Below are 56,752 nucleotides of genomic sequence, written 5' to 3' on the forward strand. Positions count from 1 at the left end.
GTCCACCCGCCCCGGGAGTCGGGGGCCGTACGCGCCTGGGAGCCGCTGGACACGTCCCAGAGGATCTGCTCCGCTCCCGCCCCCATACGTTCGGCCGAAGGCGCCGCGAGCTGCGCGACCCACCCGCCGGTCCACCCGTCGAGCACCGCCGGGTCGATCCGGCTCGGCCGCTCCTCCCCCGGCAGCAGCACCAGCGCCGGGCGCGGCGGCCGGTCGTGCGGCCGGGCGATCATGAAGCTGGTGAACCCGGGCAGGAACCGGCCAGTCGCCTCCCCGGGCCCGGTCACGTCCAGCAGCGCAAGGGCGTTGGCGTAGCTCCATCCGGAGAGGGTGACCAGGATCTTCCCGCCCGGCCGCACCTGGTGCAGCCACGGCAGCGGGACGTACCGCACCGAACAGGTGGCGATCAGCCGGTCGTACGGGCCCCCGCCCGGGTCCCCCCGCAGCCCGTCGCCGATGACGAGCCGGGGCGCGAACCCGGCCGCCGCCAGCGCCGCCGCGGCGGCACGCCCCACCTCCGGGTCGTACTCGACACTGGTCAGGCGGGCTTCCCCGAGCCGGTGGGCGCCGATCGCGGTCGAGTACCCCGTGCCCGTGCCGATCTCCAACACCCGCTGCCCGGGCCCGACATCGAGCTGCTGCCACATGCGCAGCACCAGCGACGGCAGGGTGGACGACGAGGACGGCGAGCCGGTCACCGCTCCCCCGGTCACGTCCTCGGGCCGGACCCGGCCGTCCAGTTGGGTGACCAGTGTCCGATCGGAGTAGATCCCCTCCAGCCACCCGGGCTCGCCCTCCCGTACGGCCCGGTACGCCGTCGGCACGCTACCCGCCACCGCGCGGAAGTACGACCCGACGAACAACTCCCGGGGCACCGCGGCGGCGGCCCCACGCCACTCAGGCTCCAAAAGGCCGCCCTCCTCGGCAAGTTCCGCCACCAACGCCGCCCGCAACCGAGCCGATGTACTCACGTGTCGTCGGGGACCTTTCTCCAAACCGGCCGCCGGAAAGAGCACCGGGCGATATCGGCAGAGTCGGCTGGTCGCATTCCGCGGTGCGGGCCAAGCCGAATCAAGGCCGAAGTTCAGCGTTTGCGTTCCAGGGCCACGATGGGGCAATTGAGGGCGTCGGCGATTTTCGCCAGGTTCGGGGGCGTGGCATTGCGCCAGCCCGATTCTATTTCGCCCATCAACTGCTCGGAGATACCGATCTCCGTGGCGAGTTCGCGTTTGGTGAGGCCGACCCGCTCCCGGGCCCACGTGACCGCCTCGGGTTCGTGGTTGAGGCGGGTGGGCCGGCGGCGGACTCGGCGCTTTCCGCCCGGCCGGGCCCCCGGGCCGGGTACGTCGCCGCGCCTCACGGACAACGGCCTTCCGCGCCATCGCCGTCGGCGGCGGAACACTCGTCCAGCAAAGCACGGAGAAACGCGAGGGATTCCGCCGGAACAAGCGCGGCGTCCCGCAGCGAGTCGAACGCGATCCGCAACGGCTCGACCTCTTCCGGGTCGTTGGTGAGATGCCCGTTCCAACTGCCCTGCGTGTACGCCATGCTGGCCCCGTCGCGCAGATAGACCAACTCCAGCGAGCTGCGCAGGTGATGCGGCCCGGCCCCGAACGGCACCACGTGCAGCGCGACCCCCGGCCGCTGCGCCACCTCGATCAGGTGCTCCAGCTGAGCGGCCCACGTCTTCGGGTCCCGCGCCTTGCGGCACAGCACCGCCTCGTCGATCAGCGCCCGGTAGTGCACCGGCTCCGGCCCGGACAACCGCACCTGCCGGCCGAGCCGCGCCGCGACCAGCTCCTCCGCCTCCTCGTCACCGAGCTGCGCCAGGTGCAACTGCTCCCGCGCGTACGCCGGCGTCTGGAGCAGATCCGGCACCGTGCTCACCGCGTACTCCTGAATGCTGGCCGCGTTCGCCTCGAACGGCGCCAGCCCCAGCACCAGCCGGTCCTTCGTCTCGCGCTTCGCCAGCCACCACAGCCGCTCCAGCAGGTCCCCGGTCCCGTACACCAAGTCCAGCGCCCGCGCCGCCTGTACGGTGCCGAGCCGCCCGCCCGTCTCCAAACGGTGCAGATACGACTGCTCGTACCGGCACTTCTCCCCGAGCTGCACCAGGCTCATCCCCGACTGCTCGCGCCGAAAGGCCAGTTGGTTCGCGTACAACTCCCGCGCCGAGAACCACCCCCATCCGCTCAGGTCCATTCCCTTCCTACCCCCGTCGCCCCCGTCAGCCATCCGGTTCTCCTTTATCCGATTATCAGTTCACGTTGACCCGACACCCACACCCGCGAACGCGTAATTGTGCGTAGTACGCCAAGAAGCGGCCTTGTCCGAACACGAATCGCGGCTATAAGGTCACTCCGTACGACGAAACGGGAACCATGTGGTCATCCCGCGTGGTTCCCGCTGCACGCAAGGGGGTGTGGCTAACCGACGCCGGCGCAACCGGCGTTACGACACCACTCGCACGCGCACGGCGGCAATGCCGAACTCGTGCACACGGGCACATTTTCCGGAGCAACCTTGTAGCGCTTCCGCACGGTAATGCGTTTCCCGGACTTCGCATCGATCCGATACACGGCCAGCGTCATGCCCATGGTTCGCTCCTCTCCGTGTCGGCTTCACCGCCGAGCACGTTCAGAGTGGCCTACGGACGTGGGCCCTTCAACTAATCAGAAACGAAGGAAGAGTCGGGGGTCGGCATGGTCAACATCAAACAGCTGAACCCGGAGAGCAGCCCGCGCGCTGCCTTCGGCGCCCGTATGCGCAGGTTCCGGGAGCAACAGGGGTGGACCCAGGAAGAGTTGGCCGTCCGAGTGGCATGTTCCAGCCAGCATATTTCGGCCGTGGAAACTGGTCGCAAGCCGCCAACTCTCGGCTTTGCGAGGGGCCTTGACGTTGCCTACGGAACGGCCAACGGCCCCAACTCGTTCGAGCGCGAGCAGATCGAGCTTCGGCGCGGCTCTCTGCTGGAAGGCTTCCCGGAGTTCGTGGGCTACGAGAGCCGGGCCACGGAGATCCGTCTGTTCGAGGTTGGCCTGATCCCTGGGCTACTACAGACGCGTGAGTACGCGGAAGCACTGGCCGACGGTGACGTGCAACGCGGCACCATCACCACCGATCAGGCCGCCGAGCGAGTCCTTCTGCTCATGGACAGGCAAGCCGCTCTGGTACGGGTCCACCCGCCAGTGATGCTCGTCGTCTTGGACGAGAGCTGCATTCGCCAGGCCGTCGGCGGCGCCGACGTCATGGACGCCCAGCTCAAGCGGCTGGTTGAGCTTGCGGCCCTACCCAACTGGATCATCCAGGTCTCGCCCTTCTCGGTGGGTGCCCGGCGCGCGTTCGACCTCCCACTCACGCTGCTGACCCTTGCCGACAGGTCCGTTGCCGCGTACGCCGAGTCACAGGTACAAGGCCACCTCGACAAAGAAAGCACGTTTGTACTGCCCAAACTGACGGCCTACCATCAACTACAGGCTGAAGCGCTGTCGCAGGCGGCATCCGTGGCCATGATCAACCAGCTAAGAAAGGGCACGTCGTGACGACCGAATCCCCCCGTTGGTTCAAGTCTTCGTACAGCTCCAACGGCGGCCAGTGCGTCGAGGTCGCTGCCAACCTCATCGCCTCGCGCGGTGTGGTCCCCGTCCGTGACTCCAAGGACCCGAACGGCCCGGCCCTGGACTTCCCGGCCGCCTCGTTCGCTTCCTTCGTGGCGAGCGTCAAGTCCGGCGAGTTCCCCCTCACCTGACCGCCCGCCCCACCAGCAACACTTCCCCACGGCCCCGTCGCCTCCCCCGCAACGGGGCCGTGCCGCACCCCCGCAAGGTGTCACCACCCGCGCCCCCGGGTACGCATCGACGTGCCGTCACCGACAAAAGGGGCACCCCATGACGACCGCAACCCCGCAATGGTTCACGTCCTCCTACAGCGGCAACGGCGGCAACTGCGTCGAAGTCGCCACCAACCTCGCCACCTCCCACGGCACCGTCCCCGTCCGCGACTCCAAGGACCCGCACGGCCCCACCCTGAACTTCCGCACAGCGGCGTTCGCTTCCTTCCTCACGAGCCTCAAGGACGGAGAGTTCCCGTTCGCCTGACGGGCGCTCGATAAGCTCGGCCGCATGGCTGCCGACACCCCCGCCGAGGTCGTCCGTTACGCCTCCGAGGTGGCGTCCGCGCTCTCCGCGGTACGAGCCGACCTGGTCGGCGTCTACGTCCATGGTTCCGCCGCGCTGGGCGGGTTTCGCGCCGCGCGGAGCGACGTGGACGTACTGGCCGTCGTCGGCGGGCCTGCCGACAGGTCCGGCCAACTCGCCATGGGCGAGGCCGTGGTGGCGACCGCGGCACAGTGCCCGGGCACAGGGCTGGAGATGAGCGTCATCACCGCGGCGACCGCGGCCCGTTGCGGCGCCTGCCCGTTCGAGGTCCACATCCGCACCGGCGCGACGGGGACCGTGGTCGTCCCCGGCGCCGACCACGGCGCGGACCCCGACCTGCTGCTGCACTGCGCCGTGTGCCGCGAGCACGGCCTCACCGTGTACGGTCCGCCCGCCGCCGGGGTGTTCGGCCCGGTGCCCGCCGCCCGCGTCCGCGCCGCGATGGCCGACGAGTTGGCGTGGGGGCTGGAACACGGCGATGCGACTTACGCGGTCCTCAACGCCTGCCGTGCCCTGCGCTTCGCCACCGACGGGCAGTTGTGCTCGAAAGTCGACGGCGCCCGCTGGTACACGGCCCGCCACGGCGAGAGCGCGGTCGTCACCGCCGCCCTGACCCACCAACTCCACGGCCACAGCGCCCCCGCCCTCCCCGACGCCGAAACCTTCGTCATGAGCCTCAAGTCCGGCGAGTTCCGGCTCAGTTGAGCCGGGTCATGCCGTAGTTCGGGCGGCCGAGGCGGACCGGGACGCCTGGGGAGTAGAGCACGCTGACGGGCTCTCCGGTTGGCGCCGGTACGCCTGCCGAGGTGAGGAGGCTCTCTTCGCAACGGAGTAGTTCGGCCTGGTGAAGTGGCCAGCGGGGGTGGACGTTCGGGAGGTACACCGGGCGTCCGAGGAATGCGTTGTGCACGCCCCAGCGGGCGGTCAGAAACTGTTCGAGCTCAGTAGGTTGCTCAAGGCGGGCTCCTACCCGTATCGCGATGCTGCTGTACGCGCCTCGGGGGCCGGGCCACCGCCGGCGGCTCGTGTAGGTGACCGTGTCCCCTTCGCGCCGCAGGTCCATCTGCGACCAGGCGTAGGGCAGGCGGAACGCGCCCCGGCCGACGGTCGCGGGGATCAGGCGGGACGCCTCCAGGGTGCGGAAGACGACGCCGCGCCGCCCGGCCGCGTCCACCGAGTACAGGCGGACGTTGGTCTCCGGGAAGGAGCCGAGGTAGGGGATGCCGGGAAGCCGGAACCATCCCACGCGGTGCATCCGGAAGGCGATGAGCCCGACGTATGTGGCGCCGTTCAGCGTGTCCGGCCGCGTACCGGACGGCAGCAGCGGCGCCACGACCTCCGGGTCGGCGGCCCAGTGGAGGAAGGCCAGGTCGAGCCATGACTGGGTGAGCAGGGTGGCGCCCACCTCGCGAGGAGCGTCGGCCGTTATCGGCTCGGGTATCACGTCCGTCAGCGGCATCCGGCGAGTATGGCAGCGACGCCCGGCCCTCCCGCGGGCCGCCTGACACCTTACGGAGCAGCGTTGACGCAGCAGAGCAAGGACGAGCGGCCAAGCGTCGCCGCCGCCGTCATCGTTCACGAGGGCCGGGTCCTCATGGTCCGCCGCCGTGTGCGCGAGGGAGAGCTGTCCTGGCAGTTCCCGGCCGGAAAGGTCGAGCCCGGCGAGGAACGCGCGGACGCCGCCGTACGGGAGACCCAGGAGGAGACCGGGCTGACCGTGACACCGGCCAAGTCGCTCGGCGAGCGTGTCCACCCGAAGACGGGCCGCCTCATGTCGTACACCGCCTGCCGGATACTGAGCGGCACCGCCCATGTCGCGGCCCCCGAGGAAGTGGCCGCAGTGGCCTGGGTCGCCCACGGCGACATCCCGGAGCACGTGCCCTACGGCCTGTCCGAGCCGGTCCAGGCATACCTGAACACAGCCCTGCCCTCCTGAGCACCGCGCGGGGGGCCGGTCTCCTCCCTCCCCCCTTTGTCGTGAGCCTCGCATCCGGCGAGTTCCGCTCGCCCGACCGTCGTCGATGGGCCCGACCGCCTGGCTGCCGCCCCCGCCGCCGAGGCCGTCCGTCACGCCTCCGAGGTGGCGTCCAGCGCTCTCCGCGGCACGACCCGACCGGGTCCGGATCTACGTCCATGGTTCCGCCGCGCTGAACGGGTTCCGCGCCGCGCGGAGCGACGTGGACGTACTGGCCATCGTCAGCGGGCCCGTCGGCAGGTCCGGCCAACTCGTCATGGGCGAGGCCATGTCAGCGACCGCGGCCCATTGCAGGCGCCCGTTCGAGGTCCACATCCGCACCGGCTCGACAGGGCTCCTGGTCGTCCCCGGAGCCGACCCCAGCGCGGACCCCGGCCTGCTGCTGCACTGCGCCATGTGCCGTGAGCACGGCCACACCGTGTACGGTCGCCCGCCGTCGAGGTATTCGGCCTGGTGTCCACTGCCCGAGTCCGCGCCGCGATGGCCGACGAGTTGACATAAGGGCCGGAAGACGGCGACGCGGCCTACGCTGTCCTCAACACCCGCCACGTCCTGCGCTCCGCCACCGACGGGCAGTTGCCTCAAAGGTCGACGGCGGCCACTGAGCCGAGCCGCCGCGCTGAAAGGCTGTTGATGGACACCCGCACGATCCGCCGTACGAGCGTCACGCTCCCCGCCCTGAACGAGCCGGGCCGCTGCCTCTCCAACGTCACCTCGCTGGAGGGCGGGCGTGGCCGGGTGGCGGAGTTCCACTACGCCGACGCCGACCTGCGGGACCTCGACCTGGCCGACACCCACCTGATGGACGGGCGGATCACCGGCCTCAAGACCCAGCGCACCCGCTTCGAGAAGCTCCGCGCCGACTCCGTGGAGTTCACCGGATGCAGCCTGTCCTCCCTGCAGTGGACCGACAGCAAGCTCTCCCGAGCCGTCTTCCGCGACTGCAAGCTCATGGGCGCCGCCTTCGAAGACGTCACGCTCGACAACGTCCTGTTCGAGAACTGCAAGCTCGACTACAGCACCCTCACCCGCGTCCGAGCCACCGGACCCGTGATCTTCTCCGTGTGCTCTCTTCGCGAGGCCACCCTCGCCGCCGCTGACCTCGGCGCCGCCCTGATCGATGACTGCGATCTACGGCTGACCGAGTTCGACGGCGGGAAGTACCGCTGCCTCGACCTCCGTGGCAACGACCTCTCCCAGCTCCGCGGCCTGGCCTCGCTCAAGCAGATCGTCATCGACCAGGCCCAGACACTCCAACTCGCCGAGGCCCTCGCCACCGAGCTGGACGTCACCTTCGGTGAAGACCTCGAAGACAAGTAGCCCCGCACCCGCCCTGGGGAGGCACGGCCATGGGCCCACGGCTCCTCTTCCACGCCTTCGACGACATACGCGACCGGTGCGACACCTCACCGGTCCGACAGACCGCCAGCGAGCCCGGTTACGACGACGGCGCAATCGTCCCCGAGGAGAACTGGAATCCGATCACCGCCACCGACGCTGATCAGCATCGTGCCGATGCCTCGGTGCCGGACGCTGTCCGGGATCGAACTTGTCCACCGACCGCTGCCGGATCTCGACTCCGACGACTTGTCCGGCCGCCTTGAAGCCGCCGCCCGCCTCGACCCCCTCGACGGTCGCTGGCCCACCACCCTCCTGGGGTGCGCGGCCAGCCCCGTGAACGCCCCGGGCGGTTCCGCTCACGTGGCGCCGTAGTTCGGGCGGGCGATGTCCGCGAGGAGGGCGGGGCCTTGGGGGTGCCAGCCGAGACGTTCGCGGGTGAGGGCGCTGGAGGCGGGAGCGTCGGACTGTACGAAGTGGACGTGGGCGCCGAAGTGTTGGGCGGCGGCCTCGGGGGTGAGGCTGCGGACGGGGATGCCCAGGCGGCGGCCGATCACCTCGGCGATGGCCTTGACGGGTACGCCCTCCTCGGCGACGGCGTGGTAACGGGCGCAGGGCTCGCCCTGTTCGGCGGCTCGTTCGAAGGCGAGCCGGTAGACGCGGGCGGCGTCGACGTGGTGCACGGCCGCCCACCGGTTGAGGCCGTCGCCGACGTACGCGGAGACCCCGGTGCGTTCGGCGATCGCGGTGAACTGCGGGATGGTGAAGCGGTCGCCGTCGCCGTGGACGCACGGCAGGCGTACGACGCAGGTGCGTACGCCGGACGCGGCCAGCGCCGCCGCGGTGGCTTCGGCGGTGCGGCCGAGGGGGGACGCGCCGGGCGGGCGCACGTCGTTCTCGGTGGCCAGGGTGCCGGGGGCGAGGAAGGCGAACCCGGCCGTGACGACCAGCGGTCGGCCGCTGCCGGCGAGCACGCCCCCGATCGCCTCCAACGCGGCTTGCTCCGTACGGCTGTTGTCGGCGAAACGGGCGAGGTCGGAGTTGTCGAAGGCGGTGTGGATGACGCCGTCGGTGCGGGCGGCCGCATCGCGCAGGGCGTCGAGGTCCTCAAGCGAGCCGCGGTGCGGGGTGGCGCCGGCGGCTGCCAGGCGTGCGGCGGAGGCGTCGGAGCGGGCGAGCCCGAGGACGTCGTGCCCGGCGGCGAGCAGGTCCCGTACGAGCGCGGCGCCGATGAAGCCGGTACCGCCGGTGACGAAGACGCGCATCAGTCCTCCTCGGTGCGCGGGCGGCGCGGGCCCATGTAGTCGCGCAGCCGCGTGATCCGGCCGTCGGCGCCGCGGGTGACGACCCAGACGTAGCGGAGGTCGAACGGGGCGCCGGAGGCGGCGTCCTGGTGGTGGCCCTCGGCCTCGATGACGACGGTCCCGTCCACCGCTTCGTGGACCCGTACGTCGGTGAGGGCGCCGAAGCGGATACGGCCGGAGAGCCCGGCGACGAAGGTGGCGATCTCCGCCCTGCCCTCGAGGCGCTGCGGCGCGCCCGGCGCCGCGAACGGGAACTCGTGGACGGCGTCCTCGGCGAACACGTCCGTCCAGGCGGCGGTGTCGCCGGAGGCCAGGCCCAGCAGGGCGGCGGCCAGCCACGGGGGCAGGTCGTCGTCCTGCGGGGAACCGTTCTCCGGGGTCTGCACAGGGGTCTCCACGGGAGCCTCCACTACAATTACGGACTGTGAGTCCCAAACACCGTAGCACCGTTTCGGACCGCCAGTCCGAAACGGAGACGACGAAGGCGTCGCCGACGGCGGCCCGGCGGCCCGGGCGGCCCGCGTTCCCCCGTGAACTCGTCCTCGAGGCCGCCGCCGCGCTGTTCGCCGACACCGACGCGCCCAGGTCCGTCTCCATGGACGACATCGCCGCGGCGGCGGGCGTCGGCAAGGGCACCCTCTTCCGCGCGTTCGGCAGCCGCGACGGCCTGCTCGACGCGCTCTTCGCCGCGCACGCGGCACCCCTGCGGTCCGCGCTCGAACAGCCCGACCCGCCCCTCGGCTCCGCCGCGCCCCCGCTGACCCGCGTCCTCGCCCTGTTCGACGAACTGGTCACCTTCAAACTCACCCACCGCCACCTCACCGCCGCCCGCGAACTCAGCGGCGCCGGGCTCCTGCGCGCCCCCCACTACGTCTGGACGCACGACGTCCTGCGCGCGCTCATCGCCCGCACCGACTCCCCCGCCGCCGCCTCACCCGCCTACACCGCCCACGTCCTCCTCGGCGCCCTCCGCGCCGACCTCGTGGACGAACTCCTCGCCTCCGGCCGCACCCCCGACGACATCCGCCACGACGTCGCCGCCCTCGTCCGGACCGTCCTCGCCGCCCCGCCCCACTGAGCGCGGCGCGGGGCGGGGCGGGGCGGCCGGGTGCGCCGCAGGCGGGCGCACCCGGCAAGCGCGGACCGTCAGAGCATCAGGGCATCCGGGCGTCAGAGCGTCAGAGCGTCTGGCCGATGGGGCGGATCGTGACCGTGTTGAGGTCGACGCCCGCCGGCTGGTCGAGCGCGAAGCCGATCGCCTCGGCCACCGCCTCCGGGCCCATCGCGACAGGCGGCGCCCCGCCCTCCCAGAACGCGGTGTCGATCAGGCCGGGGTTGACGAGCGTGACACCGATGCCGCGGGTCGTGACGTGCAGGCGGAGGTTCTCGGCGAGGCCGACCACGGCCCACTTCGTGGCGGAGTAGAGGTTGCCCGGGCTGTTCTTGACGCCGACCACGCTGCCCAGGAGCACCACCCGGCCGTGGGACCGTTCGAGGTGGGGCAGGGCAGCCTTGGCCAGCAGTGCCGGGCCGAGCACATTGGCGAGCACCATCGGCGCCCACAGCTCCGGGTCGCCGTCGTCGAAGACGCTGTCGCTGTCCGCGCGGAAGTGGTCCGCGGACGCGTAGCCCGCGTTCGCGATCGCCGCGTCGAGTGCCCCGAAGCGGTCCACCGTGGCGGCGACCGCCGCGTTCGTGGCGTCCCAGTCGGCGGCCTCGGCCACCAGGCCCAGGACGCGGTCGGCGTGGCCGACCTCGTCGAGGAAGGACTCCAGCCGGCCGGGGTCGCGCCCGGTGACGGCGACCTGGTGGCCGCGCCCGAGCAGGAGGCGGGCGGTCGCGGCGCCGATCCCGCTGGTGCCGCCGGTGATCAGGACCGTCTTCCCGGTGGCCGGCGAGGCGCCGGAGCCGGTACGCGTGTCGTGGGGTGAGGTGTTCATGGCCTCCACTCTGCGGGGCGGCGCGGGACCGCGACAGTTGCTCCGGAAGGTGGGGACGGCATCCCCTGGCACGGAGGGCGCCGCTCGGGGAGGCTGGGGGCATGTCGACCACGAGGTACGCCGAGCTCGGGGACTTCCTGCGTTCGCGGCGCGAGCGCATCCGCCCCGAGGACGTCGGGCTCGTGCCCGGGCCGCGGCGCCGCGTTCCCGGTCTGCGGCGCGGCGAGGTGGCCGTGCTGGCGGGCGCCTCGGTGGAGTACTACACCGAGCTCGAACGCGGCGCCGGCTCGCAGCCCTCCGACCAGATGCTCGCCGCCCTCGCCCGCGCCCTGCGCCTGAGCCACGACGAACGCGACCACCTGTACCGGCTGGCGAACCGCCCGCTCCCGGACCAGGGCGGCACGGCGTCGCACGTCCACCCCGCGCTGCTCGACCTGCTGACGCGCATCGACCGGACCCCGGCGATGGTCTGCACCGACCTGCACGCCGTGCTGGTGCAGAACCCGCTGTGCGTGGCGATGCTCGGCGACCTGTCCACCCGCCCCGGCCGTGCGGGCAGCTTCATCCACCGGTGGTTCGCCGAGCCGGCCGCGCGGCAGGTCTACCCGCCCGAGGACCTCACCGCGCAGTCGCGCTCGTTCGTCGCGGACCTGCGCGCGGCGGTCGGACGGCGCAGCCCCGGGGACGCCGAGGCGGCCAGGCTGCTGGCCGAACTGCGGCAGCTGTCACCGGAGTTCGAGGCGATGTGGGCCGAGCAGGACGTGGAGGTGCGCAGGGACGAGCGGAAACGGATCGTCCACCCCACCGTCGGCATGCTCGACCTCCACTGCCTCAGCCTCTTCAGCGAGGACGGCCGGCAGCGGCTGCTCTGGTTCGCCCCGCGCGCCGGGACCGACACCGCGGAGAAGCTCGCGCTGCTGACGGTCGTGGGTACCCAGGCGATGTACACGGAACCGGGCCGGTGAACCGGTGAACCGGCTGATCCGGTGAACCGGCTGGGCCGACAAGCCGGCGAACCGGCGGTGTCCTCGGCCGCGCCGACCGTCAGCCGGCGGCCGGCCGGGACGCGCCGGCGGGGGCGCGGTGCCGCTCCACGATCCCCTCGACGATCCGCATCAGGCGGTCCCCCACCTGGTCGACGCTGCCGTTCTGCGTGCTGACCTGCGCGCCTTCGAGGACGAAGGTGATCTCGGCCGCGGCCTGCTCGGGGTCGGGCAGCCCCGCCTCGGCGCACAGGCCGACCAGCCTGCGCATCTGGTCGGCCTTGTGCTTCTCGATCACCTGGCGTGCGGGATGGGAGCGGTCGGGCAGTTCGGCGAGGGAGTTGATGAACGGGCAGCCCCGGTGCGAGATGCCGGGCAACCCCTCGGCGATGAAGCGGGCCAGCCCAAGGATCTGCTCCCCGGGCCGACCGGGGTGTTCCGTCTCGACCCGGTCGAAGGCCGCCTGGTAGTCCGCGGCGACGATCCGCATCCACTCCGCGACCAGCGCGTCCTTGGTCTCGAAGTGCCGGTAGATCGCCATCTTGGTGGTCTCGGCCTTCTCGGCGATCGCCTGGACGCCCACCCGCCGGATTCCCTCGCGCTGGAACAGTTCCTCCGCCGCGTCGAGGATGCGCTCGCGAGGAGGCAGCTTCGCCACCCTGCCCGGTCTGCTGGTGGTCGATGCCATGACTGCTCCGTGACGTCCGGTCGGTGCCGCGGGGCCCCTGTCCCGCCGCTCCTACGGTACCAGTCCGTGCCACTTGATACCGTACGGTATCGTCAGCGACTCAGCAGTATCGTTCTTCCTGGTGGGAGTGGCAGTGAAAGTGACCGAGTACGTGGACTTCGACGCGGTCGGGCTGGCGGAGCTGGTGGCCCAAGGCGAGGTGACCCGCGCCGAACTGGAGGCCGCCGCACGCGAGGCCGCACAGGCGGTCAACCCGCGGATCAACGCCATCGTGGAGACCTGGCCGACCGACGACGAGCCCAAGCCCGAGCCCGAGCCCGGCGGCGCCCCGCTGGCGGGGGTCCCGTTCCTGATCAAGGACATCGGAGTCACCATGGCCGGGCGGCGCACGGAGCTCGGCAGCCGCCTCGCGGCCGGCAACGTCGCCCGCGCCGACTCCGCCGTGATGCGGCGCCTGCGGCGCGCCGGCCTCGTGACGTTCGGGCGTACCGCGACACCGGAGCTGGCCTACAGCATCACGACGGAGTCCGTGCTGTACGGCGCGACCCGCAACCCGTGGAGCCTGGGGCGGAGCGCGGGCGGGTCCAGCGGGGGCGCGGCGGCGGCCGTCGCCGCCGGGGTGGTCCCGATCGCGCACGGCACCGACGCCGCCGGTTCGCTGCGGGTGCCCGCCGCCCACAACGGCCTGTTCGGGTTGAAGCCCAGCCGTGGCCGCGTCTCCATGGGCCCCGACTTCGACGAGCTGTTCAGCGGACTGGCCGTGCACGGCAGTGTCAGCCGCACCGTACGCGACAGTGCGGCCCTGCTCGACGCGATCCGCGGCCCGGAACCGGGCGATCCCTATTTCGCCCCGCAGCCGTCCCGGCCGTACGCCGAGGAAGTCACCCGCCCTCCGGGCTCGTTGCGGATCGGCGTCCTCGCCCAGGCGTGGGGCGGGCGCCGCACCACCGCACCGGTGGCCGACGCCCTCTCCCGCACGGTACGGCTGCTGGAATCGCTCGGCCACCAGGTCGAGGAGGTCGAGGTCGGCCTCGGGGCCGCCTGGGAGGAGTACGTCCTGGCCAACGCCCGTCTGCACACGGCGAACCTCGCGGCCACGGTCGACGGTCTGGCCGCCGCCTTCGGCCGGCCCGTCGACTCCTCCACCCTCGAACCGGTGACCCTTGCCGGCTACCGCTACGGGCAGCAGGTCAGCGGCGCACAGTTCGTCACCGCGCTCACGATGCGGAACCAGGTCGCCCGGAGTCTGGCACGGTACTTCGACGCCCACGACATCCTGCTCACCCCGACCCTGCCGGAGCTTCCCGCACCGCTCGGCGCCCTCGCCCAGAGCGCGGAGACGCTGGACGGCCTCGGCTGGATCGACCGCATCTTCGACCGCTCGCCGTTCACCACGCCGTTCAACGCGGCGGGCACGCCCGCCATGTCCGTGCCGGTGACGGCGGACCCCGGCACGGGGCTGCCGATCGGCATGCAGTTCGCCGCCGGCTACGGCCAAGAGGGCCGCCTCTTCCGCCTCGCCGGCCAACTCGAACAGGCCGGCCCCTGGACGGGCCGGACTCCCCCGGTGTGGGCCGGGAATCCCCCGGCGCACTGAGGAGCGCTCCTACCTACCCCGGCGGCGGGAGGCCAGGAAGCTACGGCGGGCGTCGATCACCGGCGTGATGTCCACGAGCCGTTCGAAGGCCAGGTCCCCCATCGGGCCACGCCCGAAGGCCAGCAGGTGAACCCGTCCGGGGTCCGCCCGCAGCAGCCAGGCGCCGCCCGCCGACCGCAGGAGTCTCGCCTCGGCCGGGCGGCCGTCGATGCCGACCGTGATCTCCTCCCCCGGTGTGTCGGGGAACTCGGCGGCAGCGTCGGGCTCGAAGTCCTGCCCGGGCAGGTCCCGCCACGTCGTGATGTGCAGGTGCGGCTGCCCGGTGTCCCAGGAGCCGTAGGCGAGGGTGAGCGATTGCAGCGAGCCGTCGACCGTATGGCCCTCGGCCAGCGTGCAGGGGGCGAGCCACGGGTCCCGTATCCGGTACACCGGCTCCGCACACGCCGCGAACGCCCGTTGCAGTTTCCGGTACCCGGCCTCCTGGAGGGCACGCCCCCGCTCGGGTGAATCCCCGGTCCGTTCCATGCCCCCACCCTTCCAGCCGCCCCAGCCCCGCAACAGCCCCCGTGCGGGCCCGCGTTCGCCCGCGGGGCGCGTCACGACCGGCACCGATAGCCTCGGCTTCACGTGAACCGAGGGGGGAAAATGGGCTGGTACGGAGTTCGATCCGTCTACTTCCACGCAGATCTCGGCGCGTTCGAGGAGCGCGTCACCATCTGGCGGGCGTCCACTTCGGAGGAGGCCATAGCGCTCGCCGAGGCCGACTCCTCGGAGTATTGCGATGGCCTGGACGGTGTCAGCTACGCGGGATTCTCCGAATCCTTCGCAATGTACGACGTGCCGGAGAACGGCGCCGAAGTGTTCTCCCTCATGCGGCAGAGCGCTCTGCCGGCAGAGGCGTACCTCACCCGCTTCTACGACACCGGCGATGAACGCCGGACAGGCGGCTCGCCCGAAGGCGGCAGAGCGGACAAGGGAGTTGGCCGGCGGGGGGCGGCGGAGCGGGTGCGCTCGGTGGTGGGGCGGCTTCGGGGCGAGCGGGAGGTATGGGTAGCGACGGCGCACCCTGAACACGGCCCGCACCAGGTGCCGTTGTGGTTCGTGTGGCACGAGGACGCGGTGTGGATGTGTACGAGCGCCGCTTCCGCGACCGTACGCAACCTGCGGACCGAGCCCCGGGTCCGCCTCTCCCTCCCGGACACCGCCGACGTGGTGCTGGTCTCGGGTACGGCCGCGTGCTTCCCGGCCGAGGAGGTGCCCCCGGGCGCGGCCGAGGCGTTCGCCGGGAAGTTCGGGTGGGACCCGCGCGCGGAGGAGGGCGCGTTCGTGTACCTGCGGGTGACGCCGGTGACCCTACGGGCCTGGCGCGGCGAGCCGGAACTGCGCGGGCGCACCGTCATGCGCGACGGCGCCTGGCTGGTGTGAGGCCCGCCGCACCGGCGGCGGCGAACAGCGGCCGGTGCGGCGGGTGAACTCACTCACGGATCACGTGAGTTTGAGGGTGGGCCGGTAGAGGTCGAGCCACAGCGCCAGGTCGAGGGTGCGTTCGAGGCCGCGGCGGGACGCCTGGGTGATCTGGGGGCTGTCGACGCGGACCGCCTCTTCGAGGACGCTGCGGCTGACGAGTTCGAAGACGGGGTGGCCGGGCTGCGCGAGGATCTCCTTGACGTGCTTCTGGAGGGCGACGGCGTAGGCCGGGTCCTGCGTGGAGGGGTAGGGGCTCTTGACGCGGTCGTAGACCGAGCGCGGCAGCACGTCGGCGGTCGCCTCGCGCAGCAGGCTCTTCTCCCGGCCGTCGAAGGACTTGAGTGCCCAGGGCGCGTTGTAGACGTACTCGACCAGGCGGTGGTCGCAGAAGGGCACGCGCACCTCGAGGCCGACCGCCATGCTGGCGCGGTCCTTGCGGTCGAGCAGAATCCGCACGAAGCGGGTCAGGTGGAGATAGGAGATCGTGCGCATCCGGAACTCGAAGTCGCTCTCGCCGGCGAGCCGTTGCACCTCGCCGGAGGCGGTCGCGTAGGAGTCGGCGACGTAGGACGCGAGGTCGAGGCTGTGCTTGAGGTCGTCGCGGAGGATCGCTTCGTCGTCGCCGAAGTGTCGGCCGAAGTTCTCCAGCCAGGGGAAGGTGAGGCCCTTGCGGGCCTCGGGGTCGAAGAACTGGAGGTAGCCGCCGAACACCTCGTCGGCCGACTCCCCCGACAGCGCCACGGTGGAGTGCCCGCGGATCGCCTTGAAGAGCAGGTAGAGCGAGGCGTCCAGGTCGCCGAAGCCCGCCGGCAGGTCCCTGGCCGCGATCACCTTCGAGCGCACCTCGGGGTCGGCGAGCTGGTCGGAGTCGAGCACGATGTCCTGGTGCTCGGTGCCGGAGGTGCGGGCGACGTCGTGGACGAACGGCGTGTCGGGGGTGCCGCGCAGCTCGTCGGCGACGAAGTTCTCGGCCTGCCCGACGAAGTCGACCGCGAAGCTCCGTACGGTCTCGCCGGTGCGGCCGAGCTGCTGCGCGGCCAGCGCGGTCATCGCGGAGGAGTCCAGGCCGCCGGACAGCAGCGTGCAGCGCGGCACGTCGGCCACGAGCTGGCGCCGCACGATGTCGTCGAGCAGGGTGCGGACGTGGCGGATCGTGGCCTGCTGGTCGTCGGTGTGCGGGCGGGTCTCCAGCCGCCAGTACGCGTTTGTGCGGATGCCGGAGCGGTCGACGGTCACCACGGTGCCGGGTTCGACCTCGTGCATGCCGTCCCAGAAGCCGTGCCCGGGGGTCTTGACCATGACGAGCAGTTCGCGCAGCCCGTCGAGGGTGACGGTCCGCTCGGCGAGCGGGTTGGCCAGGATCGCCTTGGGCTCGGAGCCGAACAGCACGCCGTCGGCGGTCGGGTAGTAGTAGAAGGGCTTGATGCCCATCCGGTCGCGGATCATGACGAGCTTCTGCTCGCGGTCGTCCCAGATGGCGAACGCGTACATGCCGTTGAGCCGCTCGGCGACGGCCGCGCCCCACTCCAGGTAGCCGTGCAGCACCACCTCGGTGTCGGAGTCGGTGGTGAACCGGTGGCCGCGGCCGGCCAGTTCGGCGCGCAGCTCGGTGAAGTTGTACGCCTCGCCGGAGTAGACCATGGCCACGGTGCCGCCGGGGGTCTCGACGCTCATCGGCTGGCGGCCGCCGGGCAGGTCGATGATGGCGAGCCTGCGGTGGCCCAGCGCCGCCGGGCCGCTGATCCAGGTGCCCCGGTCGTCCGGGCCCCGGCAGGACATCGTCTCGGTCATCGCGTCGACCGTCCGCCGTTCCCCGGCCAGGTCCCGCTGGTAGGCAATCCATCCGGTGATGCCGCACATGCGCTTCTCCGTCCACTCGGCACACGCAACGCGCCCGCAACACAGATTCATGTGTATTGAGCACCTAAACGGATGGTCGATCCGCCGCGGGCCGCCCGTCAACGGCCACCGGACGATAGGTGTATGCAGTAAGCAACTTTCGGTCATCATGCGACTGGCCTGCATGAACGAGCCCTAGGCGGCGCAGTGTTCACACTCCGCCGAGGCTATGGGCACGACTTTGCCGAGCGTTGGGGCAAGCGCCGCGGAACAGCGGAGGGACAGATTCCGCCGCGGGCTTCGTATCCGGACGTATACGACCCGCTCCTCCGCCGGCGGCCGGCGCGGTACTCGCGGGCAGCCCCGGCCGGGCCCCGGGTGAACGGCCGAATACCTCCCGCCCCGCTTCCGGCCACCTGGCCGGTTCCCCCGCACCGCGGACCGGTCGGGCCCCGCGGCCACGCCTCCGCCGCGCCCCGCCGGAAGCCCTATGCCCCCGGCCCGAAGTGCCGCCGCACCGCGTCCTCCACCCGCTCCGCCCCGCCGGAGGCGACCGCGTCGAGCAGCGCACCGTGCTCCGCGGCGTCGGCGGTCAGCCGCTCCCGTACGGCGAGCGCGCTCCCCTCGCGCCAGACCGCGGCCGCGGGCCACTGCGTACGGCAGTGCAGCTCGTCCGCCACGGCGACCAGGTGCCGGTTGCCGGCCAGCCCCAGCACCGCGCGGTGGAAGGCGCGGTCCGCCTCCGCGTACGCCCCGACGTCGCCGCACGCCGCCCGCGCCGCCGCCTCGTCCGCCAGCGGCCGCAGCTGCTCCCAGCGGGCGGGCGGCACCGTACGGGCCAGCCCGAGCACCACGGGGACGTCGAGCAGCGCCCGCACCTGCGCCAGCTCGGCGAGGTCGCGCGCGGTGTACTCCGCGACGCGGAACCCGCGGTTGGGCAGTACCTCGACGGCGCCCTCGCGGGACAGCGCCTGCATCGCCTCGCGGACGGGGGTCGCGGAGACGCCGTACCGCTCGGCGAGCGCCGGCGCGGAGTGCACGGAGCCCGGTGCGAGGTGCCCGGAGACGATCGCGGCGCGCAGCCCGTCGAGCACCTGGTCCCGTACGGACAGCCGCTCGGGACCGCGGGCGGGCGGCACCATCGGCGCGGCGTGCTCCACCGTGTCCCGCTCCTTCCTCCCCCGCGGGTCCCCACGGCGGCACCGCCCCGGAAAAACACCTGAACCCGGCCGGAGACGTCCGACCACTGCCCCGCGGAAACCCTCTGACCTGCACCGTTACGGTCCAGCTGCCGTGTGCGCCGGCGCACTCACCCGTCCGGCGTACGGCCGCTAGCGTAAACCCTTCCGGGGGTGGTTAAGGTAAGCCTTACCATGCTTGCGACGAGCGCTTCCTACGCCCGGCTGTCCGCGGTCTTCCCGCAACTGCGGATCACCGCCGCCCCGCCGCCCACCGGCGCGGGCTGGATCGGCGCGCGCGACCTCGCCGACGGCGGCGCCGCACTCGACGCTTTCGTGACGAGGACCACAGCGGAGTCGGCCCACCACCGGCCGCGCCCGCCGCGCCCCGACGTCGCGGCGACCCTCGCGCTGCACCGCTACCTGTGGCCGGCCTGCCTGCTCTTCACGGTGCCGTGGTTCCTGCACGGCCGGGTGCCGCGCCTGCCGGTCGACGACGTGGCCTTCCACCCCACCTCGGGCCGGATCACCGTACGGACCCGGTCGTTCAGCTGCCTGCCGGACGACCCGGTCGCGGCGCTGCCCGGCGCGCGCCCCGCGCCGCACGCCGCCGCGCTGCGCGACGAGCTGCGGGCGGCGGTCGCCGAACACGTCGAGCCGGTGCTCGCGGGCTTCGGGCCGCTGCTGCGGCGCGGCCGACACGCCCTGTGGGGCATGGTCACCGACGAGATCACCGAAGGGCTGTGGTACGTCGGGCGGCTGTTCGACCAGGAGGAGCGCGCGGTGGCCGAACTGGCCGCGCTGCTGCCGGGCGACACCCGCCCGTTCGCCGGCGGCGCGGGCTTCCGCCCGGCTACGGAAACTGACGTCCCGTCAGTCGTCGGCGGGTGTTCGACCGCCTCGCGCACCCGCCTCACCTGCTGCCTTTACTACACCATCAGCCCCGCGGACACCTGCACCACCTGTCCGCGGCGGCAGACCGGCGCCCGTCTCGACCGCCGCGCGTCCGCGGTCTGACCTTCCGCGCTACGATCACGCTCAACTAAGCCGTTCTGGCACGTGAGTTCGAGTACCCGGGGACCCGTACGCGTGCTCTTGTGCCGTAAGGTCTGCACCCATCCGGACTCTGCACGATGATGTCGGTCGTAAGCAGCCCCAACGGCCCGAGCGCGACGGAAGCGACACGAGGAATCGCATATGAGAATCACGGACATATCGCTGGACTGGATGATCTCGGCCGGTATCGGCCTGGTCGTCCTCGCGGCTTGCGTCTTCGTCTTCCGCAACCGCCGCACGTCCGGTGACAGCGCCGCCCAGGGCGACTCCTGGGAGCGCAGCGAGGAGCGCCGCCGCCGCAAGGAAGCGGTGTACGGCAGCGCCTCGTACGTGTTGCTGTTCTGCTGCGCCGCGGTGGCCGCCGCACTGTCCTTCCACGGCCTGGTCGGCTTCGGGCGGCAGAACCTCGGCCTGACCAACGGCTGGGAGTACCTGGTGCCGTTCGGGCTCGACGGCGCGGCGATGTTCTGCTCGGTGCTGGCGGTCCGCGAGGCCAGCCACGGCGACGCGGCGCTCGGCTCGCGCCTGCTGGTGTGGATGTTCGCCGGCGCCGCGGCCTGGTTCAACTGGGTGCACGCCCCGCGCGGGGTGGAGCACGCCGGCGCACCGCAGTTCTTCGCCGGGATGTCGCTGTCGGCCGCGGTGCTCTTCGACCGCGCGCTGAAGCAGACCCGCCGGGCGGCGCTGCGCGAACAGGGCCTGGTGCCGCGGCCGTTGCCGCAGATCCGGATGGTGCGGTGGCTGCGCGCCCCGCGTGAGACCTACGGTGCCTGGTCGCTGATGCTGCTGGAGGGCGTGCGCTCGCTGGACGAGGCGGTCGAGGAGGTCCGCGAGGACAAGCGGCAGCGCGAGCAGACGGAGATACGGCGCCGCGAGCACGACCGGATGGAGCGCGCGAAGATCAAGGCGCTCACCCGACAGGGGCGGCCGTGGCCGCGCGGTGGCCGGGGCGGCCGCCAGGTCGAGTTGCCCGCGGCAGGCGCGGCGGGTACCGGCCAGGCCGCTTCGGAGCCTGCCATAGGCCCCTCGATGGAGCTGCCGTCCGGCGAACTGCCGGTGCGGGCGCGCCCGGCACTCCAGCCGGTGCGCGAAAGCACGGCGGCTCCCGCCAACTCGGCAGCGGAGCAGCCCGCTTCGTCCTCCGCCGAGCCGTCGGCGACGGGGTCGGGTCCGGCGCCGATCGACCTGATCGCCGAGGACGACACGCTGACCCTGCCGCGGTTGGACTCGCTGGAGCGCAAACTCCAGGACCTGGAGCGGCAGTTCGGCTGATCCCGGCAACGGTCCGGCCCGGTCGAGCTGTACGGGTCGGCTGGTCCGGGTGCAGGGCGCGACATGCGGCGGCGTGGCTGCCGGGCGGACAGCGGTCCGCCCGCGGCCACGCCGTTCGTGTACGCGCCCCCGGTGTGCGGCGCGCCGTACGATCCGTGCGATCCGTGGCCGCCCTGCGCCGGTGGCGGCAGCAACTACGCCGCCTCTGACCGCAGTTCGAACCAGACCTCCTTCCCGCCCGCCGCGCACGGCCGCACTCCCCAGTCGTCGGCGAGCGCCTCGACCAGCAGCAGGCCGCGCCCCGAAGTGCCCTGGTCGTCGGGCCGTTCGGCGTCCCAGTGCCGCGGGCGCGGCAGGCGGGCCACGGTGTCGCGGACCTCGATCCGCAGCCGCTGCCCGGGAGCGCCGGCCGGGGTCTCCTGCGGCGTGAGCGTCGCGGTCAGCACGGCGCCCCCGCAGGTGTGCTGGAGTGCGTTGGTGAGGAGTTCGCTGGCCAGTAGTTCCGTCGTGTCCACCAGAGCGGCGGCGCCCCACTTCCGCAGGTTGTCCCGAAGGACCCTGCGGGTCTCGGCGACCGCGGGCAGATCAGCCCGCCGTACCGCGCGCCGCAACCGGTACCCCGTGATGTTCGTCCTGCTTCCCCCGTTCGGCCCGGTCTTCGTTCCCCTGTCGATAGGCATTCCCCCCAGGGATGCGTCCACTCATCCGATGCCTCCCGGCGGGCCGTTCGGCCCCGTCCGAGGGACCGAACCACCCGATCAGCGGGCACGAACCCGCCTACGGGCGCGGCACGTTGCGCAGGTTCGCCCGGGCGAGCTGGACCATCTTGCCGACGCCGCCGTCCAGCACGGTCCGGCCCATCGACAGCGCGAACCCGCCGATCTGCTCACCGGTGATCTTCGGCGGGATGGACAGCGCGTGCGGGTCGGTCACCACGTCGACCAGCGCCGGACCCTTGTGCCGGAACGCGTCCTTCAGGGCGCCGCGCAGGTCCTTCGGCCGCTCCACCCGCACCCCGAAGGCGCCCGCGGCCTGGGCGATCGCGGCGAAGTCCGGGTTGCGGTTGGCGGTGCCGTACGCGGGCAGGCCCTCGACCATCATCTCCAGCTCCACCATGCCGAGCGAGGAGTTGTCGAAGAGCACCACCTTCACCGGCAGGTCGTGCTGCACCAGGGTGAGGAAGTCGCCCATCAGCATGCTGAACCCGCCGTCGCCCGACATCGAGACGACCTGCCGCCCGCGGTCCAGGAACTGCGCGCCGATCGCCTGCGGCAGCGCGTTGGCCATCGACCCGTGGGAGAACGAACCGATCACCCGCCGCCTGCCGTTGGGCGTCAGATAGCGCGCCGCCCACACGTTGCACATCCCGGTGTCCACGGTGAACACCGCGTCGTCGGCGGCCACTTCGTCCAGCACCGAGGCGACGTACTCCGGGTGGATCGGCACGTGCCGGTCCACCTTGCGGGTGTACGCCTTGACGGCGCCCTCCAGCGCGTCGCTGTGCTTCTTCAACATCCTGTCCAGGAAGGCCCGGTCGGTCTTCTCCCGCACCTTCGGCAGCAGGCAGCGCAGCGTCTCCCCCGCGTCGCCCCACACCGCCAGGTCCAGCTTCGAGCGCCGCCCCAGGTGTTCGGGCCGCACATCGACCTGCACGAGGGTCACGTCGTCGGGCAGGAAGGCGTTGTACGGGAAGTCGGTGCCCAGCAGGATCAGCAGGTCGCACTCGTGCATGGCGTCGTACGCGGCGCCGTAGCCGAGCAGCCCGCTCATGCCGACGTCGAAGGGGTTGTCGTACTGGATCCATTCCTTGCCGCGCAGCGCGTGCCCCACCGGGGACTTGATCTTCTGCGCGAGCGCCATCACCTCGTCGTGGGCGCCCGCGGTGCCGCTGCCGCAGAAGAGGGTGACCCGCCGGGCGCCGTCCACCAGCCGGGCCAGCGCGTCGATCTCGGCGTCCCCCGGGCGGATCGCGGGGCGCCGGGTGACCAGCGCGTGCTCCTCGGTGCGCTGCGGCGCCTGGTGGGCCGCGATGTCGCCGGGCAGGCTGATCACCGACACCCCGCCCTGGCCCACCGCGTGCTGGATCGCGGTCTGGAGCACCCGCGGCATCTGGGCGGCGTTGGAGACCAGCTCGCTGTAGTGGCTGCACTCCTGGAAGATCCGGTCGGGGTGCGTCTCCTGGAAGTAGGTCGTGCCGATCTCGCTGCTCGGGATGTGCGAGGCGAGCGCCAGCACCGGCGCCATCGAGCGGTGCGCGTCGTACAGGCCGTTGATCAGGTGCAGGTTGCCCGGGCCGCAGGAGCCCGCGCAGGCCGCCAGCCGCCCGGTGAGCTGGGCCTCCGCGCCCGCCGCGAAGGCCGCGGTCTCCTCGTGCCGCACATGCACCCACTCCACGGCGCGGTTGCGGCGCACCGCGTCCACCACGGGGTTGAGGCTGTCACCGACCACCCCGTACAGCCGCCGCACCCCCGCCCGCGCGAGGATGTCGACGAACTGCTCGGCCACCGTCTGCTTCGCCATGCCCCCATCACCCCACGGATGGGGCGATCACGCATCCCAGACGGTCACCACCGTACGGTCGTCGGCATAGCCCTTGACCCGGGTCTGGGCGTCGGCGAGATAGGCCGCCAGGCCCGGCGGGCGGCCCTGGCCCCAGCGTCCGGCGAGGTGGTCGGCGAGCCCGGGTTCGCCGCGCAGCGGCTCGGCCAGCCCGGCGCTGCACATCACCAGCGCGTCACCCGGCTGGGCGACAGCGGCCCGGAACCGGAACGGCGCCGACGCCTCGTCCGGCGCACGGTCCAGGTCCTGCCAAGCACCCTCGCGGATACGGAACAGGCCGCCCTCGCCCACCCCGAAGAACAGCCGGATACGGCACTCGGGGTCGACCGGCAGCAGCAGGCAGCGCACCGACGCGGTGTAGGCGCCCTCGTCCAGGCCCAGGTCCTCGCCGCGGGCGCGCAGCCGGCCGTAGCAGCGGTCAGTCAGCCGGTGCAGGCCGGACTTCAGCGAGCCGCGGCGCGCGGCGCGGATGTCATCGGCCAGCCGGGCCCGGCTGCGGCCGACCGCGCCCGCGATCCACCGCACCGCGTCCTGCGCGGCCCGGTGCGCGTCATCGGCGCCGCGCGCGCCGCTCGCCATCGCCACCAGCAGCAGCGCCCCCTCGCCCGTGCCGAACCGCGCGGTCAGCAGCGCGTCGCGGCGCGGCTCGCCCCGGTAGCGGGCGGAGTCGCCGCGCACCGCGGCGCTCCGCAGCGTCAGCACGCCGTACGCCGCGCCGTCCAGCACGGTGTCGGGCACCAGCGCGTCCAGCCCGTCCGGGTCCGCCTCGGGCCACGCGGTCGGCTCGGCGCCGTACGTCGGCGGGCCGCCACCGACCACGCCCACCTCGGTGGCCGCGTCCACCACCTGCACGGGCGCGGCCGCGGGCACCCACCCCGGCGGCAGCTCCGGCGCCCACCGGACCTCGCCCTCCCCGAACGCGGTGTCGCCTGCGGCGCCGGCAACGGGCGCTTCCGGTGCGGGCGTCGGCGGCGCGACGGGAGCGGGTTCGGGCGCGGGCTCCGGGGCGGGTTCGGGCTTTTCGGGTACGTGCGTTGACGCCTCCTCCGGCTGCGCCCGCCCCTCGGGCAGCTCCGGCTCCTGCGGCTCGGGGCGGTGCGCCGCCGGGTCCGGCACGAGATCCGCGTACGGCGACGGCAAAGCGGGCGCCTCGGCCGGGCGGGCGTCAACCGGGGCAGGAGGCGCGTCAACCGGCGCGTCAGGTACGTGCGTTGACGCCTCCTCCGGCTGCGCCTGCGCCTCCGGCTGCTCCGACTCCTGCTGCTCGGGGCGGTGCGCCGCCGGGTCCGGCACGAGATCCGCGTACGGCGACGGCGACGGCGACGCGGGCGGCTCGGCCGGGCGGGCGTCAACGGGCTGGTCCTGCCCCGGAGTTGACGTGCCTGCGGCCGGGTCGTCGACCGGGTCCACGTACGGCGGCGGCGCGGCGGGCGGCTCCAGTTCCGGGGCCGCTTCGGGGGTCGGTTCGGGGGTCGGATCGGGCGCCGGGGGCTGCTGGGACGACCAGTCCTCGGCCGGGGGCGGCGCGGTGGGCGCGGACGGAGTGGGAGGCGGCGGCGCCGCGCGGCGCGGGGTGACCCAGGCGTCCCACGGCGTGGCGGGCGGCGGGGCGTACGCGTCGGAGGCCCGGGGGTCGGGTGCGTGCGGCGGTTCGGGGGCGGGCTCAGCCGCCGGTTCGGGTACGGGCCCGGGTGCGGGCCCCGGCGCGGGCTCGGCCTCGTAGGCGGGCTCGGGTGCGTACGCCGCAGCCGCGCGCGGGTCCGGCGCGAAACCCGGCCGCGGCGGCAACTCCGGTGCGGCCGACGCCCGTTCCTCCACCTCTTCCGGAGCCGACTCGGGGTCGGGTGTCGGCTCCGGCTCGGGCGCCGGCTGCGGCGCCTGCGGGGGCGCCTGCGTGGGCTCCGCGAAAGTCGGCGCGGCCGCCCACGGGTCCCACGGCGGGGCCGGCGGCACCGCGGGCTCCTCCTGGCGCGGCGCCGGCGGCATCGGCGGCGGGACCACCGGACGGTTCGGCCGCGGCCAGGACGACGGCGGGGGCGGCGGCGTCGGGCGCCGCAGCCGCAGCGTCTCGGTCGGGGGCGGCGGAGGTGGCGTCATCGCGTTCAGCGCCGAGTCGAAGTGCGCGTCGAGGGAGTCGTTCCCGGCGCCCGATGCCCCGGCGGCGGCCCCCTCGTCGTACAACTGCCGCCACCAGTCGTCCTCTTGGCTGCCGCGTGCGTCGCCCTGCTGGCTCATGCACCTATTGTCCACCGCCGGGCGGACCGGGAAACGCGAAACGCCGGGTCGGCCCGGCCCCCTCCGTCAGGGCCGTCCCGGCGCACCACCGCTCGCACATGCCCCCCGGGTATGACATCCGCTGCGATGTGGATCACAGTGGCAGAAGGCGCCCGGTGGAGGCGAAAATAGGGGCGGCGGGAAACCGCCGCGGCTCGTTCCCGCCATGCCGTCGTCAACGCCGGTGTCGCGTACCGGTAGCGCGAAGCCGCCCATCCCGAGGGGGCCTTCGTTGCTCGGTGCCATCGGCCTCGACGAGGCACAGGAGTCGGCCTACCGCGCCCTGGTCGCGCTCGGCGCCGCCGAACTCGGCCAGCTGGCCGACCGGTTGTCCGTCACGGAGCAGGAGGCGGCGCGGCTGCTGCGCCGGCTGGAGGGGCACGGCCTGGTCGCCCGGTCCTCCGCCCGGCCCGGCCGCTGGGTGGTCGCGCCGCCCGCGGTCGCGCTGTCCGCGCTGCTGGCCAGCCGCCGGCATGCCCTGGAGCAGGCGGAGTCGGCGGCGGCCGTGCTCGCCGCCGAGTTCCGCGCCGAGGCGGCCGAACCGGCCGTGCACGACCTGGTCGAAGTGGTCACCGGCAAGGAGGCGGTGGCGCGGCGCTTCCGCCAACTCCAGCTCGGCGCCGAGTCGGAGGTGTGCGCACTGGTCACCGGCCGGCCCGTCGCGGTCGACGGCGCCGACAACGACGCGGAGGCCGACGCCGCGCGCCGCGGGGTGGCGTACCGGGTCGTCCTGGAGCGGGACGCGGTCACCGGGCAGCACGGGCTCGCCGAGCTGGCCGCGGCCCTGGACCGCGACGAGCAGGTGCGGGTGGCGCCGCGGGTGCCGACCAAGCTCATGCTGGCCGACCGGACGCTGGCAATGGTGCCGCTGGGCCACCGCTCGGAGCCGGCCGCGCTGGTGGTGCACGCCAGCGGCCTGCTGGAGGCGCTCACCGAGCTGTTCGAGGGGGTCTGGCGGCAGGCCATGCCGCTGCGCCTGGAGCCCGGCGGCCAGGTCACCGAGGACGGCGGGGAGCAGCCCGACCGCACCGACCTGCGCATCCTGTCGCTGCTGCTGGCCGGCCTGACCGACGCCTCCACCGCCAAGCAGCTCGAACTCGGGCTGCGTACGGTCCAGCGGCGGGTGAAGCGGCTGATGGAGATCGCCGGGGTGCGCACCCGCCTCCAGCTCGGCTGGCACGCGTACGAGCGCGGCTGGATCGCCCGCGACCCCGCGTAGCCGCGCCCCCGCGGCCGTCGGCCGGGCGTAACGGTTCTCCGGCCGCCGGTCGGCTCCCGCTCCGTACGAGGCCGCGCCCGCTCCGTACGACGCCGCTCCCCTGTCCGTACGAGGCCGGGGCGCGCCACCTGCCCGGCCGGTGACGCATCCGCCCGGGGGACGCGATCCGGTAACACCACCGCCTCCGGCGCGTCGCCATGCGGCGGACGCGCCCGGATTCGGGCAGGCTGGCTCTCATGGGGACCGCACAGGTGTGCCTGATCGGCGCGGTGATGCTGCTCGGCGTCGTGGGCGTGTCGGCCCCCGGCGTGCCCGGGACGCTGCTGTGCTGGGCCGCGGTGCTGTGGTGGGCCACCTCGGAGCACACCACGCTGACCTGGGGCGTTCTCGCCGGTGCGACCGGGCTGCTGGCGGTGGCGCAAGTGGTGCTGTGGCTGATGCCGTCCCGCCGTATCCGCGACTCGGGCGTCACCTGGCGCACGGTGATGATCGCGAGCGGGGTGGCCACCGCGGGGTTCTTCCTGGTCCCCGTGCTGGGCGCGCCGCTGGGCTTCACCGGGGCCGTCTACGTCCACGAGCGGGTCCGGATCGGCGGCCACCGCGCCGCGTGGAGCGCGACCCGCCGGGTGATGCGCACGGTCGGCGGGTCGGTGCTGGTCGAGCTGATGGCGTGCCTGATCGTGACGGGTGCGTGGGTGGGCGCGGTGGTCGCGGGGTAGCGCGCCCTCGGCTCCCCCGGGCTCCCGTCGCCGGCTCTCCGAGCCCTGACCCGCGGTCCCCGCCCCCGCGCCCCCTGCCGTACGGCTCAGACCGCGGGGCCCTCGACGCCCCAGCTGATGATCTTGCGCGGGTGGATGCGGATCAGCTCGGGGCTCATGTGCTCGCCGTACCCGTGCGGGCCCTCGACCTGCTCGGCGGTGCCGCGGATCTCGACCCCGCGGGCGGTGCGCGGGTCGCCCGGCCGGGACATGTCGTCCACGACGAGCGACACATTCGGGTTGACCGCGACATTGCGCCACTTGCGGGTGGTGCCCATCGCGAACCCGCCGATGTCCACGGCGCCGTCCGCCCGCAGGAAGAAGCCCACCGGGTTCGTCTGCGGGCGCCCCTGCGCGTCCACCGTGGCCAGCCGGGCGAGGAACTGCCCCCGCAGGTACTCCAGCTCGGCCTCGTTCAGTTCGGTCCGTGCGGTCCTGGTCGTCATACGGCCATCCTCCCGCCGTACGCGCGCCGGGGCATCCGCCGCGCGACCGTAAGGGGCTCCGTCGAACGGGCTCCGTCGAAGGGCCCCCGCCCGGGGTCCGCCCGGGGTTCGCCCGGAATCCGGTGCCCCCGGCCCGGGGCCGACCTGGGTACGGACGAAGAGAGCGCTCTCATACGGCGCCGGCGACCCGATACGCTGTCGGTACCGAACCGGTCCCTAAGTTTTCGTTATCCGTGCGCGAAGGAGCCCTCCGTTGTCCGACCCGAGCTTCGCGCACCGCCCCACCCTGGAGGCCGTGGCCGCACGGGCCGGGGTGTCCAGGGCAACCGCTTCCCGCGTGGTCAACGGCAGCGAGGGGGTGCGCGCGCCGCTGGCCGAGCGGGTGCGCCGAGCCGTCGAGGAGCTGGGCTACGTCCCCAACCAGGCCGCCCGCGCGCTGGTCACCCGGCGCAACGACGCGATCGCGGTGGTCGTGGCCGAGCCGGAGACCCGTTTCTTCGCCGACCCGTTCTTCGCCCAGCAGGTGCGCGGCATCAGCAAGGAACTCACCGCGCACGACAACCAGTTGGTGCTGCTCCTCACCGAGGGCGCCGCCGACCACGAGCGGGTGGGCCGCTATCTGGGCGGCGGCCACGTCGACGGCGCGCTGATCTTCTCGCTGCACGACGACGACACGCTGCCCGCGCTGGCCCGCCGGGCCGGGGTGCCGACCGTGATCGGCGGCCGCCCGGACTGGTCCGACAGCGACACGCTCTACGTCGACTGCGACAACCGCGGCGGCGCGCGCGAGGCGGTGCACCATCTGCTGGACCTGGGCCGCCGGCGGATCGGCCACATCGCCGGGCCGCTGGACCAGACCTCCTCGGTGGACCGGCTGGACGGCTTCCGCGACGCGCTGCCCGGTGTGGACCCGCGGCTGATCGTGGAGGGCGACTTCACACCGGACGGCGGCGCCCGGGCGATGGCGCGGCTGCTGGACGACTTCCCGGACCTGGACGGGGTGTTCGCGGCGTCCGACGTGATGGCCTCGGGCGCGCTGCGGATGCTGCGGAACCGGGGGGTGCGGGTGCCGGAGGACGTGGCGGTGGTCGGCTTCGACGACATCGTGTCGGTCGCGGACTGGACCGACCCGCCGCTGACCACGATCCGGCAGGACATCGAGGAGATGGGCCGGATGATGGCGCGGTTGCTGCTGCGGCGGATCGAGGCGGGGGCGGGGCCGGGAGCGGGGCCGGTGTCGGGGGGTTCCGCCGGCGGGTCGGCGCAGGCGGGCGGCCTGGCGCTGTCGTCGATCGTGACGCGGACGCAGTTGGTGGTGCGGGCGTCGGCCTGATGGGCCTGCCGCCGTACGCCTTTTGTCCTACTGACGGACTGTCGTATTCCCACGAGCGAGCCAACGGGGCCGTTCGGACGGCTTGTTGGGAACGGGGTTGAGACCTCCTCACAACGGGAACATCACGATCGGGTAGCGAACGTGACGATGCGGTGAAGGCCGCGCGGATGTGAGGAGGCCGTGGCATGGCCTACAGCGTGATTTCGGGCATCGTGATCGTGGGGCTCGCCATCGCCCTGGTCATCGGGTCCTTCTGGAGCGAGGGCAGTCCGCTGGGTGTCCGGCGCCGCCACGGGAAGGGCGGCGGCGCCGGATGAGGTGACGGCGCGGGCGGTGCGGAGGTCAGTGGACCTCGCCGTGGCGGTGGCCGCCGCCTCCGCCCCGCTTGCGCACGTACATCTCCCGGCCGGCGACCGACCGCTGCTTCCACTCGCGGCGCAGTTCGGCGCGCAGCCGCTGGTCGGTGCGGGAGGCGATCCAGGCGTTCTCCCGCAGCAGCTTGCGGTAGCTGTCGAGGCGGCGCTCGGGCAGGGTGCCGTCCTCGAGCGCGGCGAGCACCGCGCAGCCCGGCTCGGTGCGGTGCGAGCAGTCCGGGAAGCGGCACCCCTCGGCCAGCTGCTCGATCTCGGCGAAGACCTGGCCGAGCCCGGTCCCGGCGTCCCACAGGCCGACACCGCGCAGCCCCGGGGTGTCGATGAGCACCCCGCCGCCCGGCAGCGGCACCATGTCCCGGGTGGTCGTGGTGTGGCGGCCCTTGCCGTCGGCGTCCCTGGTGGCCTGCACCTCCTGGACGGACGCCCCGGCCAGCGCGTTGGTCAGCGTCGACTTGCCGGCGCCGGACTGGCCGAGCAGCACCGTACTGGCCGCGAACAGCACCTCGCGCAGCTCGTCGAGCCCTTCGCCGCTCTCGGCGCTGGCCACCACCACCCGTACCCCCGGGGCCGCGGCCTCGGCGTCCGCGAGCAGGTGGGTGGTGTCGGGCACCAGGTCGGCCTTGGTGAGCACCACGAGCGGCTGCGCCCCGCTCTCCCAGGCCAGCGAGACGAACCGCTCCAGCCGGCCCAGGTCCAGCTCCAGGGCGAGCGAGACGCACACCGCCACATGGTCCACGTTCGCGGCCAGTACCTGGCCCTCCGACCGCTTGGACGACGTCGACCGTACGAAGCGGGAGCGCCGCGGCAGCAACTCCCGTACGAAGCGCGGGTCGTGGCCCGCGGGGTCCACGGCGCCCCAGTCCCCCGTGCACACCACGCGCATCGGGTCCCTGGGCACCACGAACTCGGTGTCGGCCCGCACCACCCCGTCGGGCGTGAAGACGTCACACAGCCCGCGGTCCACCCGCACCACCCGCCCGGGCACCAACCCGCGCTCGGCGTACGGCACGAACTCCGCCTCCCACACGTCGTCCCACCCATAGGGCACGAGGGCATGCGAGGAAGCATCACGAAAAGAAAAAGACAACGGAAACCCTTCGAACAGGGCCCCGGCCCACGCGCCCCCAACAGGCGCGCCGCACAAGCAGGGAGAAGTCAGCCGGAGACCACAGAGGCGAACTGCACGATCAGCCGAATACGGGCAACACCCGCCACAGAAACAGCCATCGGGTCACACCTCCCTGATCACACACACGACCGACGCGGCCACCCCGACAGGCGCCGCTCTCTACCAACCCCCGCACCGTAGCCCCTCCCCCACCACCCCGCCACCGAATTACCCGCCCACTCACGCAGCAAGACCCACCCGCGCCAGTCCCACGCCTGGTCAGCCGAGTCACCGCGGCGGGCGACGGGCCAGCGGTGCCGCCCATGAACTGCTCCAGCGCGGGCACGAAGTCCCCGGACGACAGTCCGTTCAGGTAGAGCAGCGGGAGTACCCCGGAGAACGTCGGCGACCTGCAGCGCCACAGGGCCAGGATCCTGGAGGAGAATCGCTGGCGCTCGCCGGTGGCCTCGTCCACGCGACGGTCATTCACCTGGGGCGGGATGACCTCGACCGGGCCGGCCGCGGTGACCACGGTCCGGGACCTATGACGTCCGTTGCGGACCACCATGCTCCGCCCGCGCTCATCGGATTCGGCAGCCAACTCGGCTATGTAATGGTTGGCTTCCGCTTCCAGCGCGGCAGCGAGCATCCGGTATGCGCCTTCACGGACGACCTCGACTCCGCTACCCGTTCCGGTGTCGGCGGCGGCACCAGGGCCGGGGAGTCGTCGCCGACATGCCGGGAGGCGTTGAACTCGTCGACCGGGCAAACCAGCCGGACACCGAACGCTGCCTCGATCTCGGCCGCCTTGCGGGCCTGCAGGAACCGGTGGAACCCCTTGAAGATCTGCACATACTCGCGCCGGGTCGACGTCGACCGGCCCTTGACCGCCAGGTCGCCGACCACCCGGTCGATGTCCTCCGGCGTCACATCCCACGCGGGTCGGCCCAGAGCTGCGAGGGTTCGCTCCAGCAGGCCGATGTCATTGTTGATGGTCACCGGGCTGAACCCGCGGGCCCGCCAGGAGGCGACGAACGCGTCGACGCATGTGGTCTGGAACTGCCACGGGTCCGTCGCAAGCGGTTCCTGCGGGACGGCCCCGCCCGCGATGACCTGCAGTCTCGCCTCGGCCACCGGCACACCTTCCTCGCACCTGAACGGTCAAGGCAGCACCTTGAAAACCAGGGCGCTACCGCGAGAAGCAACGAGGACCTCAGGAGCGGGATACGGCCAGGTGGCAGCCGCAACTCTTGTGAGGGAACAAGTGCCAGCCCCAGATGGCTGGACCGAGACGTTTACGGACCCCCGACTCTGCGCGGCCATCGTCGACCGCCTCACCTTCAACGGCACCATCATCGAGACCGGCACCGACTCCTACCGCCTCGCCAGCACCCAAGCCCGAGCTGAGGAACCGGTCAGGGTCAGCTGAACCATCTGAGTCCGCCCCGCCTGCGGCGGGGCGGACTCAGAGCCAGGACACCTGGGCCAGCCGTGAGATCCTCTCCATCATGTTCGAGAGCGGGCGCAACCAGCGGGCGATAGCAGGCGTCGAGGCCCACGTTCGCGACTTCTTCACCGGCCACATGATCACGGTTAGCGACTATGACCTGGGACCTGGGCGAAGGGAAGCGGTTCCCGACCTGCGGATCGTCACCGTCAGCCCAGGACCGCGCGCCGACAGCTGGGCCTACATCACCGCCGGCTGCTGTTCCACGGTCGAGACGGACGGCCACGGCCTCGAATTCGTCCTCACCGCTCCCGTCCGCGACGAACGCTTTCCTGAGCTCCTGGCCATGACCGCCAATTACCACGCCGATCACCACCTCAATGTCGAGCACAGCCTGCCCATCGGGGAGCCGTGGCTGCCCGGGTCCCACTGCGACCACCTGCTGATCAGCCTCCCCTACCTCCATGGCCCTGACCTGGAGCACTGCCCGCTGCCGGACGGCCATGCCCGCATCCTCTTAGCCCTGCCGGTCACCGCAGCCGAGATGACATACCGCCGCGAGCACGGTCATGAGGCCCTTGAGCAGCTCTTCGACGAGCACGGGATCGTCCCAACCGATCCAAGGCGTCCATCCGTCGCCTGAACCTCGCGGGCACAGTCCGGGCACAAGCGGCAGCCGGGAAGTCCTCCAGCGCCGTCAAAACTCGTCGACAAGTTCAGGCGCAGCCATCACCGATTGCCGCCCAAAGTCATCGACAAACGCTGTCCGCCCTCATGAACGAAGCCACCTGACCGCCTGCCGGACAACCCGCTTCATGAAAGCGCGAGGCTAGTTAGAGACTACGAGTACCCAAGACCACCAGAGTCGGGTCCTGTCATCGCCGGGTGCGTTCGCGGACCTGGCAGCGCAGGAGGTCAGTCACGGCAGCTGTAGTTTCGACGTCTGCGCTGGTCGGCGGCTTGCGGGGCCGGTCGCGGGCACGGGTACGGCCACCGTGATCATGAACGTTTGTGACGACGTATCAGGATCAGGTGGCCGTGGAGGCCACGGTAGCCCAGGCTGCCTGGGGCCGGTTGTTCCGGGCAGCGATGGACGCGATCGCGGACTGCTTCGCACGGCGTGAGACACGCACGACAGCAGCTGAGATGGTCACAGGGCTGCTGACAGAGAGGGACACGCGCAACTGCTGGACGCTGGCCGAGGCGCTGGGGCATCCGGGTCCGCATCGGCTGCAGCACCTGCTGTCGCGCGCTTCGTTCGACCACGACCTGGCCAGGGAAGCGATCGCCCGACTGGTCGTGCGTGAACTCGCGGGCCAGGAGGTGGTGCTGGTCGCGGACGAGACGGGGGACGCGAAGTCCTCGACCGGCTGCGTCGGGGCCGGCCGCCAGTACTCCGGCGCGATCAAAGGGGTCGGGTTGTGCCAGGTCGCCGTGCACCTGGCCGTGGTCACCGCGTCGGTGCGGGTGGTGATCGACCGGGCCCTGTACCTGCCGAAGGACTGGGCCGCGGACGAGGAACATCGCGAGGCGGCCGAGTCCCCGAGGAGATCATGTTCGCGACCAAGCCGCGGCAGACCGCCGCCATGGTCGAGAACGCGCTTGAACTGGGGGTGAATGCACGCTGGTTCACCGGCGACGAGGTGTACTGCGGCGGACTGCCCGGGAGTCTGCGGGAGTTCGGGCTGGGCTACGCGGTCGGAGTGTCCCACGCGTATCCGGTCACCGATGGAGCCGGTCGCCGGTGGAGGGCCTGCCAGCCGATCAACAAGGTGCGGCCCGGCCAGTGGATGCGGATGCGGACCGGACACGGCACCAAGGGCACCCGCGAGTACGACTGGGCCTGGGTGGAGGTCCGCGCGGACGACACTCCCGACGGACACAGCGACGGCGTGAGCGTCCTGGTCGCCCGCCGGCACCGCTACACCGGCGAGGTCTCCTTCTTCCGCTGCTGGGCGCCCGGGGACGTCACCCTCGCCCAACTCGTGGAGGTGATCTGCCGCAGATGGCGGATCGAGGAGACATTCCAGCTCGGCAAGACCTTCGCCGGCCTGGACGAAGGTCAGGTGACCTGCTGGAACTCCTGGATGCGCTGGTCATTGCTCTCCCTGATCGCCGCCGCCGTCCTCGCCCTTACAGCCGCTGCCACGACCATTACCGGCCCCACCGAACCGGGCCGCCTTTTCCCCCTGACCTGCCCCGAACTCATCCGCCTCCTACGGGCGTTCGTCCTCACCCCAGCCGTCCGGAACGTGGAACACGTCCTGCACTGGATGGCCTGGCGCCGCCACCATCAAGCCGTCGCGCAAGCCTGCCACCAGCGCCGACGCACCCTCCAGGACCAGCCATAACCGGAACTACAACTGCCGTGTCAGTCCGGTCGTCCCCCAGGCGGAGGGCACCAAAGCCCCGGAAAAAATGTTGGCGACGCGCCCAGGAGCAGGTTGATGGGGCAGTTGTCGCGGGCGTGGTATTCGTAGGCAGCGGCCTCCGAACGACACAGCCTGAACTTCGAGCGACCCGCATGTGGAACCCTCGTCGTTCAAGATTTTCTCCATCCAATGCTCGTCTTGCACCATGAAGAATCATCCGCTGCTGAGGATCCCAAGTGGTCTCATGCTCTTCTTTCCGTGCGCCTCGGGCGACTTCGGAAGCACGGGGGACTGGGTTCGCAAGTCGACAAACTACTGAACTTGATTGGGTGATGTCGGCGCCGTTCGCCTGACAGCTGGCCGTCGGCGCCGATAGCCGTTGGGTGTGAGGTACGCGCAGGGCGGCGGGCTGACCGACGCCGAGAGGATCACGCGGGAGCGGTTACGGCTCCAGGCCGTGGAGCGTTTCGAGGGCAGGCAGAAGAGCGCGGAGATTGCCGCTGCCTTGCGGATCAGCTTGCGGTCGGTCGAGCGGTGGCGCAGGGCCTGGCGCGAGGGCGGCGAGGCGGGAGTCCTGTCGAAGGGGTCGCCGGGAAGATCTCGACTCAGTGAAGCCCAGATCGCCAGGCTGGAGCAGGAGTTGGAGCGTGGTCCACTGGCTCACGGCTGGGCGGACCAGCGGTGGACCCTGGCACGTATTAAGACGCTGATCGGCCGGCTCTTCCACGTCTCCTACACGGTCGAGGGCACCTGGCGGCTGCTGAAGTGCCACAGTTGGAGTTGGCAGCGGCCCACTCGACGGGCGATCGAGCGCGATGACGACGCGGGGGAGGTGTGGAAGAAGGAGACCTGGCCGCGAGTAAGAGCACTGCGGCGGAGCGCAACGCCTGGATCGTCTTCGAGGACGAGGCCGGGCAGTCGATGACTCCGCCGCGTGCCAGGACCTGGGGCGGAATCGGCCTGACCCCGGTCGTGAGGGTGAGGGGCCGGGGCTCGGGACGTGTGTCGATGTCCGAGATGGCCTGCTACAAGCCGGGCCAGCGGTCCCGGCTGATCTACGCGATCCGCGAGTACCGGGGCCGCAAGGACGAGCCGAAGGGCTTTGGCTGGCGCGACTTCCGCGACCTGATCGTCCGCGCTCGTATCCAGCTCGGCGGACCGATCGTGCTGGTCTGGGACAACGTCCGCCTGCACCTGACGGCCGGCATGCGCGAGTTCATTGACGCGAACGCCGAGTGGCTCACCGTGTTCCAGCTGCCCACCTATGCCCCGGACCTCAACCCGACCGAGGGCGTCTGGTCGCTGGTCAAGCGTGACATCGGCAACCTCGCCGCGGCCGACCTCGGCCAGATCACCCGCGCCGTGAAGCGCAAACTGAAGATGCTGCAGTATCGACCGGAGGCCATCGACGGCTGCCTCGCCGGCACCGACCTGGCCCTGGACCTGTGAGCGTGGGGTCGACCGACCCGAAATTGGTCAAAGCCCAAAGCTGCTGGTCAGTTACGGTGGCGGCATGACCGACAGCCTGCCCGAGGACGTAGCCGACGTGCTTGCCCTCGTCCTGAACCAGGACGAGCTCGTTCACGTCGCCCTCCGACGGCAGGTGCCCCAACTCAGAGTGCAATCCCGCTGTGAGTGCGGGTGCGGCACTGCCTACTTCGACCTTGACGTCGACGCGGTGGAGCCCGCGCCAACCGGCCTCGGCACCGTCGTGGCTGCAGACGTGCTGCTGTTCACCGAAACCGGCGAGTGCCCTGGCGAGGTCCTGGTCTTCGCGCAAGGCGGCTACCTCTCATGGCTGGAGGTCTGCCCCTGGAGCGATGACGTCGAGGTGAATCTCGCCGCGGCGCGGCGCTGGCTACAGCCATCGTCTTGAACTCGAGCCGGTAACAGCTGGCGGTCTCGGACCTGACGCCGTCACCACGCGTCGACCGACATCACGAGTTCAAGTTCAGTATCTACCCGAGAAATCCTAACGCCTTCACCACGGCAACCTATACAGGAATAGAACAAATCGATCCATCGATCGTACCGACCACTAGTACGGTCCGACCGGCGCCGTTAGATCCAGCGGCGAGAGAGAATCCGGACGGAAATTCGCCGAACCGTTCCCCTGTCTCAATTTCCCAGCAGCCGACCACTGCATCGTCGCTGGCCGCAGCAATGTGCGGAGACCCTCCGGAATCAAATAGAGCAAGACCGGTAGGATAAGCGCCTATAGAAATCGTACGACCAACCTGCCGACCATTCCGAACGTCCCATACGCGGACATTGGATTCGAAATCCGCACACGCAAAGAGCGGCGACGATCTTGCGCCAATCCCTACGGTAAGCAATTCCACTCCATCTCCGGAGCGGAGACTATCGACAAATTCCCCCGTGTCGGCATTCCACTTACGAACCACTCCCATCTCATCGCCCGACAGGATTACCGCCGACTCACCCGCGCAACTCAGTACATCAATAGCCTTTACCGACGCATCATGCCCGAGCATAGGAGATCCAATGATGCCACCAGTCTCAGCGGACCATCGACAGACAGAGCCGCCCGCCAATGCACCAACAATAAAAGACGATCCATCGGAAAGAAATCCCGCCGCAACGCCCCACGTTGTTTCCTCCCCCAGTCTCCGCCCAAAAACTGGTTCTCCCGTAGCCCCACTCAGTACCGCAATTCCGCGTTCGGTCGCAACGGCCACATCAAAATCTCGTCGCGTTGAAACCACAACGATCTGAAATGCACCGTCGCCACCAGCTCCCGCGTTCCTCCACTTCATCGCACCCGACTTCACATCCCACAATGCCAGACCCGGATTCCTGGGATCTCCACTCGAAGCCACCAGTCGAAATTCCCCAGTTTTGGGACCAACTCCAAGTGGCCAAATCGATCCTTGGTGGGCATTCCGAATCCATCCAGCAGAGACGTCATTGACAGCCACCGACACTCCTCACGGTTGGCGCGAACGGCGTTCAGCCGTGCTTCCCTCGCATCCTACTCCATCTCCTCGTTCTCGAGTCCCCCTCCTGCTCCACCAGCATCCGGAACTCGGCCTCCCACCAAACCTTCATCCCAAAGTTCCACCGCGAGGTCCAGGGCAGACATTTCAGATGACGTCTTTCCAAGGCGAGCTCTCTGTTCATTTACAAACCTATCATCGAATTCAACATTCCCTATCCATCCATGACTTTCTCGCTTTGATTTTAGCTCCGATTCCCCTTTGTAGTACTGTGCATAATTCTCGCATTCGATAGAACAGAACTTATTAGTTGAGAAGTCATTATAAACTTCGCCAAGATCGCCGCCCAAGTCACTGCGTTGAACATCGGCGTTTCTTTTGAGCTCCTTTGCGGCATATTCCGAGTGAGTTCCCTTGGGGCCTTGAAAGAGTGGCACCTTCAGGTCTTTCAATTCTTCAACGATCTGCTGATTCTCCTTCAGCCTCATATCGAAATTCCCATTTACGAACATTACAACCCTCGCAGTCACTACCTCCTGCCCATTCTCATCCTCGGTATTTACGCCAGCCATCGTTACGTAAAAATTGGCCTTCTTTTTCCTGAACCAGCCTTTATCCATATAGGACTGAACAATCTTCATTGCCTGTACGTAGGTTCTCCGAGCTCCTTCAGATACCAGAGATGCCCTCACGCGGTCGGTTATTTTTTCTAGCTTGACACCTGTCAGGTTGTCGGTCGACTCCTCGGTGACTTCGTCACCGGCCGATGCTCCGGTAGATCCACCTGATGTGCGGGTCACCCCGTCGCCAGCACCATCGCCGTCAAGCATTTGACCGGTCGAGTCAGACGAATTGACAGGGTTGTTGTCGCTGTATGCGTAGCCGTTCCACTGCTGGGGATCGGTGATCGTGCGGAGAGGGTCGGGGTTGAGGAAGCGGCCGAGAGTGGGGTTGTATTCGCGGGCGCCGAGGTTGGTGAGACCGGTGGCGAGGTCGGCGGTGCCGCCGACGTAGCCCTTGTCACCGGGCCATGTGGTGGGTGTGGCGGTACGGGTCTCGCCGAAGGGGGTGTAGGCGCGGCGGGTGACAGTGAGGGAGTCGGCGCTGATGTCGGTGGTGGAAGTACCTTGGGGGTCGGGGAGTTGGTAGTCGAGGGTGCTTCCCGTGCTCCCTGTTGTGGCGCTGCGGATGGTGGTGGGGGCCCCGGCGACGTTGTAGGAGCGGTTTGCGGCGGTGACTGTGCCGGCCTTGTTGATCGTGAGTTCGTCGCTGCCGAGGTAGACGGTGGTGGTGCCGTCGTCGGTGCGGGCGGTGAGGTTGCCGTCGGCGTCGTAGTGGTAGTCGGTGGTGTGGGTGGGTGCCGAGGCCGGTCCGCTGGTGAGGCTGGTCAAGTCGCCTTGTGTGTCCCAGGTCAGGTTCTGAGCCTGGTCGGGTTGAGCCTGTCCCCCGGTGGTGGTGGCGATGTTGGTGGGGTTGCCGTCGGCGTCGTAGGTGTACGTCTGGGTGGTGTCGCCGGTGGTGGTGGTGTGGACCGCGTGGGTGTGGTCGGTAGTGTCGTAGACCTCGTTGGTGGTGGCGTTCTTGGCAGCGTCGCCGGTGGTGTCGTGGACGGTTTTGGAGGTGCGGTTGCCGGTCAGGTCGTAGGTGTAGGACTCCCAGTAGGGGGCAGGACCGCCGAGGTTGGCCGCGGTGGAGGTGGTGTGGTCGCAGCCGCCGATGCCGGGAACGGTGGGTGCGTCGGCAGTGTGGGTGGCGCCCGTGTCGCTCCATGCCTGGGTAAGGCGGGCGAGGTAGTCGTAGGTGTAGCACTGGGTGTCGGTGTTGGCTGTGCCGCCGGTGTCCTGGACGTCGCTGGTGGAGGTGATCTGGCCGGCGGGGTTGTAGGTGTAGGAGACGTTGTCGACGGCGGTGGTGGCAGCGGTGCCGTCGGTGTCTTCTTCGCGGTCGTTGGCGTAGCTGAGCAGGCGGCCGGTGGCCATGTCCCAGTTGTCGGTGGTGACGACCTGTTTCGGCTCAAGGCCCTGGGTGGTTCGTTCGACCTGACCCAGGGGGGTGTAGTCGATCCAGCCGGTGTAGTCGTCGGTGCCGCCGACACCGACGGGCAGGCCCATGCCATTGTGGCTGTAGTACAGCGTCTCGTCCGGCAGCAGGCTTCCTGTGCCACTGGTGGAGATCTTTGAGGTGTCCAGCAGGTCCTGGAGCTCTGTATAGGTGTTCGTGGTGCTGTAAGTGATCGCCGCCGTGTTGCCGTAGGCGCCGGCCGGGATGCTGGTGGTGGTGCCGGAGGGCTGGTAGTTGGTGGTGTAGCCGGTGACGGTGGTGGTGTAGGTGGCTTTGCCGTTCTCGTAGGCGGTGACCGAGGTGGGCTGGCCCTTGACCACGTTGTCGTAGGTGCGGGAGGTCAGCGGGACGCTCTTGTTCGTCGTCGCGTCCCAGCCGCTCGTGTTGGTGACCCGTCCGAGTGCGTCGTAGGCGGTGTCGATCTCTCCGGCCCTGTCCGGGCGGCCGTCGATTGCCTGCGTGACTTCGCTGTCGTCGTCGTAGGTGCTGTTGATCGTGCCGGTGTCGGGGTCAGTCTGTTGCGTGACGTTGCCGAGCAGGTCGTAACTCTTGGTCCAGGTCACGGCCTGGGCGGGGCTGCTGGCCGGGTCGGTGTCCGAGGTGAGGGGGCCGATGTCCTTGGTGGCGTGGCCAGCGGCGTCGTAGGCGTAGTCGGTCTTGTCGTAGCTGCCGGTTGCTGTGGCGCCGTGGAATTGCCGTAGTTCGGTGGTCTGTCCGCGGACATCGGTGAGGCTGGCGGTGGGAGTACCGCCCGTCGGTGGCGTGATGTCAGTCTCGTCAGCGCCGGGGTAGGAGGTGGTGGTTGACCACTGCTGGGTGCCGAGCGAGTACAGGTAACTCGCGATCGGGCGGCCTTGGCCGTCGAACGTGGTCCGGGTGCTGGAGGGGACCTGGTCCGCCGTCGGATTGACGAGGGAACCGGTGGGGTTGGAGTCCTTGTTGTAGAAAGCGGCGTCGGTGCTGGTGGTCCAGCCGTGGGAGTCGTAGGCGGTGTCGGTGATGAGTCGCCCGGTGCCACCGTCCTGAGGACTGGACTGTTCCTGACGCAGGTGGAGCAGCGAGTCGTAGATCTTGTAGTCGATACCGTAGTTGCCGCCGTTGAGCAGGCTCTGGGTCTCCACCGCACTGGGCACGGTGGCAGAGACGGTGTAGCTGTATTTGTCGTTCGGGGTGGAGGAGTTGGCAGCCTGGGTGTGGTCGGGCAGCCACACCTTCGTCAGGCGCCCCAGTCCGTCGTAAGTCTCGGTGGTGAGGCGGCCGTTGAAGTCCGTGACCGTCAGCGGGAGCCCACGGCCAGGGTCGAGGGTGGTCGTGGACTTCCAGCCCATGGCGTTTGTGGCCACCGTGGTGAACGGAAGGTACTTCGCTGCGGCGTCTGAAGTGCCGTACGCGGTACCTGTAGTACGGCCTAGTGGATCGACTGTTCCGGTAATACGTCCATAAGCGTCGTAGGTTGCCTTCGAAGGTGCCGCCCACGTGATAGTCGAACCCGTGGACGACTTCGCCTGCTGGGTAGCGGTGGGGTTTCCAGCGCCGCTGACCGCGCCCAGGGCAGAACCAGCTGTGGCTCCGTCGTACCAGACACGGTCCGCAGCAAGCGTGTGAGCGTCCGGGCCGGTGACACAAGCTCCAGCCTCCGTGATGACCTGGTCAGGGTAGGCCATCATGTTTCGCGCACTGTCGGAAGCGTACGTCGCCGAAACGCACTTTTCTGGCGTGGTAGAAGCACTGACGGGTGTTCCGTTGGAGTCGACTTCGCCCTTGTCATCCACCGTTGTGGGCAGACCGGTTGACGTGTCGAAAGTGGCAACTGTCTCAGCGGTACGCCAACTGCCGTCGGCTTTCAACTGCCTGGTGTCGGTCCGATCCGTGTTGACAAAGTGGGCGGTGAGGTCGGGCAGGCTGCTGCCGCGTGAGTGGGTGGCGGTGGCCTTCGAGAGCCAGGGGTGGTTGACAGTTTCTGTCTGCGGGGTGCCGCCGTCCTTGTCGTAGACGGTTGTCTGGTAGGCGAAGCCAGACAGGGCGTTGTCGTCGGTGAGGGTGTCGCCTGCCAGGTCCTTGACGCTGCCGCCCATGCCCTGGAGGTAGTCGGTGACCGACTTGGTGATCGGGTCGGAGGACTTGCCGGTGCGAGTGGTGACTTCGGAGAAGCCGCGGAAGTCACCGTAGGTGCGGGTCTTGGTGGTGGTGAATTCGCTGTCGTCGCGGTGCCAAGCGGGACCGCTGTAGGTGTAGCGGGTGACCTGGGCCGGGGACGCGGTCACCTTGTTGTCGGTCTGGTCCACCTCCGCGACGGGGTAGATGTAGAACCAGTCGAGGATCGGGTCCTCGTAGCCGGGTGGGGTCCAGCGCACCGGGTAGCACAGCGAGGTGTCCGCGGTCTCCGACGGCGGTGAGGTGCGGGAGCAGGTGTCCTGCCGGTACTTGACGGTGATGTTCTCGCCGGTCTCGGTGGTCAGGGACTGCAAGCGGTAGCGGTAAAGCGGGGAGATGTCCTGGGGTTCTTCGAGGCCGTCGACGCGGTTGGGCAGAGTGGCCTGCCCAGTGAGGGTCAGCGCCGGGAGGGTATTCGGTGCTGTCGTGTCGCCGCCACGGGTGTCGGAACCGGTGTGGGTGACGCTGGCCAACCACATTGACGGTTTGGCACCGTCCCCGGCGATCGCGGGGTAGGTCTGGTTGAGGGTGTAGGTGTCGACGTTCGACCAGCCTGGCGTCTTCAGCGACTCATCCCACACCTTCGTGGTGATCGTGTGCAGCCGCATCGTCGACCAGAACGTCGGGCTGTAGTTCTTGCACGTGCCCGTCGAGGCGCAGTTCTGGTCGAAGGGGACGTCCGGCCAGTGTGAGGACGTCGAGGAGGTCGGGGCGGCGCAGTCGCCGGTGCTGGGGGTGTTGTCGCACCGCTGCATCACGCCGAAGGTGACCACCGCGCCGGGGTTGGCCTTGGCGACGTAGTCGGGGACGCGCTGGCCGTAGGAGATCGTGGAGAGGTAGCCGCCTCGGGTGTAGGCCGTCAGGGTGTGGGAAGCGCCGGCGCCGTAGTAGTTCTGCTCGACCTTGTAGGCGTAGCTGGTGATGTTCTGGTTCGGGTCTACGACGAAGTCGAGGTTCCAGCGCCAGCCTTGGGTGCAGGAGGAGGCGGCGAAGGTGGAGGCGTGGCAGGGCTCGCCGCTGTCGTTGCCGTAGACCGGCACGCCCCAGGCGGCGTTGGTGCCGGTGTCGCTCCCGTTGCCGCCGGCGGCAGTGGGGAGGTGGTCTGCGCCGAAGTAGTACTGGGTACCGTCATCGGTGGTCAGCCGCCAGTACGTGCCGGAGTTCAGGCCGTTGGTCGCGCCGGACAGCTCCTCGACGGTAGAGCCGTCGTCGTCCGACAGCCGCCACTTGCCGGCGGTTCCGGTCGGCACCAGGTCGCCCGAATGCCCGGCCAGGGAGATCGCGGCATTGTCGCCGGCCCAGCACTCGTCGTAGTCGCTCTTCAGCGTGGTGTCGTCCGGGGCATCGTCGGAGCAGGACCGGTAGGAGCGCTCGATGAAGCCCGGGTTGTAGTCCCAGCCGTCACCGACCCAGGACGCCTGGTTGTTCGTCGCCGAGGTACGGCCGTCCACGGACGCCGAGTTGTAGTCCAGCGCCACTTTCGGGGCGTCGCCGCCCACCGACGGGGGGACCGTGATCGGGTAGTCGTACGTGAACGCTCCCGTGCTGCCGCCCCCGGCCCACTTCCCCGAAGGCGCCAGCGAAGTCGCCGTGTACGAACCCGCGCCGCCCGACGGTGCTGCGTCCGCCGCCAACACCACGGTTCCCACACTGGTGTCGGTCACCGCAGGCAGGGCAATGTCAGCGACAAGCTTGTGCGCCGAGAGGTCGTTCGCCGACGCCGCCACCGGAGTCTCAGCCTGGCACGCCGCCACGGACGGCGTCGTCAGCGCACACGCGGGCAACTCGACCAGCCGCAGCCGTGAGGCGTAGTCACCACCGTAGGCGTCAGCGATCGACTTGTAGTCCAACGCCACCGACGCTCGCGAGGCCGCCACCGGCGCCCGGGTGAAACGCACCTGCCCCAACGCGACCGCGAAGCCCCGCACCCCCGCCTTGGTCGACGCAGCGTGCCCGGCGACCCGAACCGACACCGGTGACGAGGGCACTGGCACCAAGGCGTCCGCTCGGGTCGCCGCCTTCGCCGCTCCGGTTGGCGGCAACAAGCCCTTCGTCAGCGCACCTGGCGCACCCACCGTGACCGGCGTCCCAGCCACCGTCGCCGTGGACAACGCTCGGGCGGTCTTCGCCCCATCATCTGAAGAGTTGTCGCTGCTTCTTTGCGCGGTTGCCGTTGGTGTCAGGGAGACCTGAACAGCCTTGGCGGCGGGCCACGTTGTCGCCGTGGGGGTGAACGCCCGCATGGACGTTGAGGTCTTCTTCGCCGTGGTGGCGCTGTCCGCGGGAGTGACGCTGACCGATGGTGTCTCCGGCAGCGGGGAGGGCGACCACAGATCCGGCTTCGTGCCGGGTGTCCACCCGGACGGGCCTTCCGCCACCGCCACCTGTGCTAGCGCGCCACTGGCCACCAGCGTCATCGACGCCGCCACCACGACGCCGAATCTTGTCAGCCGGAACAGCCCAGCCCTGGCACGTGACATCACAAGCCCCCCACGATCCCTGCACAAGATGATGACAACCTGAGCACCGTACGCGGCAACGGCGATGTCGCGAGTCAGAGATTGATCATGTCCTCACCAAGATATGCCCTCCGGGAGGCAATCATTCCCCTTGAGCAGGCGCCCTTCTTGTCATCTCTTTGGACGTTATGGCGAACAAAGTCCTGTCACAGTGAGCAAATTGCGAGTCAAACGCAGTCCGTCCTGGCGCTTTCTACTCCGGTTTTCGTACTAGTGTCCGCCGTCGCCCATGCTCACCTCCGGGATGCCGGCTGGAAGACGAGGACGCATGCACCACACACCCCTGATCGCCAAGATGCGGCACCGCACCGTGGCTGCCTTGGCTGGCGGCGCCATCGCCGCGACCCTGCTCATACCGGTATCGGCCGCGCGCGCCGACTCCTCAACAGACCCCGGCCCTGCTCCGACCGCGTTGCAGCAAGCGGAGGACACGGCATCCACACAAGCCGTCTCCACCGGTCAACCCGTTGCCGTGGACGCGGCAACCGAGGCAGACAGCACCGTCACCGCGCAGCCGGACGGCACCTTCGTACAGACTGTGAGCTCTGAGCCTGAGCGGTTGCAGCGCGACGGCGCGTGGATACCGTTGGACGCCACGTTGCAGCCGAACGGCGACGGCACCTTGTCGCCGGTCGTTTCCACCACGGGGCTCGTGCTGTCCGACGGCGGGTCCGGGCCGCTGGCCACGCTTACGAACGCGGGCCGTCAACTCGCCCTGTCCTGGCCCACGTCACTTCCCACGCCGACGGTGACCGGCAACCAGGCCGTGTACGGCGATGTGCTGCCCAATGTCGACTTGGAGGTGACCGCGGACGAACAGGGCGGCTTCAGCGAGGTCCTGGTGGTCAAGACTGCTCAAGCAGCGGCCGACCCGGACCTCGCCAGTCTGACCCTCGCCACATCGGGCCAAGGCGTAGCCGTCTCCACCGACGCCGGAGGCAACCTCACCGCCACCGACACATCTACCGGCGCCGTCGCATTCCAGGCCGCCGCGCCGCTGATGTGGGACTCGACCACTACGACGCAACCGGCCGCAAACGGAACCAAAGCCGCAGCCCGTACCGCAGTCGCACCGGCCGATGACACCACGACGGCTGTCGACACCGACAGCGCTCCGGGGCCAGGGGCACAGGTCGCCCCTGTGGGTGTGAACGTGACCACCGGCGGCGACATCCGGCTCACCCCGGACCACGACCTGCTCACCGGCAGTTCGACCCACTACCCGGTCTACATCGACCCCACCTGGGTGTCGGTCACTGACACCTCCACCGGCTCCACCTACGTCCAGTCCGCGTACCCCGGCACCAGCCGCTACGGCGACACGGACAACGTCCTCGGCGTCGGATACCAGGGCTATGCGAGCCCCACCGGCAAAGAGCGCACCTACTACCAGTTCAGCATCGGCGCCACCATGGGCGACAAGCACATCAGCGACGCCAAGCTGAACGTCACCCAGTCCTACTCGGCCGACTGGAGTTGTACCTCTTACACGATCACCGAGACGAACGTCGGCCACATCAGCAGCTCCACCACCTGGGACTCCCAACCCACCGCCTACACCCAGACCAGCACCCACGGCTTCACCGGCTCGGGAAATGCCGACTGCGCCGGCACCACCAAGGGCGCATTCGACGTCACCGGCTCCGTCAGCAGCGACGGCGACGGCATCGCCACCTATCGCCTGACCGGCAGCGAGAGCAACCAGACCGCCTTCAAACGCTTCAACAAGAAGGCGACCCTCACCATCACCTACAACACCCCACCCAGCACCCCCACCTCCCCCACCTCCAGCCCCAAGCCCGTCAACCCCTCCAACGACGGCTGCGACGGCACCTACGGCTGGGTCGGCAAAAACAACGGCATCACCCTGTCCGCACACGTCTCCGACCCCGACGGCGCCAAGCAGAACATCCGCGGCCAGTTCGCCTTCTGGGACAAGGGCGGCTCCGGCACCGCCACCGCCAGCAACCTCATCTCCACCGGAGACTCCGACGGCAACTCCGCCACCGTCACCGGGACCGGCGGAACCGTCCACATCACCGTGTCACCGACCGCCCACCCCCTCAAGGACGGCCACCTCTACGGCTGGCACGTCCGCGCCGACGACGAGATCGACCAGTCCACCGAAACCCCCAACTGCTACTTCTGGTACGACGCCACCGCACCCACCGGCCTGACCGTCACCTCCACCGACTACCCCACCGACGGCACCGGTACCAAACACCAAGGTGACACCGCCACCTTCCACCTCGCCGCCACCGATCCAGTCCCCTCCGGCGCCCACGCGAGCGGCTTGAACCACTTCGACTACTCCACCTCCTCCTCCGCCGCCCTCGCCGACGACGGCGGCACCCACGCCACCGCCACCACGGCCGGAACCTACGACCTGAAGTTCGCACCCTCCGTGTGGGGAACCAACACCCTCTGGGTCGCCGCCGTCGACAACGCCGGCAACGAATCCCAACCCGTCGCCTACACCTATTACGTCCCCGCCGACATCACCGCCCAGGTCCACCCAGGCGACATCGACGGCGACGGCACCCCCGACCTGCTCGGCGCCGACTCCGCCACCGGCAACCTCGACCTCCTCCCCACCACCACCGAGATCCCCGCCAACGGGCCCACCATCGCCGCCGACCCCGCCGACGCACCCCCCGCCGCCGACGGCACCACCACCTGGGCCCACACCCTCCTCGCCCACCGCTCCAGCACCACCCACTCCACCACCAACCACTGGATCGACGACCTCTGGGCCTGGAAAAACGGCCGTCTCTTCCTCTACGCCAACAACCTCAACAACTCCGGCGGCCTCGAAGGCAACAGCAACCGCTACTTCACCGCCTCACACCGCGTCTCCGTCTCGCGTCCCGCCTGCACAAGCACCGACTGCAGCAACTACCTGTCGGACTGGAGCGCCGTCGCCCAACTCGTCGCCCCAGGCGACATCGACGGCGACGGCATCCCGGACCTGATCACCGTCGAGAACGACACTGCCTGGCTCTTCCTCGGCAGTACACAGACCGGCCACTTCAGCGCTGCCTACAAGCTCGGCACCACCACCTGGACCGGCGACACCCTCATGGCACCCGGCGACGCCACCGGTGACGGCACCCCCGACCTGTGGGCACGCAACGACGCCACCGGCGCCGTCTACCTCTACCCTCTCACCGGCAACACCACCGACGGCTTCACCACCGCAACCGCCATCCAAATCGCCTCCCCCGGCGCCTACCTCGCAACCGACCGCCCCCTCATGACCAGCCCCGGCGACATCGACGGCGACAGACACCCCGACGCCTACACCATCACCAACACCCACCAACTCTGGGAAAACCCCGGCGAAGCCCCCACCGCCGACACAGGCGCACGCCTCGCCGCCCACGCCCTCGTCAGCACCAACCCCATCTGGAACACCATAACCAACCTCGCCTGACGCCCAGCCCGCACAGCGCCATAGGGGTGACCGCATGAAGCACGACGCGGTCACCCCAACACCTTCACTGCGCTCGGTCGCCGCCCGGCGCGGAGCATTTTGTCACTGAAAACAGTGCGTGCCCCGCTCTCCCAGGCCAGCGAGACGAACCGCTCCAGCCGGCCCAGGTCCAGCTCCAGGGCGAGCGAGACGCACACCGCCACATGGTCCACGTTCGCGGCCAGTACCTGGCCCTCGGACCGCTTGGACGACGTCGACCGTACGAAGCGGGAGCGCCGCGGCAGCAACTCCCGTACGAAGCGCGGGTCGTGGCCCGCGGGGTCCACGGCGCCCCAGTCCCCCGTGCACACCACGCGCATCGGGTCCCTGGGCACCACGAACTCGGTGTCGGCCCGCACCACCCCGTCGGGCGTGAAGACGTCACACAGCCCGCGGTCCACCCGCACCACCCGCCCGGGCACCAACCCGCGCTCGGCGTACGGCACGAACTCCGCCTCCCACACGTCGTCCCACCCATAGGGCACGAGGGCATGCGAGGAAGCATCACGAAAAGAAAAAGACAACGGAAACCCTTCGAACAGGGCCCCGGCCCACGCGCCCCCAACAGGCGCGCCGCACAAGCAGGAAGAAGTCAGCCGGAGACCACAGAGGCGAACTGCACGATCAGCCGAATACGGGCAACACCCGCCACAGAAACAGCCATCGGGTCACACCTCCCTGATCACACACACGACCGACGCGACCACCCCGACAGGCGCCGCTCTCTACCAACCCCCGCACCGTAGCCCCTCCCCCACCACCCCGCCACCGAATTACCCGCCCACTCACGCAGCAAGACCCATTCGCTCCGACCCCACGCCCCCTCCCACAACGAGCACGTCGATCCGGGGCCGCCGGCAACCCGCGCCCACACCCGTCGATGAGAGTGCGGTCGCCAGGAGCGGCCATGCCGATGCTGCGGATCGCGGCGGCGTCTCGTACCCGCCGCACGCTGCCTGGCTGCCGCCCAGGACGACGACGAAACCACCATCACCGGGGCCCGCTCCACCGCCGAGACGACCGGCGGCCGCGGCCGCTCCGGCTACCTCGGCCACCGGGTCCTGGGCACCCCCGACCCCGGCGCGATCGGCGTCGCCCTCCTCCTCACCGCGCTGGCCGACGTACACGTACCCCACGTCGCCATCCACCCCCGCCTCCGTCTTGACCGAGGCGGAGGTGGCCAAATGCACCAGCCAGCCGTGGCGCCAAGCTGTACACCGCACGTCAAGACGCGCAGACACGAAGGGGCGGGCAACACGAGTCCTTAAAGCCCGCCCCTTCCTACGGCTACGCGATACCGAAGTCGGCAGCGCCTGAGCGAACCAGATCGATGAAAGACGACCAGGCGCTCGGCGCTTTCGCTGTAGCGCTTCCAGGAACTGCGGCGTCTCGTGGGGTGCGAGCGCCGATGCCCGCAGTGCTTCGAACCTTCGGGAGAACCGCCCACGTCGGGCTTCCGAGCAGGCGACCGAGGGCCGGCGACGGCGGCGTTCACGGCCTACCGCCGTTCGTACCAGGCCCGGATGGACGCCTTGTAGCCCGCCGGCATGTCGAGCCCCGCAACGTCGTCCGCGGTGAACAGGCCGACCTGCTTGTGCTCGTGGCTGGCGACGGGTGTCACCGAAGTGTCCCGAGCTACCGCACCGTACGTCACGCCAGCACCTCCCGTGCGACGGCCTCTTCGGGTGTCCGATCAGCCGCCTCACCGGTCTCCTGAGCGACGATCTCCAGCCGACCGCCGGGCAGCTTGGCGGACGGCTTCGCGGGGCGTCTCGCGCGGGGTCTCGGTCCGGCCGGTGCGTTCGGCCTTGAAGCGCTCCTGGCTTGTGGGTGTCTTGGCCACGGTGCCGTCGCCCGGGTTGAGCTGGCGCAGGACAAAGTCCTTTTCTATCTGCCGGGCTTCGGCCTGGGTCTTGCGCTTGTCGAACTTCAGGTCGGCCGCGTGCCGACGGCAACCCACCGGCACGCGGCGGCGTCGCCTTCCGGGGCGATGCCCACGGCTCCCCGACCGGCACCCGTCATCCACGCCGGCCGCCGCACCGCCACCGGCGAAACGCGGCCCCCTGAGCGGTCCCGGCGCGGCACGCCCGGCGCTACCCGGCGACCGGGCGGGGCAGCACGGCCCGCACCCCGGCGACGAACTCGGGCCGGTCGGCGCGGGACAGGATGATCCCGTCGGCCACCTCCGCGCAGCGCGCGGCGAGTTCCACGGCGATGCGGCCGCCCTCCTCGGCGGCCGCATCGCCCGCCCGCGCCATCCGCTCGACCAGTTCGGCGGGCACGCAGCCGTCCGGCAGTTCGCGCCGCAGCTGCTCCGCCTCCGCCAGCGACCGCAGCGGGTGCACCGTGGCGAACACCGGCACCGCCCCGCCGACCTGGTCCAGCAGCGTGTCCAGCGCGGCCCGGGAGTAGACCGGGCTGGTCACCACGAAGTGCGCGCCCGCGGAGATCCGGGCGCCGATCCGGGCGCGGTCCGCGGCGGTCAGCGCGGGCACCGCGCGCAGCCGCACCCCGATGTCGAAGTGCGTGGGCGCGGCCAGCCGCAGGCCGTAGCGGTCGACGCCTTCGTTGAGGCCGCGCAGCAGCTCGATCAGGCCGACGGCGTCGACCGCCCAGCGCCCGTCGGCCTGGGCCCGGTCGCCGCTGGCCGGCGGGCTGCCGTTGCCGCACACCAGGCGGGTGACGCCGCGGGCGTGCCCGCCCAGCAGGTGCGCCTGAAGCGCCGTCACCGTCCGGCTCCAAGTGGTCACCGTGGCCAGCGCCGGTCCGCCGGTGTGCTTCTGGCAGGCCGCCGCCAGGTCGATCGACTGGTTGGTGCTGGTGTACCGGGAGCGCTCGGGCCCCGAGGTCGCGGTCACGATGAGGTCGGCGCCCGCGGCGCGTACGGCGGCGGCGGCGTCCGCGGCGGACTCCCGGTCGCCCGCCTCCGGTACGACGTACGCGCCCAGCAGGGGGCCGCCGCGCGCGGCCGGCATGTCCCTCACACGTCACCTCCCAGTGCGTTGACGATCTCCAGGGCCACCTGGGCCGCCAGCCGGTCCGGGTACGAGCCCAGGTCGAGCCGGCTGATCTTCTCGGCCCGGTGGATGCGGTAGACCACGGTGTTCGGGTGGGTGTGCAGCAGGTCGGCCGCGCGGCGCAGGCTGCCGTTCTGCCGGAAGTAGGCGGTGAGCGTGGCGCAGTAGTCGGTGCCGTTGTCCCGGTCGTGGTCGATGAGGTCCCCCAGCACGTCACGGGCGAAGCCGCCCAGCTCGCCGGGGTCGCGCACCTGCGCCAGCAGGCGGTGCACGCCGAGTTCGGCGAACACCGTCACGCCGGACAGCCCCGGCATCACGCTGCCGATGTCCACCGCGCGGCGCGCCTCAGTGTACGACGTGCTGATCCGGCCCGCGCCGGTGTGCGGGTCACCCAGGCCCGCGACCAGCCGCACCCCGGGGAAGCGCGCCGCGACCGCGTCGCGGCACAGCGCGGCCAGCGCGGTCAGCCGCCGGGCCAGGCCCGCGTCGTCGTCGCCGGGGACCAGAGCGACCACCTCGGTGTCACGGTTGACGACGGTGGCACCCGGGCAGCGGGTGGCGAGCATGTGCTCGACCAGGTCGATCGCGGCCGTGGCGGCGGTGGGCGCCGCCGCGGCGGGCAGCGGGGCCGCGGGGGCGCCGGCGGGCGGGCGCACCGCGGCGACCAGCACCCGGTGCCGCTGGCCGGGTTCGATGCCCAGGTGGCGCGCCCACCCCTCGGCGTCGGCGCTGCCGGTGCGGTCGCCGACGAGTACCAGCCCGTCGAACAGTTCGCGGCGGGCCCGCCCGGCGGCGATCGCCACGACGCGGCGACGGCCGAGGACGACCGCGCAGACCATGGCGGCGTGCTCGGTGACCATGATCCGGGCGTCCTCGCCGGTCTCGTCGGCGTCGTGGCCGGCCGTCACCAGATGGGCCACGGCGTCGTCGCCGACGAGGATGGGGGCGACCACGAGCGACACCGCCGAGGCGCCGGCGGCCGGCAGCGACAGGGCGCGGCGCATCCGGGAGGCGGCGGCGACGAGTTGCGCCACCGCGTCGGGGTCGTTGTCCAGCACGCCCGCCGGGCCCGCGCCGCCGGCACCGGCCGGCCCCGGGCCGCTGTCCCCGCCGCCGGCACCGGCCGGCCCCGCGCCGCCGGCCGCCAGTACCGACAGCGTGTCGTCGACGACCGCGGCCCACACCCCGACGCGTCCGGCCACCAGGGTCACGACCTGTTCCAGGTCGCAGTCGGTGGCCGCCAGCCCGGACAGCTCGCCGCACAGCGCCATCACGTGGCGCAGGTCGGCGAACTCGTCGCGCGCGGCGGTCATCGGGGGCGCGCGGCCCGGTGCGCGTGACGTTCCCGGGGTGCGGGCGGCGGGACCGTTTCCAACGCGAAGCCTCCTCGATCCGCGGGCCGCCCCGACCGGCCGGGGACCGCCGAACCCGCCGAACCCGCCGAACCCGTAGGCCCATTGCCGGGCCGGTGCACCACGGCCCGGGGCCGGCGGCCGGGTGGGCGCGGCGCCCGATCGGGCGCTGCCGTGCTGGTCGGCGCGTTTCTGGCCAGCGACCGTACCACGCGGCCCGCCGGCCGCGACCCGCCCGCGGTGCGCGGAAGCGGGCCCGGCACCGGCACTGTGCCAGGCCACAACGAGCGGGGGTCCGGCTTTGGGCTGCGCGCCCGTGATCCGCCGTACGCCGCGGTGCGAACGTGGTCCCGGCGCCGCGACCGGTCACCCCACCGGGCCGGTGCGGCGCCGTCCCCCTCCCCTGACGGAAGGCACACCGTGGACCACGCCACACCCGAGAGTCTCCAGGCGGCGATCGACCGCGTCGGCAGCGCCGTCGACCTGATCCGCGACCAGCCGATCCGGGCGTTCTCGCACGGCCTGGGCTTCGTACCGCGGGAGTTCACCAACTGGCGGGAGGAGGCGCTCGCGTGGCACACCTCCTGCGCGCTGATGGACCAGTCGCACCACATGACCGACCTGTTCATCCAGGGCCCGGACACCGTCCGGCTGCTGGAGCGCCTGGGCGTGAACAGCTTCGCCGGGTTCGGCCGGGACCGGGCCAAGCAGTTCGTCGCGGTGAACGGCGACGGCCACTACATCGGCGACGCGGTGCTGTTCGGGCTCGACGACACCTCGGTCGACCTGGTCGGGCGGCGGACCGTCATCGACTGGGTCGAGTTCAATGCGCGCACCGGCGACTGGGACGTGACCCTGGAGCGCGACCCGCAGTCCGTGCAGCGCGGCGGCCGCCCGCCGAAGCTGTACCGGTACGAGGTGCAGGGCCCCTCGGCCGGCCCGCTGGTGGAGAAGCTCACCGGACAACCGCTGCCCGACGTGCGGTTCTTCGGCATGACCACGCTGACGATCGCCGGGCACCGGGCCCGCGCGGTCCGGCACGGCATGGCCGGGCAGGTCGGCTTCGAGCTGTTCGGGCCGTGGGAGGAGGGCGCGGCCGTCTACGAGGCGATCCTGCGGGCCGGCGAGGAGTTCGGCATCAAGCGGGTCGGCTCGGCGGCGTACTCCACCGCGAACCTGGAGTCCGGCTGGATACCCGGCCCGCTGCCGGCGATCTTCACCGGCGACGACCTCGCCGCCTACCGGGCATGGCTGCCCGCCACCAGCGCGGGTTCGCTGGGCGGCAGCATGGCCTCGCCGGACATCACCGACTACTACGTCACGCCCTACGACCTCGGCTACGGCCGGCTGGTGAAGTTCGACCACGACTTCGTCGGCCGCGACGCGCTGCGGGCCCGCGCCGAGCGCCCGCACCGGCACAAGGTGACGCTGGTCTGGCACCCCGACGACGCGGCCCGGCTGTTCTCTTCGCTGTGGACGCCCGGGCCCACCTACAAGTACTTCGACATCCCCAAGGCGCGGTACGGCCAGTTCCAGATGGACACGGTGCTGGCCGGCGGGCGCCAGGCGGGCATCTCGATGGACTGCGGCTACGTCGTGCGCGACCAGGCCGTGGTGTCGCTGGCCGTCGTCGACGAGGAGGTCGCGCGGCCGGGCACCGAGGTGCGGGTGGTGTGGGGGGAGAGCCCCTGCTCGGCGAAGCCGGCCGTGGAGCCGCACGACCAGGTGGAGGTCCGCGCCACCGTGGAGTCCGCGCCGCTGGACCGCTTCGCGCGCACCAAGTACCGCGCCGCCGCGCAGGCGTGAGCCGCGCGAGCGCCGTCCGCCGGCGGGCCGCGGCCGCCCGCCCCTCCCCACCAAGGAGCACCATGCGTCCTGACACATCGGCAGCCCCGGCGCTGCGCACCCCGCTGCTGGCGGACTTCTCCCTGGAGATGACCGGGAAGGACGTCGCCGGCCTGGCGGACGCGGCGCCGGGCATCCCGCCGGGCACGCGCATCCACGTCACCTTCCTCGGCAGCGAGGACCTTCCGACGCGGGTGGCGGCCGCGCGGGCGGTGCGCCGGCTGGGGTTCGTGCCGGTGCCGCACCTGTCGGCCCGGCGGCTGCCGTCGCGGCCGGCCTTCGAGGAGTTCCTCGGCGCGCTGCGGGCGGAGGGCGCCTGCGCGGACGTCCTCGTGGTGGGCGGCGACCCCGCCGTGCCCGAGGGCCCCTACCCGGACGCCCTGTCGCTCATCGACTCCGGGCTGCTCGCGCGGTACGGGGTCCGGCGCGCCGCCGTCGCCGGCTACCCCGAGGGCCATCCCGCCATCCCCGACCACGTGCTGTGGTCGGCGCTCGCCGGGAAGGCCGCCGCACTGGCGGAGCAGGGGCTCGCCGGCAGCGTCGTCACCCAGTTCGGCTTCGACGCCGAGGCCGTGCTCGGCTGGATCGAGCAGGCCCGCGGCCGCGGGGTGGCGCTGCCGGTGCGGGTCGGGGTGCCGGGACCGGCGGGGGTGCGGCGCCTGATGGCGTACGCGGCCCGGTTCGGGGTCGGCACCAGCGCGTCGATCGCCCGCAAGTACGGGCTGTCGCTCACCCACCTGATGGGCACCGCGGGGCCGGACCGCTTCCTGCGGGCCCTCGCCGAGGGGTACGAGCCGGCGCGGCACGGCGACGTCACGATCCACTTCTACACGTTCGGCGGGCTGGGGGCGACCGCCCGCTGGGTCGCCGACTTCGCGAAGGAGGCCGGCGTATGACCGCCGCCGCACCGACGAAGAAAGCCGAGCAGGCAGCACCGGGCGACCCGGCCCCCGCGGGCCACCCGGCCGTCCTGATCGTCAAGGGCGCCGACGCCCCGGGCATCGTGGCCGCCGTCACCTCGCTGCTCAGCGAGCGCGGCGCGAACATCGTGGCCCTCGACCAGTACTCCGACGGGTCCGGGCAGGGCACCTTCTTCCAGCGCGCGGTGTTCACGGCGGCCGGCCTGCGGGCCGCGCTGCCGGGCCTGCGCACCGCCCTGGACGCCCTGGCCCGCCGCTACGGCCTCGGCTACACCCTGCGCGACCTGTCCGTGCCCCAGCGGATGGCGGTCTTCGCGTCCAAGTCCGACCACTGCCTGCTGGACCTGCTGTGGCGGCACCGGCAGGGCCAACTGCCGGTCAGCATCCCCATGGTGGTCTCCAACCACCCCGACCTCGCCGAGGAGGTGCGGAACTTCGGCATCCCCTTCTTCCACGTGCCCTCCGCCGGGCCCGACAAGTCCGCCGCCGAGGCCGAGCATGTGCGGCTGCTGAAGGGCAACGTCGACTTCGTGGTCCTCGCCCGCTACATGCAGATCCTTTCCGCGGACGTCATCGAGCGGCTGGGGGTGCCGATCATCAACATCCACCACTCCTTCCTGCCCGCGTTCATCGGCGCCGGGCCGTACGCCCGGGCCAAGGAGCGCGGGGTGAAGCTCGTCGGCGCCACCGCCCACTACGTGACGCCCGAACTGGACGAGGGGCCGATCATCGAGCAGGACGTGGTGCGCGTCACCCACGCCGACACCGCCGCCGACCTCGCCCGCCGCGGCGCCGACGTGGAGCGGGCCGTGCTCTCCCGCGCGGTGCTCTGGCACGCCGAGGACCGGGTGGTCCGCGACGGCAACCACACCATCGTCTTCACCTGACCGCCCTGCGCCGGGGGTGCCGCGCAACGGCCGCCAGCAGAAAGCGGGTTCGCCCATGACCCTCACCATCGACGGCACCAGGACCGCCCGCGCCGTCCGGGCCCGGGTCGCCGCGGACGCGGCCCGGCTGGCCGCCGCCGGGACCGTCCCCGGCCTGGCCACGATCCTCGTCGGCGACGACCCGGCCAGCGCGGTGTACGTCGCCGCGAAGCGCCGCGCCGTACGGGCGGCGGGCATCCGCGACCTGCACCGCCACCTGCCGGCCACCGCCACCCGGGAAGAGGTCGCCGCGGTGGTCGACGGTTTCGCCGCGGACCCGGCGGCCTCCGGCATCCTCCTCCAACTCCCGCTGCCGCCCCACCTGTCGGCGGCCGACCTGATCGACCGCATCCCGGTCGCCAAGGACGTCGACGGCCTCACCACCGGCAGCGCCGGCCGGCTCGCCCGCGGGGTGCCCGGGCTGCGCCCTTGCACCCCGAGCGGGATCGTCGCGCTGCTCGACGCCGAGGGGATCGAACTGGCCGGCGCGTGCGTCGCCGTCGTCGGCTGGGGCGAGCTGGTCGGACGCCCGCTGGCGCAGCTGCTGCTGCACCGCGGGGCCACGGTCACCGTGGCACACGCCGCCACCGCGGACCTGCCGGCCGCGACCCGTGCCGCGGACATCGTGGTGGTGGCCGCCGGGGTGCAGGGCCTGATCGGCCCCGAGCACATCACCCCGGGCGCCACCGTCATCGATGTCGGCATCCACCGCACCCCCGAGGGCCTGCGCGGTGACGCCCGTACCGCCGAACTCGGCGGCGTCGCCGGCCGCATCACCCCCGTCCCCGGCGGCGTCGGCCCGATGACGATCGCCATGCTGCTGGCCAACACCGTCCACGCCGCAG

General features: G+C 71.1%; 48 protein-coding genes and 4 pseudogenes (2 of these 52 running past the window's edge). 28 read left to right on the forward strand and 24 right to left on the reverse strand.

Annotation, left to right across the window (positions count from 1 at the left end; all coding sequences use genetic code 11):
• From tgmC to AC3EVP_RS22300, 4 genes are all read right to left on the reverse strand, one after another.
• Positions 1 to 971: the 5' portion of an ATP-grasp peptide maturase system methyltransferase gene (gene tgmC, locus AC3EVP_RS22285; protein WP_435132184.1), read on the reverse strand. 196 nt of this gene lie to the left of the window's left edge; the window shows 971 of its 1,167 coding nt (coding positions 1-971); it begins with the start codon at positions 969 to 971; its stop codon lies off the left edge, out of view.
• 113 nt (positions 972 to 1,084) lie between these two features.
• Positions 1,085 to 1,360 carry a helix-turn-helix domain-containing protein gene (locus AC3EVP_RS22290; protein ID WP_335979705.1) on the reverse strand — a complete coding sequence of 92 codons (276 nt, stop codon included), beginning with the start codon at positions 1,358 to 1,360 and terminating at the stop codon, positions 1,085 to 1,087.
• Positions 1,357 to 2,202: a helix-turn-helix domain-containing protein gene (locus AC3EVP_RS22295; protein WP_435132186.1), complete on the reverse strand. Its 846-nt coding sequence runs from the start codon at positions 2,200 to 2,202 to the stop codon at positions 1,357 to 1,359. The genes AC3EVP_RS22290 and AC3EVP_RS22295 overlap by 4 nt, the downstream gene beginning before the upstream one ends.
• A gap of 224 nt (positions 2,203 to 2,426) precedes the next feature.
• Complete coding sequence (locus AC3EVP_RS22300; RefSeq protein ID WP_488179821.1) at positions 2,427 to 2,597, reverse strand: hypothetical protein; 171 nt, start codon at positions 2,595 to 2,597, stop codon at positions 2,427 to 2,429.
• A 105-nt stretch (positions 2,598 to 2,702) separates the two neighbouring features.
• Here AC3EVP_RS22300 and AC3EVP_RS22305 point away from each other — a divergent pair, with 105 nt between their 5' ends.
• The 4 genes from AC3EVP_RS22305 (at position 2,703) to AC3EVP_RS22320 (ending at position 4,862) form a co-directional block, all read left to right on the forward strand.
• Entirely contained in the window at positions 2,703 to 3,542 is an 840-nt protein-coding gene (locus AC3EVP_RS22305) for a helix-turn-helix domain-containing protein (RefSeq protein WP_435132189.1), read from the forward strand.
• Complete coding sequence (locus AC3EVP_RS22310) at positions 3,539 to 3,748, forward strand: DUF397 domain-containing protein (protein ID WP_435132192.1); 210 nt, start codon at positions 3,539 to 3,541, stop codon at positions 3,746 to 3,748. Before AC3EVP_RS22305 ends, AC3EVP_RS22310 begins: the two co-directional genes overlap by 4 nt.
• A gap of 139 nt (positions 3,749 to 3,887) precedes the next feature.
• The gene (locus AC3EVP_RS22315) at positions 3,888 to 4,097 is read left to right on the forward strand and encodes a DUF397 domain-containing protein (protein WP_435132195.1); all 210 of its coding nucleotides are present in this window, start codon (positions 3,888 to 3,890) and stop codon (positions 4,095 to 4,097) included.
• A gap of 24 nt (positions 4,098 to 4,121) precedes the next feature.
• Positions 4,122 to 4,862, forward strand: coding sequence for an aminoglycoside adenylyltransferase domain-containing protein (locus AC3EVP_RS22320; protein ID WP_435132197.1), 741 nt, complete (start codon positions 4,122 to 4,124; stop codon positions 4,860 to 4,862).
• Here AC3EVP_RS22320 and AC3EVP_RS22325 read toward each other — a convergent pair.
• Positions 4,855 to 5,616, reverse strand: coding sequence for a YqjF family protein (locus tag AC3EVP_RS22325; protein ID WP_435132200.1), 762 nt, complete (start codon positions 5,614 to 5,616; stop codon positions 4,855 to 4,857). The genes AC3EVP_RS22320 and AC3EVP_RS22325 overlap by 8 nt on opposite strands.
• Positions 5,617 to 5,679: 63 nt before the next feature.
• On the opposite strand from AC3EVP_RS22325, the gene AC3EVP_RS22330 reads away from it, so the two are divergent.
• The gene (locus AC3EVP_RS22330) at positions 5,680 to 6,093 is read left to right on the forward strand and encodes an NUDIX hydrolase (RefSeq protein ID WP_435132202.1); all 414 of its coding nucleotides are present in this window, start codon (positions 5,680 to 5,682) and stop codon (positions 6,091 to 6,093) included.
• A 672-nt stretch (positions 6,094 to 6,765) separates the two neighbouring features.
• Entirely contained in the window at positions 6,766 to 7,452 is a 687-nt protein-coding gene (locus AC3EVP_RS22335) for a pentapeptide repeat-containing protein (protein ID WP_435132205.1), read from the forward strand.
• Positions 7,453 to 7,829: 377 nt separating this feature from the next.
• On the opposite strand, the gene AC3EVP_RS22340 is transcribed toward AC3EVP_RS22335, so the two are convergent.
• Together AC3EVP_RS22340 and AC3EVP_RS22345 are read right to left on the reverse strand one after the other, a co-directional pair.
• Positions 7,830 to 8,735: an SDR family oxidoreductase gene (locus AC3EVP_RS22340; RefSeq protein WP_435132208.1), complete on the reverse strand. Its 906-nt coding sequence runs from the start codon at positions 8,733 to 8,735 to the stop codon at positions 7,830 to 7,832.
• The gene (locus AC3EVP_RS22345; protein WP_435132211.1) at positions 8,735 to 9,172 is read right to left on the reverse strand and encodes a nuclear transport factor 2 family protein; all 438 of its coding nucleotides are present in this window, start codon (positions 9,170 to 9,172) and stop codon (positions 8,735 to 8,737) included. Before AC3EVP_RS22345 ends, AC3EVP_RS22340 begins: the two co-directional genes overlap by 1 nt.
• A gap of 26 nt (positions 9,173 to 9,198) precedes the next feature.
• Between AC3EVP_RS22345 and AC3EVP_RS22350 the strand changes: the two genes are divergently transcribed.
• Positions 9,199 to 9,852: a TetR/AcrR family transcriptional regulator gene (locus AC3EVP_RS22350; protein ID WP_435132213.1), complete on the forward strand. Its 654-nt coding sequence runs from the start codon at positions 9,199 to 9,201 to the stop codon at positions 9,850 to 9,852.
• Between the two features lie 100 nt (positions 9,853 to 9,952).
• Here the strand turns inward: AC3EVP_RS22350 and AC3EVP_RS22355 are convergent, their stop codons facing one another.
• Positions 9,953 to 10,714, reverse strand: a complete 762-nt coding sequence (locus AC3EVP_RS22355) for an SDR family oxidoreductase (RefSeq protein ID WP_435132215.1) — start codon at positions 10,712 to 10,714, stop codon at positions 9,953 to 9,955.
• Positions 10,715 to 10,815: 101 nt separating this feature from the next.
• On the opposite strand from AC3EVP_RS22355, the gene AC3EVP_RS22360 reads away from it, so the two are divergent.
• Positions 10,816 to 11,679 carry an MmyB family transcriptional regulator gene (locus AC3EVP_RS22360; RefSeq protein WP_435132218.1) on the forward strand — a complete coding sequence of 288 codons (864 nt, stop codon included), beginning with the start codon at positions 10,816 to 10,818 and terminating at the stop codon, positions 11,677 to 11,679.
• 79 nt (positions 11,680 to 11,758) lie between these two features.
• On the opposite strand, the gene AC3EVP_RS22365 is transcribed toward AC3EVP_RS22360, so the two are convergent.
• Entirely contained in the window at positions 11,759 to 12,385 is a 627-nt protein-coding gene (locus AC3EVP_RS22365) for a TetR/AcrR family transcriptional regulator (RefSeq protein ID WP_435132220.1), read from the reverse strand.
• A gap of 133 nt (positions 12,386 to 12,518) precedes the next feature.
• Here AC3EVP_RS22365 and AC3EVP_RS22370 point away from each other — a divergent pair, with 133 nt between their 5' ends.
• Positions 12,519 to 13,982, forward strand: a complete 1,464-nt coding sequence (locus AC3EVP_RS22370; protein WP_435132222.1) for an amidase — start codon at positions 12,519 to 12,521, stop codon at positions 13,980 to 13,982.
• A gap of 9 nt (positions 13,983 to 13,991) precedes the next feature.
• Here the strand turns inward: AC3EVP_RS22370 and AC3EVP_RS22375 are convergent, their stop codons facing one another.
• On the reverse strand, positions 13,992 to 14,507 hold the full coding sequence (locus AC3EVP_RS22375; protein WP_435132224.1) for a hypothetical protein: 516 nt from the start codon (positions 14,505 to 14,507) through the stop codon (positions 13,992 to 13,994).
• Between the two features lie 480 nt (positions 14,508 to 14,987).
• Between AC3EVP_RS22375 and AC3EVP_RS22380 the strand changes: the two genes are divergently transcribed.
• Positions 14,988 to 15,407, forward strand: coding sequence for a pyridoxamine 5'-phosphate oxidase family protein (locus AC3EVP_RS22380; RefSeq protein ID WP_435132321.1), 420 nt, complete (start codon positions 14,988 to 14,990; stop codon positions 15,405 to 15,407).
• A 60-nt stretch (positions 15,408 to 15,467) separates the two neighbouring features.
• Here the strand turns inward: AC3EVP_RS22380 and asnB are convergent, their stop codons facing one another.
• Positions 15,468 to 17,309, reverse strand: a complete 1,842-nt coding sequence (gene asnB / locus AC3EVP_RS22385; protein WP_435132227.1) for an asparagine synthase (glutamine-hydrolyzing) — start codon at positions 17,307 to 17,309, stop codon at positions 15,468 to 15,470.
• Between the two features lie 467 nt (positions 17,310 to 17,776).
• Complete coding sequence (locus tag AC3EVP_RS22390; protein ID WP_435132230.1) at positions 17,777 to 18,448, reverse strand: GntR family transcriptional regulator; 672 nt, start codon at positions 18,446 to 18,448, stop codon at positions 17,777 to 17,779.
• Positions 18,449 to 18,661: 213 nt separating this feature from the next.
• Here AC3EVP_RS22390 and AC3EVP_RS22395 point away from each other — a divergent pair, with 213 nt between their 5' ends.
• Positions 18,662 to 19,483, forward strand: a complete 822-nt coding sequence (locus tag AC3EVP_RS22395) for a (2Fe-2S)-binding protein (RefSeq protein ID WP_435132232.1) — start codon at positions 18,662 to 18,664, stop codon at positions 19,481 to 19,483.
• A gap of 180 nt (positions 19,484 to 19,663) precedes the next feature.
• On the forward strand, positions 19,664 to 20,794 hold the full coding sequence (locus AC3EVP_RS22400; protein ID WP_435132234.1) for a DUF2637 domain-containing protein: 1,131 nt from the start codon (positions 19,664 to 19,666) through the stop codon (positions 20,792 to 20,794).
• Between the two features lie 194 nt (positions 20,795 to 20,988).
• Here the strand turns inward: AC3EVP_RS22400 and AC3EVP_RS22405 are convergent, their stop codons facing one another.
• The 3 genes from AC3EVP_RS22405 to AC3EVP_RS22415 form a co-directional block, all read right to left on the reverse strand.
• Complete coding sequence (locus AC3EVP_RS22405; protein ID WP_335979747.1) at positions 20,989 to 21,474, reverse strand: ATP-binding protein; 486 nt, start codon at positions 21,472 to 21,474, stop codon at positions 20,989 to 20,991.
• Positions 21,475 to 21,571: 97 nt separating this feature from the next.
• Positions 21,572 to 23,314, reverse strand: a complete 1,743-nt coding sequence (locus AC3EVP_RS22410) for a pyruvate dehydrogenase (RefSeq protein WP_335979749.1) — start codon at positions 23,312 to 23,314, stop codon at positions 21,572 to 21,574.
• A gap of 27 nt (positions 23,315 to 23,341) precedes the next feature.
• Positions 23,342 to 25,588 carry a protein phosphatase 2C domain-containing protein gene (locus AC3EVP_RS22415; protein ID WP_435132239.1) on the reverse strand — a complete coding sequence of 749 codons (2,247 nt, stop codon included), beginning with the start codon at positions 25,586 to 25,588 and terminating at the stop codon, positions 23,342 to 23,344.
• Between the two features lie 271 nt (positions 25,589 to 25,859).
• Here AC3EVP_RS22415 and AC3EVP_RS22420 point away from each other — a divergent pair, with 271 nt between their 5' ends.
• Together AC3EVP_RS22420 and AC3EVP_RS22425 are read left to right on the forward strand one after the other, a co-directional pair.
• Positions 25,860 to 26,846: a helix-turn-helix domain-containing protein gene (locus AC3EVP_RS22420; RefSeq protein WP_335979754.1), complete on the forward strand. Its 987-nt coding sequence runs from the start codon at positions 25,860 to 25,862 to the stop codon at positions 26,844 to 26,846.
• Between the two features lie 236 nt (positions 26,847 to 27,082).
• Positions 27,083 to 27,565: a DUF456 domain-containing protein gene (locus tag AC3EVP_RS22425; RefSeq protein WP_435132241.1), complete on the forward strand. Its 483-nt coding sequence runs from the start codon at positions 27,083 to 27,085 to the stop codon at positions 27,563 to 27,565.
• Between the two features lie 86 nt (positions 27,566 to 27,651).
• Here the strand turns inward: AC3EVP_RS22425 and AC3EVP_RS22430 are convergent, their stop codons facing one another.
• A complete protein-coding gene (locus AC3EVP_RS22430; protein WP_335979757.1) occupies positions 27,652 to 28,050 on the reverse strand; it encodes a PPOX class F420-dependent oxidoreductase in 399 nt (132 codons plus the stop codon).
• Positions 28,051 to 28,303: 253 nt separating this feature from the next.
• Here AC3EVP_RS22430 and AC3EVP_RS22435 point away from each other — a divergent pair, with 253 nt between their 5' ends.
• The gene (locus AC3EVP_RS22435; protein ID WP_435132244.1) at positions 28,304 to 29,383 is read left to right on the forward strand and encodes a LacI family DNA-binding transcriptional regulator; all 1,080 of its coding nucleotides are present in this window, start codon (positions 28,304 to 28,306) and stop codon (positions 29,381 to 29,383) included.
• Between the two features lie 185 nt (positions 29,384 to 29,568).
• The gene (locus AC3EVP_RS22440; protein WP_435132247.1) at positions 29,569 to 29,700 is read left to right on the forward strand and encodes a hypothetical protein; all 132 of its coding nucleotides are present in this window, start codon (positions 29,569 to 29,571) and stop codon (positions 29,698 to 29,700) included.
• A 25-nt stretch (positions 29,701 to 29,725) separates the two neighbouring features.
• Here AC3EVP_RS22440 and rsgA read toward each other — a convergent pair whose 3' ends face one another.
• Both rsgA and AC3EVP_RS22450 read right to left on the reverse strand, forming a co-directional pair.
• Positions 29,726 to 30,805: a ribosome small subunit-dependent GTPase A gene (gene rsgA, locus AC3EVP_RS22445; RefSeq protein ID WP_435132250.1), complete on the reverse strand. Its 1,080-nt coding sequence runs from the start codon at positions 30,803 to 30,805 to the stop codon at positions 29,726 to 29,728.
• 337 nt (positions 30,806 to 31,142) lie between these two features.
• Positions 31,143 to 31,634, reverse strand: a pseudogene (locus AC3EVP_RS22450) (transposase); the annotation flags it as partial.
• A 510-nt stretch (positions 31,635 to 32,144) separates the two neighbouring features.
• Here AC3EVP_RS22450 and AC3EVP_RS22455 point away from each other — a divergent pair.
• From AC3EVP_RS22455 to AC3EVP_RS22475, 5 genes and pseudogenes are all read left to right on the forward strand, one after another.
• Positions 32,145 to 32,294: pseudogene (locus tag AC3EVP_RS22455) on the forward strand (ATP-binding protein); the annotation flags it as partial.
• 79 nt (positions 32,295 to 32,373) lie between these two features.
• Positions 32,374 to 32,955 carry a suppressor of fused domain protein gene (locus AC3EVP_RS22460; RefSeq protein ID WP_435132252.1) on the forward strand — a complete coding sequence of 194 codons (582 nt, stop codon included), beginning with the start codon at positions 32,374 to 32,376 and terminating at the stop codon, positions 32,953 to 32,955.
• A gap of 368 nt (positions 32,956 to 33,323) precedes the next feature.
• A pseudogene (locus tag AC3EVP_RS22465) lies at positions 33,324 to 34,663 on the forward strand (IS701 family transposase).
• Between the two features lie 406 nt (positions 34,664 to 35,069).
• Positions 35,070 to 36,133 (forward strand): IS630 family transposase gene (locus AC3EVP_RS22470; RefSeq protein WP_435132255.1). Its coding sequence is split into 2 segments (ribosomal slippage): positions 35,070 to 35,526 and positions 35,526 to 36,133, totalling 1,065 coding nucleotides; the frame shifts between segments, so codons are not numbered across the junction.
• A 64-nt stretch (positions 36,134 to 36,197) separates the two neighbouring features.
• On the forward strand, positions 36,198 to 36,560 hold the full coding sequence (locus AC3EVP_RS22475; protein ID WP_435132258.1) for a hypothetical protein: 363 nt from the start codon (positions 36,198 to 36,200) through the stop codon (positions 36,558 to 36,560).
• Positions 36,561 to 37,676: 1,116 nt separating this feature from the next.
• On the opposite strand, the gene AC3EVP_RS22480 is transcribed toward AC3EVP_RS22475, so the two are convergent.
• On the reverse strand, positions 37,677 to 44,099 hold the full coding sequence (locus AC3EVP_RS22480; protein WP_435132261.1) for an RHS repeat domain-containing protein: 6,423 nt from the start codon (positions 44,097 to 44,099) through the stop codon (positions 37,677 to 37,679).
• Here AC3EVP_RS22480 and AC3EVP_RS22485 point away from each other — a divergent pair.
• Both AC3EVP_RS22485 and AC3EVP_RS22490 read left to right on the forward strand, forming a co-directional pair.
• Positions 44,098 to 44,379 carry a hypothetical protein gene (locus AC3EVP_RS22485; RefSeq protein ID WP_435132264.1) on the forward strand — a complete coding sequence of 94 codons (282 nt, stop codon included), beginning with the start codon at positions 44,098 to 44,100 and terminating at the stop codon, positions 44,377 to 44,379. The two genes, AC3EVP_RS22480 and AC3EVP_RS22485, sit on opposite strands and share 2 nt — an antisense overlap.
• A gap of 264 nt (positions 44,380 to 44,643) precedes the next feature.
• Positions 44,644 to 47,808: an FG-GAP-like repeat-containing protein gene (locus AC3EVP_RS22490; RefSeq protein ID WP_435132267.1), complete on the forward strand. Its 3,165-nt coding sequence runs from the start codon at positions 44,644 to 44,646 to the stop codon at positions 47,806 to 47,808.
• 110 nt (positions 47,809 to 47,918) lie between these two features.
• On the opposite strand, the pseudogene AC3EVP_RS22495 reads toward AC3EVP_RS22490, so the two are convergent.
• Positions 47,919 to 48,371: pseudogene (locus AC3EVP_RS22495) on the reverse strand (ribosome small subunit-dependent GTPase A); the annotation flags it as partial.
• Positions 48,372 to 48,836: 465 nt separating this feature from the next.
• On the opposite strand from AC3EVP_RS22495, the gene AC3EVP_RS22500 reads away from it, so the two are divergent.
• On the forward strand, positions 48,837 to 49,115 hold the full coding sequence (locus AC3EVP_RS22500) for a DAK2 domain-containing protein (protein ID WP_435132324.1): 279 nt from the start codon (positions 48,837 to 48,839) through the stop codon (positions 49,113 to 49,115).
• Between the two features lie 230 nt (positions 49,116 to 49,345).
• Here AC3EVP_RS22500 and AC3EVP_RS22505 read toward each other — a convergent pair whose 3' ends face one another.
• The 4 genes from AC3EVP_RS22505 to AC3EVP_RS22520 form a co-directional block, all read right to left on the reverse strand.
• Entirely contained in the window at positions 49,346 to 49,468 is a 123-nt protein-coding gene (locus AC3EVP_RS22505; protein WP_435132270.1) for an NUDIX hydrolase, read from the reverse strand.
• Positions 49,469 to 49,549: 81 nt separating this feature from the next.
• Positions 49,550 to 49,813: a hypothetical protein gene (locus AC3EVP_RS22510; protein WP_435132272.1), complete on the reverse strand. Its 264-nt coding sequence runs from the start codon at positions 49,811 to 49,813 to the stop codon at positions 49,550 to 49,552.
• Positions 49,814 to 49,940: 127 nt separating this feature from the next.
• Positions 49,941 to 50,822: a methylenetetrahydrofolate reductase gene (locus AC3EVP_RS22515; RefSeq protein WP_335979864.1), complete on the reverse strand. Its 882-nt coding sequence runs from the start codon at positions 50,820 to 50,822 to the stop codon at positions 49,941 to 49,943.
• 5 nt (positions 50,823 to 50,827) lie between these two features.
• Positions 50,828 to 52,177, reverse strand: coding sequence for a PucR family transcriptional regulator (locus AC3EVP_RS22520; RefSeq protein WP_335979766.1), 1,350 nt, complete (start codon positions 52,175 to 52,177; stop codon positions 50,828 to 50,830).
• A gap of 459 nt (positions 52,178 to 52,636) precedes the next feature.
• On the opposite strand from AC3EVP_RS22520, the gene AC3EVP_RS22525 reads away from it, so the two are divergent.
• The 4 genes from AC3EVP_RS22525 to AC3EVP_RS22540 all read left to right on the forward strand — a co-directional run.
• Positions 52,637 to 54,022: an aminomethyl transferase family protein gene (locus AC3EVP_RS22525; protein ID WP_435132275.1), complete on the forward strand. Its 1,386-nt coding sequence runs from the start codon at positions 52,637 to 52,639 to the stop codon at positions 54,020 to 54,022.
• A 62-nt stretch (positions 54,023 to 54,084) separates the two neighbouring features.
• Entirely contained in the window at positions 54,085 to 54,957 is an 873-nt protein-coding gene (locus AC3EVP_RS22530) for a methylenetetrahydrofolate reductase (protein WP_435132278.1), read from the forward strand.
• Complete coding sequence (purU, locus tag AC3EVP_RS22535; protein ID WP_335979772.1) at positions 54,954 to 55,868, forward strand: formyltetrahydrofolate deformylase; 915 nt, start codon at positions 54,954 to 54,956, stop codon at positions 55,866 to 55,868. The genes AC3EVP_RS22530 and purU overlap by 4 nt, the downstream gene beginning before the upstream one ends.
• 55 nt (positions 55,869 to 55,923) lie before the next feature.
• Positions 55,924 to 56,752, forward strand: partial view of a bifunctional 5,10-methylenetetrahydrofolate dehydrogenase/5,10-methenyltetrahydrofolate cyclohydrolase gene (locus AC3EVP_RS22540; protein ID WP_435132282.1) — the 5' portion only. Its footprint extends 65 nt past the window's final position; only the first 829 of its 894 coding nucleotides appear in the window; it begins with the start codon at positions 55,924 to 55,926; its stop codon lies beyond the right edge, outside the window.

It is taken from the genome of Actinacidiphila sp. bgisy144, from assembly GCF_057708105.1.

Bases quoted from the DNA above. Each gene is read 5' to 3' on its own strand.
- AC3EVP_RS22295 (WP_435132186.1), bottom strand. From the start codon at position 2,202: ATGGACCTGAGCGGATGGGGGTGGTTCTCGGCGCGGGAGTTGTACGCG.
- AC3EVP_RS22300 (WP_488179821.1), bottom strand. From the start codon at position 2,597: ATGGGCATGACGCTGGCCGTGTATCGGATCGATGCGAAGTCCGGGAAA.
- AC3EVP_RS22305 (WP_435132189.1), top strand. From the start codon at position 2,703: ATGGTCAACATCAAACAGCTGAACCCGGAGAGCAGCCCGCGCGCTGCC.
- AC3EVP_RS22315 (WP_435132195.1), top strand. From the start codon at position 3,888: ATGACGACCGCAACCCCGCAATGGTTCACGTCCTCCTACAGCGGCAAC.
- AC3EVP_RS22320 (WP_435132197.1), top strand. From the start codon at position 4,122: ATGGCTGCCGACACCCCCGCCGAGGTCGTCCGTTACGCCTCCGAGGTG.
- AC3EVP_RS22325 (WP_435132200.1), bottom strand. From the start codon at position 5,616: ATGCCGCTGACGGACGTGATACCCGAGCCGATAACGGCCGACGCTCCT.
- AC3EVP_RS22335 (WP_435132205.1), top strand. From the start codon at position 6,766: ATGGACACCCGCACGATCCGCCGTACGAGCGTCACGCTCCCCGCCCTG.
- AC3EVP_RS22340 (WP_435132208.1), bottom strand. From the start codon at position 8,735: ATGCGCGTCTTCGTCACCGGCGGTACCGGCTTCATCGGCGCCGCGCTC.
- AC3EVP_RS22355 (WP_435132215.1), bottom strand. From the start codon at position 10,714: ATGAACACCTCACCCCACGACACGCGTACCGGCTCCGGCGCCTCGCCG.
- AC3EVP_RS22360 (WP_435132218.1), top strand. From the start codon at position 10,816: ATGTCGACCACGAGGTACGCCGAGCTCGGGGACTTCCTGCGTTCGCGG.
- AC3EVP_RS22365 (WP_435132220.1), bottom strand. From the start codon at position 12,385: ATGGCATCGACCACCAGCAGACCGGGCAGGGTGGCGAAGCTGCCTCCT.
- AC3EVP_RS22375 (WP_435132224.1), bottom strand. From the start codon at position 14,507: ATGGAACGGACCGGGGATTCACCCGAGCGGGGGCGTGCCCTCCAGGAG.
- asnB (WP_435132227.1), bottom strand. From the start codon at position 17,309: ATGTGCGGCATCACCGGATGGATTGCCTACCAGCGGGACCTGGCCGGG.
- AC3EVP_RS22395 (WP_435132232.1), top strand. From the start codon at position 18,662: ATGCTTGCGACGAGCGCTTCCTACGCCCGGCTGTCCGCGGTCTTCCCG.
- AC3EVP_RS22400 (WP_435132234.1), top strand. From the start codon at position 19,664: ATGAGAATCACGGACATATCGCTGGACTGGATGATCTCGGCCGGTATC.
- AC3EVP_RS22405 (WP_335979747.1), bottom strand. From the start codon at position 21,474: ATGCCTATCGACAGGGGAACGAAGACCGGGCCGAACGGGGGAAGCAGG.
- AC3EVP_RS22410 (WP_335979749.1), bottom strand. From the start codon at position 23,314: ATGGCGAAGCAGACGGTGGCCGAGCAGTTCGTCGACATCCTCGCGCGG.
- AC3EVP_RS22415 (WP_435132239.1), bottom strand. From the start codon at position 25,588: ATGAGCCAGCAGGGCGACGCACGCGGCAGCCAAGAGGACGACTGGTGG.
- AC3EVP_RS22425 (WP_435132241.1), top strand. From the start codon at position 27,083: ATGGGGACCGCACAGGTGTGCCTGATCGGCGCGGTGATGCTGCTCGGC.
- AC3EVP_RS22430 (WP_335979757.1), bottom strand. From the start codon at position 28,050: ATGACGACCAGGACCGCACGGACCGAACTGAACGAGGCCGAGCTGGAG.
- AC3EVP_RS22440 (WP_435132247.1), top strand. From the start codon at position 29,569: ATGGCCTACAGCGTGATTTCGGGCATCGTGATCGTGGGGCTCGCCATC.
- AC3EVP_RS22460 (WP_435132252.1), top strand. From the start codon at position 32,374: ATGTTCGAGAGCGGGCGCAACCAGCGGGCGATAGCAGGCGTCGAGGCC.
- AC3EVP_RS22475 (WP_435132258.1), top strand. From the start codon at position 36,198: ATGACCGACAGCCTGCCCGAGGACGTAGCCGACGTGCTTGCCCTCGTC.
- AC3EVP_RS22485 (WP_435132264.1), top strand. From the start codon at position 44,098: ATGGACGTTGAGGTCTTCTTCGCCGTGGTGGCGCTGTCCGCGGGAGTG.
- AC3EVP_RS22480 (WP_435132261.1), bottom strand. From the start codon at position 44,099: ATGCGGGCGTTCACCCCCACGGCGACAACGTGGCCCGCCGCCAAGGCT.
- AC3EVP_RS22490 (WP_435132267.1), top strand. From the start codon at position 44,644: ATGCACCACACACCCCTGATCGCCAAGATGCGGCACCGCACCGTGGCT.
- AC3EVP_RS22515 (WP_335979864.1), bottom strand. From the start codon at position 50,822: ATGCCGGCCGCGCGCGGCGGCCCCCTGCTGGGCGCGTACGTCGTACCG.
- AC3EVP_RS22520 (WP_335979766.1), bottom strand. From the start codon at position 52,177: ATGACCGCCGCGCGCGACGAGTTCGCCGACCTGCGCCACGTGATGGCG.
- AC3EVP_RS22530 (WP_435132278.1), top strand. From the start codon at position 54,085: ATGCGTCCTGACACATCGGCAGCCCCGGCGCTGCGCACCCCGCTGCTG.
- purU (WP_335979772.1), top strand. From the start codon at position 54,954: ATGACCGCCGCCGCACCGACGAAGAAAGCCGAGCAGGCAGCACCGGGC.